This window comes from Kitasatospora sp. NPDC087861, from assembly GCF_044742585.1.
GTDB lineage: Bacteria > Actinomycetota > Actinomycetes > Streptomycetales > Streptomycetaceae > Kitasatospora.
The window spans coordinates 1-42,969 of record NZ_JBIUUS010000051.1 but is presented as its reverse complement, the minus strand read 5'-3'; the positions used below and the strand labels follow the sequence as shown (position 1 = coordinate 42,969).

Here is a 42,969-nt window from a genome sequence, read left to right as displayed (position 1 = left end):
GCGCCGCACCGAAGGCCTGGACAACCTCGTGGTCTCGTTGACCGCGAAGGGCCTGACCTCGGGCGAGATCGTCGCGCACCTGGCCGAGGTCTACGCCGGCCGGCCAGGCGGCGCCCAGGCCGTCTTCCACCACGAATGGAAGAAGGAGGAGGCGAAGGAGAAACCCAAGCGGACCGTCGAGGCATACCGGCAGTTCGAACAGGGACAACTGCCCGTCGGCCCTGGAGCCGACGCTCTACTGGCCGCCTTCCGCGCCGTCGAGGACGAGCTGACCGACCACGAGCCGGGCCCGGCGAAGGTGGTCACCGACCGGCAGATCGAGTTGCTGCTGAAGAAGAAGGCGTCGGTGCTGCACCTGTCCGCGGCGAACTACTGCTGGTTCGAAGACCCCGCGAAGGCGCTGTGTCTCAAGCTCGCAGGCGCCAAATCCACAGCGGCTCCACTGGCCGGGCTGTGTGACAGCTCCCGCTGCCCGCAAGCAACCCACCACCTCGTCCACCGCTCCGTCTGGCACGCCGCGGCCAACAACGGCGCCGTCCTACTGGCCAGCCCCCGCATCCCGGCCGGGGAGAAGGAACGGATGCGGGCCGAGCACGAGCGGTCCATGCGGGTCCTCCAGGAGATCGACAAAGCAGCCGGAAAGGCCGGATGACATGGCACTCAGCCACCAGCAGCGCGACCAGCTCGAACGACGCATCCGCGCGGCCATCGACCGGCTGCTGGCCGGGCAGATCCCGCCCGGCGGCGCATGCGACATCAAGACGCTCGCCCGCGAGGCGGGCATCTCCCGCGCCGCTCTCTACCGGACCTGGGGCCACCTCAAGGACGAGTTCGAGAAGCGGCGGGCGGCCGCCCAGGCTGCCGGCCAGCAGCCCGACCCGCGCGAGGCCCGCATCGCCCAGTTGCGCGATCTGAACCAGCGGCTCACCGGCAAACTCGCCCGCACCCACACGGAGTTCAACCAGCTCAAGGAACGCCACCGAATGCTGCTGTCCGCCCTCGCGGCCAAGGACGACGAGCTCCAGCGCCTCCGCCGCGAGCGAAGTACGTTCAGCCGCGAACTCGCCACCCTGGCAACCGACATGGAGCAAGGGGACGATGCCGGGAGCGTCATCCCCCTGCCCCGCCGCTGAGCGCCTATGTCCTTCAGGGCGTGGTGGCCTAGCGAGTGGCATTCGAAGCACCCGGGGTGTTGATCACGCGCATGCGGATGCGGGGCGGCGGGTGAGCATGGGCGAGCGGAGCTTGGGTAGTCATCCACCACCCCATCGGTAGTCACGATGCCGATGTGCCGTCAATTCTGTTGAGTGACAACGGGAGACACGCCTCATGGCCAGGTGGACTTGGGTGGAGATTTACCCTCCTTGGGGCAGGCTCGATGCGAGCGTGTTCACGCAACGCCATCCCCGGCACTTCAATCCCTATGGGAGGTCGTTCACGACCTTCGAGACCGCCAGCGAGGCCATCATCGACCTGCGGGACTGGCTGTTGGACGTTGGTGGCCGGGTGCACTATCAAACGGACAGCCTGCCGCAGGTCCCACTAGGTGAGTTCGTCATTTGGTTCGATGATCACCGGGCCTGGATGGTTTTCACGGCGCCGGAGGGGGCGTCCCCGGTTCAGAGTGCTGCTCTAGCGACCTGGCAGCTCTGGCAGCACCGGGCACGGGAGGTCTGGATGAAGGACTCGGTTAGCCGTAAGAAGCGGCACAACGGCAGGATGGGACTCTGGCAGCCGAAGTGAGCAAGAGAGGCCCGGCCGAAGGTGGCCGGGCCTCTCTCATGCTCACGGGCCGGACTGTGAGGCGACGACGGTGTCCGTGCCGTCTTCCACTCCGGGGTCGTCCGTGCGGACCGCTGGTCAGGGACTGCATTCCAAGGGAGGCAGCATGGAAAAGTGGACCTGGGTTCAGGTTTCGAGCCCCTGGGAGGCCGGGGAGCGTGGGTCAAGGGACTTCTCGCAAGTTTTCATTGACGGCTCCTACGGTGGCGAGCACTTCAGAACGTTCGACACCGCCAGCCAGGCGAGCTCCGATCTGCGCACCTTTTTGCTAGGCGAGGGCGACGGCCAGTGGCCAGGCTTTGCGGCTTGCGCGGCGCTCTTGACCAGCGATGTCACGGGCGGTGAGTTCATGCTGTGGGGCATGGAGCCACCCCGGGCATGGCTGGTATTCCGAGTGCCCGACGGTGCACACCCAGCCGTGGTCGGGGCGGCTATGCACAAGCGATGGAAGGCGCAAGCTCATGACGAATTCATGAAGTCGTCATTCGTCTACCGAAGGGGAGAGCTCCAGGGCTATCGCCCTGGTGTTTGGACTCCCGCCAGGCGTCGCCCTTCTCCGCCAACAACTCCCGGCAGGCGTAGTGCTTCTCCGCCAACAAGCGGAGGATGCGCGACCACCCTCGTGCTGATCATCTGCGCAATCGTGTTCCTGCTCTCTTGAGAACCTTGCTCTCAAGCCCTCGGGCCGACGGGCTCGGTAGCCTGGGTATCAGGTGGGCCCCAGGGCAAGTTGGTGGCCACCAACTTGAGAACGATCAAGGCCGAGTCGGTCCGCCGACCGAGTTCGCCGGCCTCCGGGTGAGAGGTCTCCCTGGAGACCGCCCCGTACTTCGCACCCACTCCGACACTCCGGTCGTCGAACGGTCGCAGTGACCGTTCGACGAGCACTTCCACGAATCCCTCATTCCGGACATTCGCGGGTTGACCTGTGGCTTCGGGGATTGGAAACAGGTAGTCATTTAGCGGAAATCACAAGCGGGTGATCAGGAGCGCGGAGACAAGCAGAGCCAAGGCGTGCAGAGCTTGATCAGCCAAGTACATCCCATTGAGCCCGCCCGTCCGCAGGTTGGCGAAGTCCGGCGAGCCGGTGTGCTGCAGCAGCCATCGCACCGGCCAACGCCGGTCCAGCACAGCATGGCTGGCCGCCGACCATGCAAAGCCGGCGGCCAGCCCGGTCACGGACAGCGGGAGCGGGATGAACAGCCATACCAGGGCGAGAAGCGCGGCCATGACGAGGTGGTACTGGCCAACATGGGCCAGGCAGGCCATCCAACCCCGGCGCGGACTCACCCCGGCGGACACATCATCGGCGCTCGGCGCACCCTTGTTCGCGGCCTGGTGATCGCTCTGGCCGAGTACGTGGTCCGCGACGTTGTGACCAACGGCCAGCACAGCCCAGACGGAACCGAACGTCGCCAAGGTGGCGAGCTGATCGATCGACGTCGTCATGCCGTCACCCCCGAGAGTGCATTCCGAGGCGCAATGTCGACGCCCGCCAACCGAGACACCCGAACGGAATCTCGGGCGGACCGCGCTCGGCGAATGCCCCTCGAAAGCGAGACACCGAGGAAGGTGGACACGGCCTTTGCCGCGTTAACCCAGTGATCGGCGAGGTCGGCGGAGGCGCGGAGGAGGGTGTAGGCCGTGGCGAAGGCGGCGGCTCGGGAGGTGGGATGCGGTGTGGGCATGGGGGCTCCTGGCGGGGTGAGGGTTTTCTGGGGTGGTGGTGCGTTGTGGTAGCAAGGCAGGCATGACGGAACGGCCTGGCGAGCGCAGCTCGTACCATCACGGATCCCTGCCGGAGGCGCTGGTCGAGGCGGCGTGCGAGCTGCTGGACGAGTGCGGGCAGGAGAAGGTGAGCATGCGGGAGGTGGCGCGGCGGGCCGGGGTGTCGGCGGGGGCACCGTTTCGTCATTTCGCGGACCGGCAGGCGCTGTTGACGGCGGTGGCGGACCGGGTGCTGGCCGACTTCGCGCGGTGGCAGGAGGGCGAGGCGGCGGCGGTGGAACCGGCCGGGGGGTCGGTGATGCGGGCGATCGGGCTCGGCTTCGTCCGGTACGCGCTGCACCACCCGCGCCGGTTCGAGTTGTTGCGTTCGCGGGTGTTCACGGCCTCCCGGGAGCCGGAGTTGCGGGAGCAACTGGACGGTATGGACCGGGTGTTCACCGGCCTGATCGTGGCGGATCAGGAGGCCGGCCGGCTGCGTCCGGGGGATCCGGTGCTGGTGGGGTTGGCCGGGCAGGCGCTGGTGTACGGCTTGGCGCAGATGATCGTGGACGGTTATCTGCCGGGGGAGCGGGCGGAGGAGTTGGCCGGGCAGGTACTGGACACCTTCGGTCAGGGTGTGGCCGGCAGCTCCGCCAACCACCAGGCGCAGTAACCGATTTGTGCGCGTCAGGAGCCTTGACCGGGTTTCCCGGCCCTGATGTAATCACCGCTTACATGGGATGGGTGCGGGAGGCCGAGATGTCCATGGGAACGACGTTCGTCCGATCGATGTTCGCCAAGCCGACGCCGGGCTACACCACCGCGGGCGCCACCGGCGACACCGTGGTGCTGCTGATCGGCATGCGGATCAACCGCTTCTGGGCCGTCCACCACTGGGGCCCGGTGATGTACGCGATGTTCCGGATGCTGTACGAACTCGGGCGCAGCCCCGAACGCGGCCTGCGTGGGCGGATCCTGCTCACCGCCTCGCCGCGCACGTACTACGTCGTGCAGTACTGGGAGTCGAAGGAGAAGCTGTACGGCTACGCGAGCGCGCCGGACGGCTTCCACCACACCGTGTGGGGCATCGCCAACCGCAAGATGCGGGAGGGGAAGATCCGCCAGCACGTCGGGCTGTGGCACGAGACGTACGTCGTGCCGGAGGGCGGCTACGAGTCGATCTACTTCGACATGCCGCCGTTCGGCCTCGCCGGCGCCACCGGCTCCCTGCCGATCGAGGCGCGCGGGCGGCACGCGGCGGCGCGGCTGGCCTACCGGTCCACCGGGTCGGGCGGCGCGGGCGAGCAGACCGCGGCGGGGAAGCGGGTGGGGGACGGCGCGGCGGGCGGACAGGCGCTGGTGGGCGACGCGCCCACCGGGGACGGCGGCCCGGGCGGGCACCTGAGTACGGGTGCTCAGGGAGTGTCGTGAGTCGGCCGGGTGCCGCGGCGTGAGAGCGTCGGGGGATGGCGGAGCAGCATGGCGGGGTGCCGAAGGGCGGGCCGACGGGCGGGCCGGTGGTGCACGAGGTGCCGTACCACGCGCAGTGGGAGTCGGCGGAGCTGGTGCGGGCGATCATCGACGGGCAGGTCGACGCGGCCGAGGACCCGCGGTGGGGGCAGTCCGGCGCGGGCACCCCGGAGGAGTACGCGTGGTGGTCGTGGCGCCTGTGCGGGGTGGCCTGCCTGCGGATGGCGCTCGACCACTGGTGGGGCCTGGCGCCGCCGGCGCTCACGCTGGCCGGGGAGTGCGTGGCGGCCGGGGCGTACGTCCGGGACGGCGAGAGTCTGCGCGGGTTGATCCACACGCCGTTCGCCGCCTACGTCCGGCAGCGGTGGGGGCTGGCCGCGCAGGCACAGGAGTTGGCGCCCGTGGAGCTCGCGGCCGAGGTGGTCGGCGGGGGGCTGGTGATGGTGTCGGTGCATCCCGCGATCCGGGAGCCGGCGGGGCCGGCGCCGGTCCGGCGGGGCGGGCACCTGGTGCTGGCGGTGGGCGCCACGGACACGGCGGTGGTGATCCACAACCCGTCCGGTTTCCCGGGGGAGTCGCAGTCCTTCGCGCACGTGCCGTGGCGGTCGTTCGAGCGTTTCTACGCCGGCCGGGGGATCGTCCTCGGTCCGCCGGGTGCGTAGCTGCTGAGCAGAGGCCGGCAGAGGCAGGAGCCGTCGGCGGCCGGCAGGAGCTGTCAGGGGTTGTCCGGCAGACCGACCGGGTTGACCGGGAGCTCGCTGCGACAGAGTGCCGAGATCGGCTTCAACGCGGCGGCCAGGCGGTCGAGTTCGGGGCGCGGGTAGTCCTCCCAGACGCGTGCGGCGGCCAGGTCGGTGGCGGCCTCCAGCGACTGGTGCCGGATCCGGCCGAGTTCGGTCACCGAGCCCTCCGCCGTCAGCCAGCCCCGCTCGACCAGGCGCCCCGCGGCCGCCTCCCACTCCTCGTCCGTCCACCCGCGCATCGGCTGGAGCAGGTCGCGCCGGACGTCCATCGCGCACCGGACCACCAGCGCTTCGCACCCGTCCAGCCCGGCCGCCACCAGCGCGGCCACATGGCCGTCCCCGCGGTGCTCGCGCATCACCGTGGCAGCCTGCCACAGCCGCTCGTACAGCCCGGTGGGCCGGGGGAGCGCGGCGTTGGCGGCGGCCAGCACCCGGCCGACGCAGTCGAGCCGGCCCGCGGCCCGCTCCAGGGCCTCCACCGCCAGCTCGACCTGCCCCGGGTCCACGTGCTCCAGCAGCCGGGCCAGCGCGGCCGACGCGCCCTTCAGCCGGGCGGCCAGCGCCTCGTCGGGGCTGGCGTGGGTCCACACCTCCGGCAGGGCGCGCTCGACCATCGCCGGGGAGAAGCTGAAGAACGCGGCGATCACCGGCGGCGCGTCCACCGCGCCCAGCGGCGCGGAGCGGCTGGCGAAGTAGCCGCGCCAGCCGCCGCGCAGCCCGGCCGCCTCGAAGGCATCGCGGCTCTCGGGCAGGAAGTAGGTGACGGCGTGCACCGGTTCGAAGAGCCACCACAGCGCACGGGCGGGGTGGACGAGATCGGCCATCGAAGGACCTTCTTCGGAAGAGGGGCGGGGGAACCCGGCCTGGACGGGGTGGCCCGACGGGCGCCGACGAGTCGGGCGCGCGGGCCGCTCCAGTGCTGATGACCACGGCGGCGGTCACGGTAACCCCGCACCGGGTGTGATGACGGTCACGCGGTGGTCGCGGGGTGCGCCCGGCGGGGTGGCGGCGCGAGATGATGGGACGAGGTGCCCGACCCCGCGGCGCCGCAGCCCTCGTGTGAACCCTCGTGTGAAGGTAGTCGGTAATGGCGCAGATCAACCCCAGCATCCTGTCCGCGGACTTCGCCCGGCTCGCCGAGGAGGCGGAGGCCGTCAGGGGCTCGGACTGGCTGCACGTCGACGTGATGGACAACCACTTCGTGCCCAACCTGACGCTGGGCGTCCCGGTCGTCGAGTCGCTCGCCCGCTCCACCGACATCCCGCTCGACTGCCACCTGATGATCGAGGACCCGGACCGCTGGGCCCCCCAGTTCGTCGAGGCCGGCGCCGGCTCCGTCACCTTCCACGTCGAGGCCGCCGCCGCGCCCGTCCGGCTCGCCCGCGAGATCCGCGCCAAGGGCGCCCGCGCCTCCATGGCCCTCAAGCCGGGCACGCCGATCGAGCCGTACGAGGACCTGCTGCCCGAGCTCGACATGCTGCTGATCATGACCGTCGAGCCCGGCTTCGGCGGCCAGGCGTTCCTCGACATCATGCTGCCGAAGATCCGCCGCACCCGGGAGCTGATCGCCAAGCACGACCTGGAACTGTGGCTCCAGGTCGACGGCGGCGTCTCCGCGAGCACCATCGAGCGCTGCGCCGAGGCCGGCGCCGACGTGTTCGTGGCCGGCTCGGCGGTGTACGGGGCCGAGGACCCGGCCGAGGCCGTGCGCAACCTGCGGGAGCTCGCGGCCAAGGCCACGGCGGACGCCTGGTGGGCCTGCGAGCACTGAGCCCACCGGGGGCTTCCGGTGAGGCGTCCCGGTGACGGGGGTCCCCGGTGAGGGGCTTCCGGCTTCGCGGCGAGGGGTGTTCCCGGTGAAGGGCGTTCCGGTGAAGGGCTTCCCGGCGAGGGGTGGAAGATCCGCCGACCGTCATGGATCATCATTGGCGAACGCCCCTCGCCCGGCCCCCTCTCCGCACGGTGGTGGAACCGCACATGAGCAACCTCGACCGGAAGCCCTCCCCGACCAGCTGCGGCCACGAGGCCGCGACCGGACCGGTGAAGGAGCTGCTGACCGGACGCCAAGTCCAGCTCGGCGAAAGCACGATGGTCCGCCGGCTGCTCCCCAACCTGGGCCGTCGGATGGTGGGCGCCTGGTGCTTCGTCGACCACTACGGCCCCGACGACATCGCCGACGAGCCCGGCATGCAGGTCCCGCCCCACCCCCACATGGGTCTCCAGACGGTCAGCTGGCTCCACCAGGGCGAGGCGCTGCACCGCGACAGCCTCGGCAGCCTGCAGACCGTCCGCCCGTACGAACTGGGCCTGATGACCTCCGGCCGGGCGATCTCGCACTCCGAGGAGTCCCCGCGGCCGCACGCCCGCTACCTGCACGGCGCGCAGCTCTGGGTCGCCCTGCCGGACGCCCACCGGCACACCGCCCCCACCTTCGAGCACCACGCCGACCTGCCCGTCGTCACCGCCCCCGGCCTGCGCGGCACCGTCATCCTGGGCACCCTCGACACCGCCACCTCCCCCGGCACCGCCTACACCCCCCTCGTCGGCGCCGACCTCGCCCTCACCGAGGGCGCCGACCTCAAGCTCCCCCTCGTCCCCGACTTCGAGTACGCCGTCCTCTCGATGTCCGGCAGCGTCGATGTCGACGGCGTCCGCGTCGAACCCGGCTCCATGCTCTACCTCGGCTGCGGCCGCCCCGAACTCCCCCTCCTCGCCCGCACCGACGCCGCCGTCCTCCTCCTCGGCGGCGAACCCTTCGACGAGAAGATCCTCATGTGGTGGAACTTCATCGGGCGCACCGGCGAGGAGATCGTACAAGCACGAAACGACTGGGAGAAGAGCCCGCGCTTCGGTGACGTGCACGGCTACGACGGCGCCCGGCTGCGGGCCCCGGAGCTCCCGGCCCTCCCGCTGAAGGCGCGCGGGCGAGTGCGCTGACCTGGTGAAGTGCGCTCGTGAGGCACGCGCCCCCGGTCCTCTCCAGAGGCGGATCCGGATCGTGGTGTGCCGGGTTGAGGAAGGCGTGGGGCGCGCGCTGGTCGGGTGAAAGGGCCTTGCGGGGATGTCACGTCGAGTCGCGTGTTTGGGACGGTGTGACAGCCTTTGATCGGATCGATGCTGACCTTTTGCTGACTTTCCTGACGGGCTATCAGTTGACTCGCCGGGTCCGCGCGCAGACGATCCGCTGGCCCGCCGGGACCGCCTGAAGCTGGCCGACCTGGCCGACCGCCGCCGGTTCCGGTTCCCGCAGGACACCGACCCCCGCTGGCAGTCGTACTGGAACGGCGGGGAGCCGCGCGAGGGTCCGGTGGTGCGTGCCGTCCAGGAATGCCGGCAAGCCGCCCTGTGGAACGGCACGGTCGGCCCGACCCTCCTGGGCCACGAGCCGACGGCGGGGCTCGCCGTGGTGCCGCTGATCGACATGCCGCCGAGCCGGGCGGTCGTGGGCTGGCACGCGGGCGACCCGAATCCGCTGGTCCGCTCGTTCGTCCAGCTCGCGACCGCCGCCTACCGCCGGTGAACGCCGCCTACCGCCGGTGAACGCCGGTGAACGCCTTACCGGCGGCCCGGAATCGGTGGGCGGGTTTCGTGGTTGCGAGGGAGAGGAACCTTCGACGGGAGGTGCGAGATGCCCCGAGCAGTACGGTTCGACAAGTACGGCGACATCGACGTGCTGGAGGTCCGGGAGGTGTCCCGGCCGGAGGTCGCGGCCGACGAGGTCTTGGTGCGCGTGCGGGCCGCCGGGATTAACCCCGGCGAGAACGCCATCCGGGCGGGCACGCTGCACGAGCGGTGGCCTGCGACGTTCCCGTCCGGCCAGGGCAGCGACCTGGCCGGCGTGGTGGAGGAGGTCGGCACGGCGGTGCGCGGCTGGTCGGTCGGCGACGAGGTGATCGGCTGGGTCGACACCCGCGCCAGCCACGCCGAACTGGTCGCCGTCCCGGCCGGCAACCTCGTCTCGCGCGACCCCGCCGTGCCGTGGCAGGTCGGCGGCGCGCTGTTCGTCGCCGGCGCCACCGCGTACGCGAGCGCGCGTGCCGTCGGGGCCGGTCCGGGCGACACGATCGTCGTCTCCGGCGCCGCGGGCGGGGTGGGTTCACTGACCGTACAGCTGCTCCGCCACGCCGGGGCCACCGTCATCGGGCTGGCCCGCGAGCCCCACCACTCCTGGCTCCGCGAGCACGGCGTGGTCCCGGTGACGTACGGCGACGGCGTGCTCGACCGGATCCGCGCGGCCGCGCCCGACGGCGTCGACGCGTTCGTCGACACCTTCGGCGACGGCTACCTCGACCTGGCCCTCGAACTCGGCGTGGCGCAGGACCGGATCAACACGATCATCGACTTCGCCGGAGCGGCCCGTACCGGCGTCAAGAGCGAGGGCATGAGCGTCGTCGCGAACGCCGACGTGCTGGCCGAACTCGTCAAGCTGGTCGCGGCCGGCGACCTCGACGTCCCGATCGCCGCGAGCTACCCACTCGCCGAGGTCCGCGCCGCCTACCGCGACCTGATGCACCGGCACACCCGCGGCAAGATCGTCCTCGTACCGTAGGGGCGTGCGGCGCCCCGGTCCGGGGCGTCCACATCGCTGCGGACCGAGCCCCCGGCTACACCCGCCGTGCCTCAACACGCCGTTCGCCGGCGGACGGTGGCCCCGATTCGGTGCGGCGACGACCCATCGGCTTCGCCGATCATGGCACCAAGTGCGCGCCGGAGGGGGAGAGTCTACGACGGCTACGACTGCGGATGGACCAGCCACCCCGACCCCGACAAGGCCACCCGCACCCTGCGCACAGTCGAGGAAGCCGCCGAGTGGCCGATCTCCCACCCACGGTGCGCCCGGACGTTCGGGCTGCGGCCCGACGCGTTGGACGCGCCGCGCGAGGACGGCGCTGCCGCGGCCCCCTGGCCGTGAGGATCTGTGCCGGTAGGAGGTGCCTGCCCGACCCGTCCTGCCCGCGCAGGCTCCGTGTCGAGACTACCGACTCGCCGTGCACCAGCGGTCGGCGCCGGTGTGCAACCTTCTCGGTGGCGCGGCGGTGAGTAGGGCAGAGCGATGGCCCGGTCGGGTCGTCGCGCGGACGCGAAGAGGAATCGGATGACCGCGAGCGTATTGCACATCCCGGTGGAGGACCCGCCCCCGTCCACCACGGCACCGGCTTCCGCGGGCGGCCCCGGCCTGCGGGAGATGGACTTCGAGGGGTTCGCCGCCACGCGCTGGCGGCGGCTGGTGCGCACCGCCTACCTGCTCACAGGCGACTACCACGAGGCCGAGGACGTGGTGCAGGCGACGTTCGCGAAGGTCTTCAGGAACTGGTCCCGGATCAGCCGCCTGGAGGAGCCGGACGCCTATATCCACCGGGCCCTGGTGAACAACAACCTGAGCCGCCACCGTCGGCGCCGGGTCAGGCAGCTGCTCATGCCCGTCCTTCCCGACCGGGCGCACGCCGCGGGCGGCGGCCACCGCGACGTCGAGGAACGCTCGGTGCTGCTCCAGGCACTGGCGGAACTGCCGCAGCGCCAGCGGGCCGTGGTCGTCCTGCGCTACTGGGAGGACATGAGCGAGTACCAGGTCGCCGAAGTGCTCGGCTGCTCGCTGGGCAATGTCAAGAGCCAGGCCAGCCGCGGCCTGGCGAAACTGCGTGGCCACCCGGCGCTGGCCTCGTACGCGGCGAACACCGATTCAACGATCGACGGCACGAACGGAGACAACAGGTGATGGACACCGAGGACATGGTGCGCGGCGCCCTGCGGGACGAGGCGGCCCGGGTCGCGGTGGCGGACTGGTCCGCCGCGCCCGTGCGGGTCCAGGTGCGTAGGCAGCGGCGGGGGCGCCGGGTGGCGATGGGCGCGTCGGCTGTGGTGGCCGCGCTCGCGGTGGTGGCCGGCACGGGTGCGGTACTGTCCGCGCAGCGCGCGGTCCAGGCCGTCGGACCGGCCTCGCAGGCTCCGCTCGTACCGGAGGGGCCGGCTCCCGAGGCCGTGGTGGTGGAACCCGGCCAGCAGCTGCCGTTGGGCCGCCAGGACTGGTGGATGCAGCTGAAGGACCAGGAGATCTGCATCCACGACGCCCCCGCCTACCGCAGCGGTCCGGGGTGCGGCGGGCACTCCTGGGCGGGCGGCACGACCGAGATCACCATGCAGTACTACGGGAGCCCCCCGCAGTACCAGGAGGCTCTGTACAACCTCATCTACCACGGGCCCGGGCAGGTGGCCCGGATGGCCATCGAGGTGGACGGGCACGCGTACTGGGCCACCGTCGCCTCGCTTCCCGGCAACCCTGGCTACGCCACCGGCTATGTCTGGGGGCCCAGCAACAAGACCCCCAACGGTTCGACGGCATACCCGCTCGAAGGCATCAAGCTCGCCGCGTACGACGCCCAGGGGAAGGTACTGGCGAGCAAGACGCTGTCCTCCTGAAGCAGACCGGCACCGTGCTCCTGGAGGACCCGGCGACGCATCGTTGTCGTCGTGCCGTCCGGGGTGCGGGCCGGGATGTCGGCGTGCTTCACGTCCGGCTCGGCGGGCGCCCCACCGAGCTAGTGGCCCAGGGCGGAGGCGGCGAGCAGTCCGCCGGGACGCAGGGCGCGGGCAGCGGCGGGAAGCAGCCGACGGGGGTCGGCGGCGCCACGACGCCGGTTGCTCCCGGGTTGAACATCTCGGCTACCAGGAAGGCCAGGTCAAGCGCCTGGCCTCCGTTGAGGCGCGGGTCGCACGCCGACTCGTACCTGCGGTGCAGGTCGTCGAAACCCAGATCCGCGCCGCCGCCGACGCACTCGGTCACGTCCTCGCCGGTCAGCTCCACGTGCAGTCCACCGGCGTGGGTGCCGAGTGCCTCGTGCACCTCGAAGAAGCCGGCGACCTCGGCGAGGATGTCGTCGAACCGCCTGGTCTTGTGCCCGCTGGGCGCCTCGAAGGTGTTGCCGTGCATCGGATCGCACACCCACACCACCGGCGCGCCGGAAGCCGTGACCTTCTCCACGAGCTCCGGCAGCAGGTACCGCACGCGGTGTGCCCCCATGCGCACGATGAACGTCAGCCGGCCCGGCCGCCGGTCGGGGTCGAGGCGGTCGATCAGGGCCAGCGCCTGCGCGGGCGTGGTGGCAGGGCCCAGCTTCACCGCGATCGGGTTGTCGATGGTCGCGAAGTAGGCGACGTGGGCGCCGTCGGGCTGTCTGGTGCGGTCGCCGATCCACAGCATGTGGCCGCTGCCCGCATACCTTCGGCCGGAACGCGGGTTGTAGCGGGTCAGCGCGGCCTCGTAGTCGAGCAGCAGTCCCTCGTGGCTGGCGAACAACTCCGTGGTGCGCAACGGATCGCCGCCGCACGCGTCCTTGAAGGACAGTGCCTGGCCGATTCGACCGGCGAGTTCGTCGTAGCGTTCACCGGCAGGCGAGCGTGAGACGAAGTCCTGGGTCTCCTTGTGCAGTTGGCGTAGATCGGTGCCGCCACGGGCGAATGCGCGCATGACGTCCAGGGTGTAGCGCGAAGCGTCGTACATCCGAAGTAGCCGGGCCGGGTCCGGCCGTCGTTCGGCCTGGCTGAAGCCGATGCCGTTCACCGCGTCGCCCCGGTAGACCGGCAGCGTGCGCCCGTCGACGGTCTCGGCCGGCCGGGATCGGGGCTTCGCGTACTGCCCGGCCATCCGGCCCACCTTGACCACCGGCACCGCCGACGCGTACGTCAGGATCACGGCCATCTGCTGCAGGAGGCGCAGCTTGCTGTGAATCGCCTGCGTCGAGAGGCGGTCGAAGCGTTCGGCGCAGTCGCCACCCTGCAGCAGGAACGCTTTGCCCTCTGCCGCCCGGGCGAGTTGTGCGGTGAGCGTGTCGCACTCCTGTGGCGTGACCAACGGGAGCAAGGCTGCCAGGTGATCCGCCACGTCGCCGAGCTCAGCCAGGCTGGGCCACGTCGGCCGCTGATGGGCGACAAGTGTCCGCCAGTGCGCGGCGGCTTCGCCGGTGAGGGGCAACATGATCTCCGTCCGCTTCTCATGGCTCAACGGTGCGGGGCGGTCATAGCTGGACCATCTCGACGAGGTCGTGGCTGATGCCCAGGTCGTTGAGCAGCAGCTGCAACGGTCCGGTGTCCCGCGCGGGCACGGGACGGGACGCGGCCCACTCGCTCAGCTGACCGGTGTCGATCTCGAAGCCGCCCTGGGCCGCCACGGTCACCCAGGGGTCCAGGTCCGCGGAGCGGAACGCGGTCAGCCCGGTGACGAGCGCTTCGCGGAACGTCCGCTGCAGTGCGCCGTCCAGGTTCCGGTAGAGCGAGCCGCACAACTCACGGAACACCACCGCGTGTCCGCTCTCGTCCCGCCGGTGCAGATCGGTGGTGATCCGGTTCATCGGCTGGATCTCCTGGGCGGTGGCGAGTGCGGAGAGGAACCCGCTGATCGTCGTCTCGGCGGCCAGGGAGAACGCGATGTCGACGATGTCGCGGTCGAAACCGGACAGCCCGGCGCGGGTCGCGTCCAGTTCCTGGACGACCGACCAGACGCCCGACGCGAACCGCACGTCCGTCAGGTCGCGCCGCCTGCGGGTGACGCCGACGGCGTTGTGGCACATCAGGATGTGGTAGTGCTCATCGATGATCGTCTGGTGCAGCGCGTCGACGGCGACGTCGTCGCGGCGGACGGGGATCCGTTCCTGGAGCATCAACCGGCAGGCCGGCAAGATGATCTCGTCCTCGATGGCCGCGGTCTTGGCGTTGTAGGCGATCCACGCCGCGGACAGAATGCGCTCGCGAGCGTCCCGGTCGAGCCGGTCGGCACCCGGCAGTCCCAGCACCGGGACGAGGTGTTCGGGGAAGTCCGGCATCGCCGTGTCGAAGTGACCGTCGAGGTCGAACTCGTCCTTCTTGACGGCCGCTCGCTTCCCCCAGCGGCGCGTCAGCTGCACCAGCAAGTCGCGTTCGTACGTGGGCTCTTCACGTGCTGAGGTCATCGGGAAACCTCCTTCATGGGTTCACCACAGGAATCAGGGAGGCGCCGGCCGGAACGGCAAGCGCAGCCAGGCGCGACTGCCAGCGCTCGGCCGCTGCGGCGTCCGTGTCCTGGAACCGGCCCAGCCCCTCGGCGACCGGCCGGATGCCGTGCAGGGCGTTCAGCGTCCAGACGGGCACGCCGGCGAGATCCGGCACGGTGGCCTGCTCGGTGACGACCTGGTGCCCTGCCGTACCGGCGAGCTCGCCGAGCAGGGCGCGGGTGATCCCGGGGAGCAGGCCGGGGCCGGGTGGTGGCCCGCACAGCATGTCGCCCCGCCACCAGACGATGCTCGTGGACGCCCCTTCGACCACATGCCCTTCCGCCGAGACCAGCAGCGCCTCGTCAGCTCCCGCCGTAGCCGCGGCAGCGCGCAGGGAAGCCAGGTGATCCAGGTCGGCGCCCTTGACGGCCGGCAGTCGACGACGGTCGGGTCCCGCCGCGGTCCACAACCGGACGGTCGCGGTGCGCGATGGCGCGGGGCGCAGCCACATCCGCAGCCGCGTTCCCGACCCGATCTCCACGAGTTCGACGCGAGGAAACCATCGGCCTCGCGCGGGCAACGACTCGGCGACCGCCCGCAGGAACCGGTTCGTCTGTTCCGCTCCCGGTTCGCAGAACCGGTCGCAGGCCGAACCGAAGCGTTCGGCGTGCCGGTCGAGTCCCCGCACCCGCCCCTCGTCCACGAGCCAGGAGTCGATGACCAGCACCGTCCCGGCGGCGTCGGCCGTCGACCATCCGCCATCGGCGTCCCACCACCGGCGGACGCCCTGGTCGGTGGCTGTGCCTATTGCTGTGTTCATCGTTGGGAGCCGCCCACGTCCGACACCGCCGGCGCACGCCAGGCGCGGAGCGACGCTGCCGCCTTGAGCAGCATCTCCTCGTACTCTTCATGCGGGTCGGAGTCGAGCACGATCGCCCCGCCGGCTCCGACGGTCAACCGGTCACCGACGCGGACCGCGGTGCGGATCACGATGTTCAGTTCCGTGCCGCCGGAGAGACCGAAGTAGCCGAGGGCGCCGGAGTAGACACCCCGGGCCTCCGTCTCCAAGCGGTCGATGATCTCCATGGTGCGCAGCTTCGGTGCCCCGGTCATCGACCCGCCTGGGAAGCACTGCCGGGCGCAGTCCATCGCGCTGACCCCGTCATTGAGCCGTCCACGAACAGTGGAGACCAGTTGGTGCACGGTCTCGTAGCTCTCGACGGCCAGGTACGGGTCGACCTCGATGCTGCCCACCTCACACACCCGGCCCAGGTCGTTGCGCAACAGGTCGACGATCATCAGGTTCTCGGCCTGAGTCTTGGCGCTCGAGGCGAGGGTGGCAGCCAGTTCGGCGTCGCGCACCGGGTCGGCGTCGCGAGGGGCTGTGCCCTTGATCGGCTTGCTGGTGACCGTGCGGTCTCTCTCGATGCGCAGGAACCGCTCCGGCGAGGAGCTGAAGACCGTGACGTCGCCGAGGCGCAAGAGCGCGGCGTACGGTGCCGGGTTCGCCCGGCGCAGCCGCAGGTAGAAGGACGTGTCGTCGTCATGGAACGGCATGTGCAACTTGTCGGTCAGGCAGATCTCGTAGCTCTCGCCCCGGTTCAGCTGCCGTCGGCACTCCGTGATGTCCGCCAGGTACTGGCTCCGGCCGCGGCCGAGGTACTCCTCGGCATTCGGGGGCGGGCCGGCGGCAGGTTCGCGCGGCGGCTCGGCGTCGGCCGGGTTCAGGCCCATCAGGAGCGCGGACGTCCGTTCCACCCACTCCTGCGCGTCACGCCGGGTCTTCTCGTCGTGGACGGCCACCAGGTAGGTCAGTCCCTCCTGGTGGTCGACCGCGATGACGCGATCGGCGAACATCCAGATGGCGTCCGGCGTTTCAGCGGTGTGGCGGGCCGTGGCCCCGCATTCGGCCTTGAGTTCGTAGCCGAAGTAGCCGACGTAGCCGCCGGTCAGGTCGAACGGCAGGTCCGAGTCGGGGATGCGCCGTTCGCGCAGCCGCTGTTCGAGGACGTCGAACACGCTGCCGGTGACGATGCCGGCGCCGTTCGCATCGCGCACTTCCACCATCCCGCTGCCGGTGCGGTAGGTCAGGACCTCGCTGAGCGGACCTGACGTGTCGCCGAGGAACGAGAACCGGGACAGGCCTTCCTCCACCCGGCTGCTGTCCAGCCAGAAGCAGTACGGGGTGTTGTCGAAGAGCTTCAGAAAAATGGACTCGGAATCGGCAGCGGTCGGCACGGCCGTGCTGATGATTCCCAGTTCCTCGACCGCGCCGGGCGTGTCGTCGGACAGTGCGGTGCCGGTGCCGGTGCCGGTGTCGGTGACGGATGGCCGTTGTCCGTGCTGCGTCCGGCGGGTCAGTTCGGCGAAGTTCTGCAGGATCTCACGCCCGTACTGGGAAGCGATCGACTCGGGGTGGAACTGCACGCCCCACTGCGGCAGATCGCGGTGACGCAGCGCCATGAGTACACCGTCGTCTGCCCACGCGGTGGCGATGAGTTCCTCGGGCAGGGGCTCCTGCACGCACAGCGAGTGGTAGCGAACCGCGACGAATTCACGCGGAATTCCGGCGAACAGCGGATCTCCCTCGTGGGAAACCTTGGCGAGGTGCCCGTGTTTCGGTTCGGGCGCGGCGACCACCGACGCTCCGGCCAGGTGCGCGATCATCTGATGGCCGAAGCAGACGCCCAGCACGGGCAGCGTGGTGCGGCGCAGCAGGTCGCCGAGGAGGCCGACGTCGCGGGGGTTCTGCGGCCGTCCAGGGCCGGGTGAGACGACGATGTTGTCGAAGTCCTCCAGCCGCAGGCTGGACAACATCGGATCGTCGTTGACCATGACGACGGGCTCCTGGCCGTTGATGTCGGCGATCAACTGGTACAGGTTGAAGGTGTACGAGTCATAGTTGTCCAGCAGCAAGGTACGCATCACGGACCGTCCAAGATTTTCCGGAGCGCCTGGACGTCGCCCGGTTCCAAGGTGATCCCGAAGATCTCCTCGGGAGCGGAAAGCGTCTCGTCCTTATCGAGTTCCCGGAAGGTCGCCGGCTCTGCGGGACGTATTTCCGTGAGAGTGCTGCCGACGAGGAGGTGCCTCACTTCGGGCTGTGTGCGCTGGAGGACCATCCGGTGGTTGAACGGCGAGTGCGGGTGAGTCAGGCAGAAATGGTTGAGGAGCTCGAAGTCCGACGGATAGCGCGCGTCGGTGGTGAAACCGTAGAGCTCTGCCGGACCCTCAGGTCGCAGGAACCGCAGCACGTGTTCACCATTCGGTTCCCGCACCAGGTCAAAGGGCCAATCGCCTTCCAGTCGCGAGTTCTCGGCGAGGCGGATAGGGACGTGCGGCCCGTATGCACCGAAACTCACGTCGAAGAGCCAGCGTTCGTCGTCGAGCTGCACGCACAGGGCGACGTGGAGTGCGGGACCGAATTTGTTCCCGGTGCGGATCCGTGTTCTGCCCGCGAACGCCGAGAACGTGAAGCCGATCCGGTCCAGCACTGCCGCCATCAGGACGACCTGTTCCAGGCACCAGCCGCCGCGGCCCTGTCGCACGATCTTCTCCTGGACGCTGTCCAGGTCCAACGGCACCGTCGGCCGCCCAAGCACCGCGTCGAGGTTGTCGAAGGCGATCGCGTCGACGTGGGCGGCGTGCAGACCCCGCAGCGTGGAGAGGTCCGGAGCCACATCGCCCTGGTAGCCCACGCGGGTCAGGTAGGCGTCCAGGTCGACGCCACTCCCCTGCCACATCGAATCTGTCACACGTAGCTCATCCTTCATGTGAACTGCCCGGCGACCACGGCCGCGAGAATGATCCAACCGAAGTAAGTGCTGGTGACAAAGGCGTCCCAGCACGATTTTGGATCATCCAGGTCCACACGTACGACCAGATAGGACAAGAAGACTCCCGCGAGCACGACGATCAGGTAGAACGCCCACCCCATCGGCGTCTGGGAACCGGCCCACAGCACGCCGCCGACGCTGAGCACGACGAAAATCGCCAGCCACGCCTTGGTGGCCTTGCCGAACAGCAGAGCGGAAGACCTGACACCGATGTTCCGGTCGTACTCCTTGTCCTGATGGGAGTAGATCGCGTCGTGAATCAGGGTCCAGAAGGCCCCGCAGGCGTACAGGCCGTACACCGCAAGCGGGTAGTCGACGCTCCCGGTCACCGCCGTCCAGCCGATCAGCACGTAGACGCTCATCACCAACGCAAGGAACGCCGAGGGCCAGAAGAAGATGCGCTTCATGTAGGGGTACGCGACGATCAACGGGTACGAGGCCCCGGCGACCAGGGCTGTCTCGACGTTCGCCACCGCCAGGACCAGCAGGGCGACCACGGCCTGTGCGGCGGCGAACAGGAGTGCGTTCCCGACGCTGATCGTCCCCGACGCGACAGGACGCGACACGGTGCGGGCGACTCGGGCGTCGACGTCCCTGTCGACCACATCGTTGACCGCGCAGGCCGCGCCGCGCACCAGCACCGCAGCGACAGCGACAACCACCACCGCCAGCAGGTCTGGTCGTTGCCCGGAGGCGAGGACGACAGCCCACAGCCCCGGAAGGAGGTACAGCACGTACCCCGTAGGCCTGTCCAGTCGCATCAACAGGAGATATGCGCGGACTGAATCCGGGCTCTTCGTGACGACGCCTGTAGATATTTTGTGCAGCATCAGGATCCAATCACCATGTCACCGGAAGTTGGATCAACCCGCCGATCAGCGTGTTGTGGCGCAGCCCCAGCTCCTCTACACCGACAGCCAGACGCATGGTGGGGAAGCGCGCGACGAGCTGGGTGAGTACCACCTGCAGCTGCATCCGGGCCAGCATCGCGCCGACGCAGGAGTACGCGCCGCGCCCGAATACGAGGCTGCCCGTGGTGTTGCGAGCGACATCGATCCGGCCGGGGTCGGCGAAGGCCGTCTCGTCGTGGTTGGCCGCGATGATGTTCAGCAGCACGAAGTCGCCGGTCCGGATGGTCACTCCGTCGATCTCGAAGTCCGTCAGCGCATAACGGGGCATGCCGCCGTTGTGCGGGTTCGGCATCGACATCCGCAGGGTTTCCTCGACCGCGCCGGGGACGAGCCCCGGGTCGTCCAGCAACGCCTGCCACTGCTCGGGGTTGGCCAACAACAGCGACACACAGGTGCCGATCCGGGCCACCGTGGTCTCATAGCCACCGAACAGCAACAACGCCGTCAGCCCGAGGACCTCGTTGTCGTTGATCCCCTCGGTCGCGCAGATCCTGGAGATCACGTCATCGCCCGGATTTTGCCGCTTGTCCGCGACGAGTTGCCTGCAGTAGCCGAACAGCTCGCCCAGTCCCTGCTTGGACCTGACCGGGTCCCCGACGTTGGCGGCGTCCTGGGTCCAGCTGCCGAACTGGTCCTCGTCCTCCTGGGGCACGCCCAACCACTCGCACATCACCTGAATCGGCAGCGGCAGCGCCAACGTCTGGCGCAGGTCCACCGGTGGCTTCTGCCTGGCCAGTTCGTCCAGGAGCCGCCCGGTCAGTTTTTCGACGTGGGGCCGCAGCGCCAGCATCCGCTCGGGTGAGAAGTGCGGCTCCAGCAGCGCACGCAACCGAGCGTGGTCGGTGGCGAAGTCGCCCAGCAGGCTGGCGAGCAACGCCGACCCGCTGTCCTTCGCCGCGGCCTCCGGATCGGGATTGGAGCGGCCGAGCCGGTCATCGTCGAGCAACTGCGCCACCTGGGCATGACCGGTGACCAGCCACGCCTCGTCGCCCTCGACAGTACGGACCCGATGGACCGCGCCCTGGGATTGGAGCGTGCGCAGCCCTGGCGCGAGTTGCAGTACATTCGTCTGCTCGAAAGGCAATTGAGCTGGGGTACTCACTGACGGCCTCCGCCGGAATCGAGGTTCAGACCACCTTGTCGAGGACGATCACGATGTACTGGAGCTCGTCGCCCCGGTGTCCATCGAGGAACGAGGAAGGCCGACCCGCCGTCGACCCCCCTCGCGGTGGGCAGGAGGTCGCCCAGCGGCAGGTTGATCGGGGCCTGAGTCTTGGTCACGTGGTGGGCCTGCTCCCAGCGCGCGAACTCGCCGCGGATGACGGGCGGGGCCGGGCTGTCGTGGGTGCTAGCCATGATCATGTACTCCGATCCAGATGCCGTCCCTGTCGGGAGTGACGGGTCATGGCGTGCGATTGACGATGCGGTCGAACAAGGCGGTCAGTTCGGTGGACGCGGCCGGGGACAGCTCGGCTCGTCCGAGGTACTCCAGAGCCGAGTCCAGATGGCTGCGGGACAGCTGCTCGGCCGTGTGCCGGCTGCCGGATTCCTCGACGAGGTCGGCCATCTCCTGTAGGTACGCTGCCGTGGTGCCGTCGGCGTGCCACAGCCGGCGCAGTCGTTCGCTGGCCGGGCTCTCGGTGGACAAGGCCGCCAGCACCGGAAAAGTAGGGTTGCGCCGCAGGATGTCGCTCCGGATGGGCTTGCCGGTCACTGTGGGGTCGCCCCAGATGTCCTCGACGTCGTTGAAGATCTGAAAAGCGAGGCCCAGATGCCTGCCTGCGCTGCGTAGGGCAGCCAGGACGTGCTCCGGTTTACCCGCCCGTAGTGCGGGCGTCACCAGTGCGCACTCCAGCAGCGCGGACGTTTTCTCCTCCACGATTCGGTCGTACTCCGCGATGCCGGTGCCCGAACCCAGTCGGACGGTGAGCTCGCGAGCCTGGCCCGAGAGAACCAGACCGATGGCTTCGGCGAACACGCTGGAGATTTCCGCACGGCCGGGGCCAGGGTCGGCGACGACCATCTGCAGCCCAAGAGCCTGCAACGCGTCCCCGGCCAGGATGGCCAGACTGGCGCCGAACACCTTCCACGCGGCTGGGCGGCCGCGACGCAGCTCGTCCGCGTCGATGATGTCGTCGTGGATCAGGGTCGAGTTGTGCAGCAACTCCAGTGCTGCCGCCTGGCACCGCACGTCCTCCGGCCGCAGGCCGACTCCATCAGCCGCCGCCATCATGAGGGCGGCGCGGGTCAGCTTGCCGCCCTCTGCACTCCTGGGGTCACCGTGTTCGTCGATGAAGCCGAGGTGGTAAGAGCAGATCCGGGCCAGGGTCGGCTCCAGTGCGGAAGCCTGCTGCCGCATAACGGGCAATACCGTGGATTGCACCATATTCGGCGACGGGAAGGCTTGGAGCCCGGTCGACGAGGTGTCGAGTGCGCTGATCGGGATTCTCCTTCGGTCGCGCGCCTTCCCAATTCCTGGTCAGAACCTACGCGCATGGGGTTCGCGAATTGCGCCACTGAAAATCACTGTGCTGGATATTTTGCGTAATATCTTCTCAGCCCTTGCCGCACCGCGCCGTGCGGTGAAACATCGGCGAACTGTCGATATGCGAATTCTTGTGCAAAGTTCATGATCACCCGACATCACTACAGGTCAATACGTAGGCAGCTCCCGCGTCTACGCGCAATCTGAACCTGGAGTGATGCACCGGAATTTGTGTGATCGTTTCGTCTGTCATCCTGAACTACCTCTCCCGTCGTGTCAACGACGCGGCGTGAGCATCTTCGACTTTAGGAAAAACCCCAAAGAAGACGGCGTGAGGACTGGATTGGAGTACCCTGCAGATTGGTAGCTGCTGGGCGGCACCCAAGGCCGTACTTCGAGTCCGGCTATTAAGCCGGCACCGAACGGCGGACAAGACTTCCTGAGAAGGGCTCGGTTTCCACCGACCGGCGTGGATGCCCTGTTCGGCAACGCAAGCCAGGCGTTCCGACGCAAACGTCATGGCACGGAACGGAGTGGGATGCGTGACGGTAAGCAGGTCCTGCTGGCCGAGCCACGGAGTTTGTGTGCCGGTGTACGCCGGGCGATAGCCATCATCGACCTCGCGCCGGAACAGCACGGCGCGCCGATCTACGTCCGCAAGGAGATCGTGCACAACCACTACGTGGTGCGCGAGTTCCAGCGCCGGGGAGTCCGGTTCGTCGACTCCGAGCAGGAGGTACCGGAGGGCGCGGTGTGTGTCTTCTCCGCGCACGGCGTCTCCCCGCAGGTGCGGCAGAACGCGGACGCACGCTCCCGACCAGACGGTCATCGTCGAGACGGTTGCCGGCGCGGAGGCACTGGACCTTCCCCCCGACGCACCACGGAGATGGAGCGGCGAAGATCTGCTGCGCTTCGACTGGGTCGGCCGTATCAAGATCGCTGAATAGCTCCTAGGCCGAGCAGGCATGTCTCGGCCCCGGCGGGCCGAGCGGTATCACACAACGTCACTGATCATTACCGGGAATGGTTCACTGAAAGCTTGAGAGGCGGAATGGCTATGTCAGTTGATTCTGGGCAATTGCATGAAGTCAGGTCGTTCGACCCGTATGGCGCACATCGCGACGACCCGTATTCATTTCTGGCCGACATCGGAGAGACGGAACCGGTGTTCTACGCCCCTTTGCTCGGCGCGTGGTGCGTCACTCGGCGCGAGGACATGGTTGCCGTGCTGCGGGACGACCGAAGCTTCTCGGCGCGTGACCACAACCCTCGTCCCGCGGTCGCGCTGCCCGAAGACGTGAGTCGGATGTTCCGCACCTGGCGCGGCGCTGATGCGGTGGCCGTCGGCTCACTCGACCCTCCCGAGCACGCCAGGGTCAGGGAAGTGCTCAACGCCGGGTTCACGCCGGCCAGGGTCAGGGCGTTCGAACCCACGATCCGCGCGATCGCCACCGACCTCGTCGAGCGTGCTGCGGTCTTGACGGAGTTCGATTTCATCTCGGCGTTCGCCGTTCCGTACGCCCTCGAGGTGATCTGCCGGCGCCTTGGGGTCCCGGACGAGTACGTCGACCGCTGCCGCACGTGGTCCGAGCAACGCATCGAACTCATGATGTCGCAGCGCAACGCCGATCCTGACCGGCTGCGTGAATACGCCCGCGGGCTGATGGACTTCGGAGCGTTCGCCCGTTCACTCGTGCAGGAGCGGCTGGCCGCACCGCAGGACGACCTGATCAGTGAGCTGCTCCACGACGGCAAGGAGGGCCGCACGCTCACCGCCGACGAGGTTTCCGTCCAGGTCCCCACACTGATCTTCGCGGGACACATGACCTGTGCCGAGGCGCTTGGCACGATCCTCTACCAGCAGCTTCGGTCACCCGGCGGCTGGGCCGAGGTCGTCAACGGGACGATCGCCACACGGGACCTTGTCGAGGAGGGGTTGCGGTTCGACAGCCCACTGGCGGGCATGTACCGGACCGCGGTCCGTGACGTAGTGGTCGGTGACGTCCACCTGGCCGCGGGGAGCCGGCTACTTCTGCTGTACGGAGCGGCCGGCCGGGACAGTCGCTCTCACGCATGTCCGGCCGCGTTCAGTCCAGACAGCCGGTCTGCCACGCATCTCGCGTTCGGGCACGGCATCCATTTCTGCCTCGGAGCCGGATTCGCCCGCGCGGAACTGGAGATCGCGATACAGGCCATCGCCACCAGGATGCCGGGTCTGACTCTGGCGCCAGGGCTGGCGCCACATCACCGGCCGGTGTTTCCGCTTCGGGCGTTGACCGAGTTGCGGGTACGGCAATGAGGACGGGCATCCGGGCGGTCGTCGGGGACCTGGACGACACGTTGACCCCTGCAGAACTCACTTGTCCGACGGCATTGCAGGTGAGGACCCTGGGTTCCACAGACCAGGATGCTGGCTAGCCTCGGCACTTCGTGACGGCCCGTCGGTTCAACTGGCGGGCCGTTTCGGCTTGTCGGACTGGTGATGGGCCTGCCGGTGGCCCGGCTGTCGCGTCGGGTGGGCGCCGGGTTCCACAGCCAGATCCGGTTCTGCGCGGTGTCGTGGAGGGGAGGCTGCGCAGGCCGGTTGTGCGGGCGGCGCGAATGCGGTCCTCGGCTCTGGCCTGCGGCCGGTGACGCAGTTCGGGTACGGCGATCGGCATGTCCTTGGTGTTGGTGGCGAGGCAGGTCAGACGCATGCCGTCGGCGTCGGTGAATCGCCATTGGACACCCGGGTGCGGGCCTTCCTTGCGCGCGATCAGCTGCATCCCCGCCGGCCAGCCCTTGAGGCAGTCGCCGTCGAGTTCGGCCACCCAGGCTCCGTCGCGGATCTCATCGCCCGGCTCGACGGCGGCCGTCCGAGCGGTGGCCGGGAGGCTCAGCACCGCGGCGTGGATGGCGTCGGTGAGTCTTGTGGTCTTGATCGTCCGTCAGCGGTTGACTTCGAGACCGGTGAGGACGAGCAGGGCGCGCAGGAGCGCGGTGGCGCGGCCGGGGTCGGTGTGGAGCTTGGTGAGGATCCGCCAGTTCTTCAGGTGGGCGAATCCGTGTTCGACGGGGGCGCGTCCGGCGGCCAGTGCGCGGTTGGCCTGCTTCTGGCCCGGGGTGAGCTTGCGGGCGCGGGTGGCCACCGGCCAGGTCGAGCAGGCGCTGGTCGTGCCGCAGCACCTCGCCGACCGCCCGGGTCGCCACTGGTGCCCCGGCCCGGCGAACGACGGCGAGGATGCGCTGATACTCCGGCGGCAGCGCGGTCTCGGCCGTACCGCCCTCTCGCTGCGGGACCAGCAACACCGAGCGGCCCGCGACCTGCCCGACCACCGGAGCCGCCGCCGCGTGTTCGTCGGCGAGCTGCTCGGCCATCCGGTGCCAGACCCGCTCGGCGACGGCGAGTTCGTCGCGCTCGGCCCGCACATCGGCAAGCTGCTTGGCCAGCTGTTCTTCGAGTTCGTCCAGTTCCGCACGCCGCGCGGCGATCCGTTCCGCGATCTCGGACTCCACCATCAAGCGGATAGCAGGCGGCACCGGGGCAGCAGCGCGGCGGAGCCAGCGGAACCGCCCCGGTCACCGAGTCAGACGATCAAGACCGCAGACTCCCGCCCACGGCCAGCACGAGCATCTCGAAGAGCCGCCACGCCAGCGCCTCCGACCAGCACGTTCGAAGATGGCGAAGGCTCACTGTTCAGGAAGCGTCAGGAAGTACTTCGACCTCAGCCTTACGCCATGAGACGCCGAGCTGAAAACCGGGGACGGCGCCCGCGGTCATGCGCGGACCGCGGTCAGGAAGAGGTAGCCGCTCTCCGGGATGGCCCCGAACCTACGCACGAAGTCGATGAGCGAGTCGGCCTGCTCCTTGCCGACCAGATCGGACAGCTTGTCGCTGACAGTCTCAAAGGCGTCGGCCATGAGCCCGAGGGTACGGATGACGTTGTCGGTGATGTCACGGATCTCCACGTCGACGAAACCGTTGGCGGCCAACGCCACCCGGTATTCGTCCACCGTGCCCAAGGAGCGCACCGCGTAGTTCTCGAGGATGTGGTCCAGGACCACGCGTCCCTCAGGGCTGACCGGGCCGCGCTGGATGACGTCGGCGATGGCGAGGCGGCCGCCGGGGCGCAGGACGCGGGCGGCCTCGGAGAGCACCTGGCCACGGTCGGGCATGTGCCACATCGACTCAAACGCCCAGGCCGCGTCGAACGAGCCGTCGGGGAAGGGCATGTCCATCGCGTCCGCGAACTGGAACGTGGCCCGGTCGGCGAGCCCAGCCGCGGCCGCGAGTTCCGTGGCCTCCTCCACCTGGATTTGGCTGACGGTGATGCCCACCACATTCACGTCACAAGCGCGGACGAGCCGCTGCGCGGGATGGCCGATGCCACAGCCGATGTCCAGGACCCGCTGGCCGGCCTGCGCGGCGAGACCTGAGATCATCAGGTCGGTCAGGCGGTCTGTGGCTTCCTCGACGGAGCTGTCGTCGGCCTCGTTCTCCCAGTAGCCGTAGTGGATATTGGGGCCCCAGACGGAACCGTAGATCCGACCGAACCCGTCGTACACGTTGCGGACGTCGCCGTGAGCGGGAGACTGTTCGAGCGTCATGAGGAACTCCGTATCGTTGTGAAGGTGGCGGGAAGTCGGCGGCGGTTCAGCCGTACCGGCGGTGAGCCCGCGAATGATCGTGGTGGTACGTCACCGCAGGTCCTGCGGGTCGGCCGCGAGCCACCTGCCGGGGAACGCGTCGAGGAGATGGTCGGCGACGTGGATACGGCTGACGTAGTCCTTGAGACCTTGGCCGCCGAAGGTGTGGCGTTGCGGAGGCCCGTCGTCCCCAGGGTTCTCGTGGTGCGGCGCGACTCGGAGCTGTACCGGCTGGCCGCCGCCGTTTACCTCGACGGCGGGCTTGTCCGCGGCGTCTTTCGTGTACCAGCCGTCGACGACGAGCTGGTCCATGTCGGCCGATGACAGACCCTCTGCGGCGAGGATGTCAGTCAACCGCCCTGGAATCCGGCAGTCACATCGAAAGGCGGGCGGAAACCCGCTGCGCAGGCGCTGGGCAACCCCAGCCCAGCGCCTGCGTGATCTACTGAAAACCACTGACAACCACGTAAGCCATCAGGTGTTGCGAGGACCCCGAGAATCCGCCGACATGAGGCGCCCATTACATTACTTGTCCGGCAGCCCAGCTTGCGTGCGGATTTCCGGCATCTTGTCCCGTTCCTTGCTCACTTCAGCTCGAAGCGCAAGAAGCCCAGCTGCAAGCCCCCTGCTTGCCATTCAGCGCCAAGCGCCTGGTTCGCCATCAGAGATATCCTCAGGTTCCTGCGGTCAACTGCTGAAAGGCTGCTGTCGCTGTCCAGTACCGCCTTCGTCCAGGCGGTACTCTCCTCCCAGAACGGCAAGGTTTCTGACGTAGCGTCGACTTCGTCGACCAATTCGAAACCCGCAGACTGCGCGGCTTCTGCGTAGTCGAGCACCGTAGCCGGTTTCGTGTAGAAGTATTCGGCCCACACATCGGCCCCGTGAGGGCGTGTAGTGAATACTTCCTCGATGCAGACACTCGCGCCTGGACGAAGCACGCGCGCCAGACGCTCGAACCACAGAGGACGGTTGAAATATCCGCTGCTCTCGATTGCTACTGCTGCGTCATAGGGGCCGTCCAAGGGGAGATGCATTGCATCACAGACCAGTGTTCGGACCTTCCCGCCCAAACCGCATTCCTGCGCGAACCCGTCAACTATCGGCGCGTGTTCCGGCGCATTGGTGACCGCCGTGACGTCGGCGCCGTATTCCTGTGCCCAGAAGAGCGAGCCCCCGCCAAGACCGCAGCCGACATCCAGGATTCTCCCCGACAGCCGGTGTTCAGCGCCCCAGATCTTGGCCGCATACCGCAGCAAACCCTCTTGATGATGCCGTATGCTGCGGCGAATATCATCCGGCGTCACATCGTGAGGATGTAGTGGCGTTTCAGAGGAAGGGTAGTGACCTACGTGATAGTGAATCCTGGGTCCAGGCCCGTATTTGCGAACAAGCCTAGCTGTTTTGTCGTCGTAGTATTGGCCAACTATTCTTACCTCATCCTGAGGCTCCAGCGCTGTTTGAGGCGAACTCAAAAGTTCATCCAGATTTGACACAGTCACTCCTCCAGAGCTCGGATGCCGACGACGTTGGCGAATGGCCTGCTTTGGTTGCTACGCTGTGCTCGTCATGATTTTGGCGAGGATGCGTGGTTTAAACAAGGATCGCCGGACCGGATTCCATGGCTTGCGGCATGGGCAGCGCCTCGTTCGAAATGTAGAGCCGCCCTCATGATCCGGAATCTTGAGTCGCGCCGAAATTGAGTGGCGGCTATTGGATTCCATCCTGGAGGACAACCATGGTCGTGTCAACGACGCGGCGTGAGCATCTTCGACTTTAGGAAAAACCCCAAAGAAGACGGCGTGAGGACTGGATTGGAGTACCCTGCAGATTGGTAGCTGCTGGGCGGCACCCAAGGCCGTACTTCGAGTCCGGCTATTAAGCCGGCACCAAACGGCAGACAAGACTTCCTGAGAAGGGCTCGGTTTCTACCGACCGGCGTGGATGCCCTGTTCGGCAACGCAAGCCAGACGTTCCGACGCAAACGTCATGGCACGGAACGGAGTGGGATGAGTGACGGTAAGCAGGTCCTGCTGGCTGAGCCACGGAGTTTGTGTGCCGGTGTACGCCGGGCGATAGCCATCATCGACCTCGCGCTGGAACAGCACGGCGCGCCGATCTACGTCCGCAAGGAGATCGTGCACAACCACTACGTGGTGCGCGAGTTCCAGCGCCGGGGAGTCCGGTTCGTCGACTCCGAGCAGGAGGTACCGGAGGGCGCGGTGTGTGTCTTCTCCGCGCACGGCGTCTCCCCGCAGGTGCGGCAGAACGCGGACGCACGCGGGCTGGACGTGCTCGACGCGACCTGCCCCCTGGTGGCCAAGGTGCACCAGGAGGCCCGCCGGTTCGCCCGCGACGGGCGGACGTTGCTGCTGGTCGGACACGCGGACCACGAGGAGGTCGAGGGCACCTACGGGCACGCTCCCGATCAGACGGTCATCGTCGAGACGGTTGCCGACGCGGAGGCACTGGACCTTCCCCCCGACGCACCGGTCGCCTACCTCACCCAGACCACGCTCTCGGTGGACGAGACCAGGGACATCATCGCCGTGCTCCAGCGCAGGTTCACCGACCTGCGCGGGCCCGCCACCGACGACATCTGTTACGCCAGCCAGAACCGCCAGGACGGCATCAGGGCCATTGTGGACCGGTGCGACCTGGTGCTGGTGGTCGGTTCGACCAACTCCAGCAACTCGATCCGGATGGTCGAGGTGGCGCGCAGGCTCGGCGGCAGGGCCGAACTGGTGCCGGACGTGACCCACTTCGACCCCGCGTGGCTGGCCGGCGTGAGTACGGTCGGCGTGAGCGCCGGGGCGAGCGCGCCGGAGATCCTCGTCGACCAGCTGCTCGACCGGCTCGCCGAACTGGGTTACGTGGACACGGCCGTAGAAAGGGTGGCGACCGAGGACATCGTGTTCTCCCCGCCCACGCGGCTGACCGGAGTGGCGGACGTGCCGTGACCGATCGAGACCGATCGAGACCGGGCGACCCCTGTCGCTGATGGCGCCGGCAAGGACTCTGTCGGCAAGAGCGCGTCGGCGGTGAGCCGCGTCGGCCGTCGTTCCGACCTGTCCGACCAGCCGCGGCCACCACATGCCATGAGGGTCCTTCCAGGCGTCAGCCGACACACGGCGTGCACCCAGTGGTGGCCATCTACTCCACGTTCGTCAACCGCGCGCTCGACCAACTGCTCATGGACGTCGCGCGGCACCGCCGCCCGGTGACGTTCGTCCTCGACCGGTCCGGGGTGACCGGCGACGACGGGCCGAGCCACAACGGCATGTGGGACCTGTCGGTGCTGCAGGTGGTGCCGGGGCTGCGGATCGCGGCGCCGCGGGACGGCACCCGGCTGGCCGAACTGCTGGCTGAGGCGGTGGCGTGGCACGAAGGTCCGACACTGCTGCGGTTCCCCAAAGGCTCCGCCGGTGAGGACCGGCCCGCCACCGCCACGTTCAACGGGATTGACGTGTTGTGCCGTTCCGGCCGGCTGGACGTGCTGATCATCGCGGTAGGTGCGCTGGCCGGGCTCGACGCCGCACCGGCGTCAGGAGGCATCGACGACCCCGGCACCTGGCCGGTTCACTCAGGGGAGGAACATTGACGACCGTCGATTTGGGAATGCCCTTGCCACGCAAGGACGAGGTCCCGCTCTCGGTGGCCACGCGGCGGACCTCCCGCCGGATCATGGTGGGCACGGTGCCGGTCGGCGGCGTCGCGCCGGTGTCGGTGCAGTCGTGACCACCACGTCCACCGCCGACATCGACGCCACGCCGCAGCAGATCGCCGAGCCAGGTCACGGCGTGGCCCGCGCACTCGTGGCCGGTCAGCGCCTGACCTCCGACCTGACCAGAAGGAGCGAGATAAAGTAAACGTCCAGGAAACATGACACAAAATGCAGTTCATGCAGTTCATGCAGTTCATGCAGTTCATGTAGAATGTGCGGATTGCGATCTCGCGAACCACCGAGCATTAATCCACAGTTTCACACGCAATGCGCGGGGGCCACGAATCTGTTCGCAGAATCTGGAGGACGAACGCCCTCGAAACCAACGCGACACGATTCGGCGCCTGCAGCTTGTCGGACATGACGCGGACGTGATAGTCAATGGTCTTCGAACTGAGGTATAACTCTCTCGAAAGTCGCCCGCTGGAGAAGCCGGCCGCAACACCCTCCAGGATCCTGACCTGGACCGAGCTGAGAACCCAGTCAGCGACCGGCTGGGACACTTCGCAGCCGTTCTGATCATTATCCATGGCACTCGTCCATTCCGTATAGCCCGGCTAGGTCAGGACCGTAAACGGAGGCCACAGCCGCGACAGGCGGCAGCTCGACGTCCAACTCGATCGAGAACCGCCTCACTTCCTGGGCCATGCCGGGTCCGTCAAACAAAAGGACGTCATCGCTCGAACGGACCTCGTGGGGTTCGCGTATCGGCTGGGCTTCCGGCCAGGAAAGGCAAATTGATCCGACACCGTGAGGACCGACGAAAGCTATTGGTAATAACGTCGGCGAAAATTCTCCCGCCGGAGTAGTGTGGGTTTTCGGCACGACACTCTCCGCTCATGTCTACGAGGGCGATTCAGGGCCTGTGGCGAGTCATTCCGACCTGAAAATCCTAACACCGCAAGATCATCCAGGCCGAGCAGCCAGTAGTGCTTCAAAATGGCTTCACTGGCTGTGGGCTGGGGGTTTGTCGGATGGTCAGCTTGCTCGGTGGTGCTCGTTGATGAGGCCGGTGGCGGCTTGTCGGCGTTCGATGCGGGCCGTCGGGATGGGGATGACGTTCGAGTCGTCGAACGGTTCGAGCTGGTTCCGGCCCTGGTGCGGAGACCTGCGCCCGGGCGTCGTCGCCGTGGTCCGGCAGGTGTTCCAGCAGCTGCCCGACCGCCGGCCGCCGCGGGTCCCAGGCGTGCAGGCCGCGGGCCGCGGCGAGCACGGCGGCGGTGTCCGTGACCGGCCCCTCGGGCAGCAGCAGGGCCGCCGGGCAGTTCCGCTCCAGCTGGGTCATGCGCACCCACTTCCCGTACGTCTCATCTGTGTTGACCGTTACCAGAAAGAACGTAGAGTCCGGGCCTGACGGTTCGCCCTGGCGTACAGCCGGCGCCCCGGGTGATCGCCGGAACACCGGCCTGGCACCGCAGGGCGCTCCGCAGGCCTCAGTGGCCGCCGCTCTGCCAGCAGTTCGCGTCGAGGGGTGGTGTGCGTGCCATAGCCGTGCCGGATCGGGCGGTACGTGATGGTCACTCGGGGACGCCCATGGGCCGGTGGTCTGCTCGGGCGCAGGTGGGGCGATGTCCAGGTCGGAGCGGGTGGGCCATGCCAATCCTTGTAAAGCGGGGGTCGTCGGTTCGAACCCGACAGGGGGCTCAGCGCCAGACATGGCAGAAGGGCCAGCTCGCCGGGGTGATTGGGTGGTGGACCCGGACTCCTCCGCCTGCCTCCCGGCCGCGTTGCGGTACCGGATCTTGTACTCGTGCGGGCACCGGGGCCACCGGGACTCGGGGTGCTCGCACTCCTTGAAGAAGGAACCCACGCCGCGGATGAGGCTGGTGGTTGCCATGATCGATCTCGCTCCCCGGGCGTCTTGCTGACGTTTTGCTGACCCCGGATGGTCGATCAAGTCCCTGAGCTGGGACGAACCGCCGAAAGCGTGCTATGTGGTGGAACTTCATCGGGCGCACCGGCGAGGAGATCACCCAGGCCCGCGACGACTGGATGGCCACCTCCCGCTTCGGTGACGTCCACGGCTACGACGGCGCCCGCCTGCCCGCCCCCGAACTCCCCGCCACGCCGCTGAAGGCGCGCGGACGGGTGCGCTGACCTGGTGAAGCGTGCGCGGGAGGCGTGCGGGTGCGGTCCTCCTCGGGGGGTGGATCCGGATGGCGCGGCGGGTGGGGCTGTGGAGGGCGCGGGGCACGCTGATCGGACGCATGGGTCCTGTCGAGATGCCATGTCGATTCGCGCGTCTGGGGTGGTGTGCCAGCCGTTCTCGACCGCGCAGCGGGCCGGGCGCAGGCGTCCGGTCTCGGTCAGGGGTGCGTTGCGGTGTGGCGGGAGGCCTTCTGGCGCTGGTGCGGATGTCGCAATCCACACCGGGCCAGAAGGCCCTCACTCATCTCAAGTTCCGCCAGCCGTGGGCCCGGTCACCAACCTCCGTGGTCAGTGCAGCCAGGACGCATCAGTTGCTCTTGGCCAGCATTTCGATGATCTCGGCGGAGGTGCCGCGCTCCCCGAGCATCGGGAAGATCCGCTCGATGCTGTTGTGGTGCGCCTCCGGATCCATGTCGGCCATCGCGTCGGTGGCGAGCGTGACGTGGTAGCCGAGTTCGTGCGCGTTGCGAGCGGTGGACTCCACGCCGATGCTCGTGGCGATGCCGCCGAGCACGACCTGGGTGATGCCGCGACGGCGCAGCTGCAGATCGAGATCGGTGCCGTAGAACGCGCCCCAGTTGCGCTTCGTGATCACGATGTCGCCGGGGTGGCCGCTGAGCTCCTCGACGATCTCGTCCCACCCGGTCGGCATGGGGCCCGTGTAGGTCGGTGCGTCCTTGCGGCCCGGCGTACCGTCCGCCCGGTCCTCGGACTCGGTCACGCGGACGAGGACGACCGTGGCGCCGCGCTCGCGGAACGCCTCCGCGAGTTCGGATGCACGGGTCACGACGTCGGGACCGGTGTGCGGCACACAGGGTGCGCCGACCGTGGCCTTCTGCAGGTCGATGAGTACGAGAGCAGTTCCCGCGTCGAGCTTGGTGACCGGCACGTTGCGCCCTTCCAGTTTTGGTACTCGCGTCATCAGCGCCACGCCACGCGCCGTGGCTCGAACGACTCCGTGACAGCTGATCGGCCGAAGGTTGTGCGGCGACAGGATCCGGAGTCATGAATTCCGATGCGGTGTGCGCGTTCATGACGGAGTGGAGACAGGTTCGGAATATGGCCGGCCGGCCCGTGACCGGGCAGTTCGACCGGGTCGCCACCGGATCCGTGGTGCAAGTCCTCACCTGGTGGCGCACGAAACCCTACCGTTTCCCGGTGGCGCACGAAACCCTACTGTTTCCGGAAGGGTGCGCGAAATGTGTAAAGGTGCCGTGCGCGCGGGGCGTGGGCGGTCGTCCGGCAATTCGACGATGCTTTCCGGCCAGAAATGGGGTGGCGACCGGATCCGTGGGTGTCGCGTGGCGGAACCCACTACCATGCGCGCGTCCTTCCGGGTCCCGAGCGGGTCCTTCGAGGCGGGTACCGTGCCGGCTGCCCGGATGCGGTCGCGGTCGGCCCTCAGCGTGCCCAGGTCGGGGTCCACACGTCGTCGCGGGCGGTCTTCCGGTACCTGTCGTGGAGGTAGTCGAGGAAGTTCGCGAGGACGGGGTGCGGATTGTCCGACCGCCAGATCACCGAGAGGGGGTAGACGGGGGCCGGGTCGACGATGGGGATCCGGCAGAGGTTGTAGCTTTCCGGCCAGAGGTAGCGCGAGCCTTCGCCGACGAAGGTGGCGAGCCGGTTCGAGCGGGCGATCTCGGTGAGGAGCACTTCGACGCCGAAGCTCGGCCCGATCGTGTCGATGGTGAGCCCGAACGCCTTCGCCAGGTCCTCGTAGTAGCCCATCGGCTCGGCGTCGGCGATGCCGGGCATCCAGATGAGGTGGCCGGTGAGCTCGGCCAGGGTCACGGTCTCGGCGTTCGCCAACGGGTGCCGGGGGCCGACCAGGAGCTCATGACGGTCGTCGATGACGCGCGATGACCGGAGTCCCTCGGGGGCCACGCCGGCCGAGGCCCGGAGGGACCTGAACGTCGCGTCCAGGGTCCCGGCGCTGATCTCCGCCAGTGCCGACGCGGCGTCGGCGTTGGCCAGGGTGACGACATCGAGCTGGATGTCGGGGTGTTGTTGGTAGAAGTCGCGAAGGATGTTGGAGGGCGCGATCCTGCGGCCGACGACGTCGATCCGCAGCGGCCTGCGTCCCGGGGTCACGGCCGCCGTGAGGCGCTCGGCCGCCCGGAGAAGTTCGCGTGCGTGGGGTAGCAGGGCCTCTCCGTCGACGGTGAGCTGGACGCCTCTGGCGATCCGGGTGAAGAGCTGTACGCCGAGCTCCCGCTCCAGGCCCGCCACGCGTTTTGAGGCCCCCTGCTGGGTGATCCCGAGGTCGTCGGCGGCGGCCTGTAACTGGCCGGCGTCGGCAACGGCGACGAAGGTGCGAACGGCGTTGAGATCCACGGGGCAGAACCTATCTCCCCTGGGGTGGACGCGCGGCGCGCCACTCCCGCCGCCGCCGGTGGCGGGCGTCCGCCGGCCGGCTCCGGTCCCCGTGGCGACGGGTCGGTGGTCGGTGAGGCGTGCGGCGGAGCGAAAAGGCCCGGTATTCTGCACGAGCCCGCAGCACGTGAAGTCGAAACCGTGCTGGCAATGCGTCCTATTCATCTGACGTGGAACGTGAGGCGAACGGATTCGGCGCGCGGATTTTCCCCGGTCTCCGCGACGTGAACAAAGGTTCACTAGGCATCCGGTGCGCGCAGCTGTTAGGAATGTGACTTGACTTTCAAGACGGCTGGAATCGAAGGGAAGCTGATGACCAAAGTGACGCCTCCGGACGCACCCTTCATTGTCGATGAACAACACATCACGGACTTCCGGGAACACGGATTCGCGCGCATCCCGGGCCTGATCCCCGCGGACGAAGTGGCGCGGTGGCGCGAGATCGCGCTGGACACGATCGAGGAGGACGGCCGGCGGGCCGGCATGGGCGGTGGCGGTACCGCGCTCAGGACCACCTCGGACCCCTGGTGGAAGCACGACACCATGACCGGCCTCGTGCGTCACCCCCGCGTCGCCGCGGCGGCGGAGCAGCTGGCCGGCACCCCGATGCGGGTGTGGAGCGGGCAGGCGTACGCCAAGCACCCGCATGACGAGGTGCCCACCATCTGGCACGAGGACCTCACGCTCACGCCGCTCGACGCCCCGATGAACGTGAACGCCTGGGTCGCCCTGGTCGACGTGCCGGTCGAGCGCGGCTGCCTGATCTTCCTGCCCGACTCGCACAAGCGCCCGGAGCCGCATCGGGCCGAGATGTCGGCGGTGAAGAGCCACGCGACGACCTACATGTTCAACGAGTGGCCGGAACTCGAGTGGTACCCGCGCGTCACGGTACCGATGCGCGCCGGGGACGTCACCTTCCACCAGAGCACCCTCGGGCACGGGAGCCACGGCAACCACTCCGACGGGACCCGGCTGGCCTTCATCATCTCCTACACCGGCGCGTCGGCGATCTACCAGCCGCGCCCGGGTCACCAGCGGATGGACGAGGACCTGGTGCCCGGCCAGCAGCTGCCCGACCACCGCTACCCGCGGGTCTCCGACCTGCTGGCGGAGGCGCCCCGGCCATGACGGCGGTGACCGCGCACATCGGCATGTCCCTCGACGGATTCGCTGCGGGGCCCCACCAGAGCCCGCAGCATCCGGTCGGCGTGGGCGGGATGCGCCTGCACCAGTGGCTGCTCGGGACCAGGGCGTGGCACGAGCACCGGGGTCTGGAGGGCGGCGAGGAGTCGGCCGACTCCGAAGTCCTGGCGGAGGCCATGCACGGCATCGGCGCCTACATCATGGGCCGGCGGATGTTCGGTGGCGGTGCGGGCCCCTGGGACCTGACCTGGCGGGGTTGGTGGGGTGAGGAGCCGGCGTTCCACGCGCCGGTGTTCGTGCTCACCCACCACCCGCGGGAACCGCTGGAGATGAAGGGCGGCACCACGTTCACCTTCGTCACCGACGGCATCGAGTCCGCACTCGAACAGGCACGGGCAGCCGCCGCCGGCCGGGACGTCTCGCTCGCGGGCGGGGTGACGGTGGTGCGGCAGTACCTCGCCGCCGGCCTGCTCGACGAGTTGACCATCCACCTCCGGCCGATCCTGCTGGGCGCGGGCGAGCGCCTGCTGGAGAACGCCGGAGACCCGGTTCTCGAACCGCGGAAGGTGGTTTCGACCGACCTGGCCACGCACATCACCTACCGGGTCGTCCGCTGACGTCGGTGCCTCAAGCTGACGTCGGCGCCTCAAGAGGAGGACAGCTGCGCCTGAGGCACCGGCTCCGGTAGCGGCCCCGCGCGATCGGGCCGGGGAAGCAGCAGCGGGGTCGCCAGGATGGCGAGGCCGGCGACGGCGACCGCGGCGCGCGGGCCCGTGAAGCCGGCCAGCACGCCCCACAGGGCGGTCACGGCCGCGGTGCTGGCCTTGCCCGCGACCGCCCAGGCGGACAGCGTGCGGGCGACGATGCCCGTCGGGATCTGGTTGAGGCGATGGGTGGCCAGCACGGGGCTGAAGACGGCACAGCAGGTGATCAGTCCGAACTCGACCGCCATGACGAGCAGCAGACCGGGAACGCCGGGGCGGACGAAGACCAGCCCGATCAGCCAGCACGTGCGCACCGTCCCCGCCACGAGCATGACCCGGTGCTGTCCGAATCGCGGGACGAGTCGGCGGGCCAGCCGGGAGCCGAGGAGGCCGCCCAGGCACGGTGCCGCGAACGCGAGAGCGTACTGCCACGGCGTGAAGCCGAGCTCGCCGAGCATGATGATCGCCATCAGCGGCGAGACCGCCATGACGAGACCGTTGAACAGCAGCACGTTGAAGAACAGCCGACGCAGCGACGGGTGGGCCAGGATGTAGCGCCAGCCCTCGAGCACGTCGGCTGCGCGCATTCGCCGCCCCGGGGACCGCGCCGGCTGCGGTTCGTTCCCTCCCATGGCCCGGATTCCCGCCGCCGACAGCACAAAGCTGACCGCGTTGGCCATGACCGTCACGACCGGGCCGACCAGCCCGATCGCCGCGCCGCCGATCGGCGGTCCGAGCATGGTGGCGGTCCAGGTCGTGGATTCGAACCGACCGTTGGCCACCAGCAGATCGTCGCGGGGCACCAGCGCCTTCAGACACGCGCCGCTCGCCGCGGTGAAGGTGATGTCGGCGGCGCCCACCACCATCGACACGACGATCAGGTGGGAGAAGCTGAGCAGCCCGAGCGCGTACGCCGCGGGAACGGTCAGCAGTGTCGCGAACCGGACCAGATCCATGGCGATCATGACCGGCCGCTTGCGCCGGAACTCCACCCACGGGCCGAGCGGCAACGCGATCACCGCGCCCACCGCCGGCCCCACGGCCGCCAGCGCCGAAACCTCCCTCGGCTCGGCGTGCAACACCTGGATCGCGATGATCGGAAAGGCGTCGAAGGCGAGCCACGTACCGAAGGTGCTCACCGCATACGCCGCCCACAGCCACCCGAACTGCCGCCGCAGCGCCTGTTCGCCCCGCATGCCGTACCCGCTCCGTTCCATCGGACGATCCCGCTCCTGACCAGGGGGGATCCAAGCCGATGTCCGGCGGCAGGGTCAAACAACCGGCCCTCGGCGAGACACAGCCAACGGTTGTGCCTCGCCGAGGGCCGACGTGTCAGAGTGCGCCCAGCCACGCGTCCACGGTCCGGGCGGTGCTCTCCGCGTGCTCCGAGACGATCGTGAAGTGATCGCCGCTGATCTCCAGATCCGTGTCGCAATGGGCCCACTCGGGACCCCAGTCACAGTCCGGCAGCGGCTTCCCGTCGGCGTCGGGCAACGCGTCGGCGGCCCGCAGGAAGAGCGTCGGCACACCGGAACGTTGTGGCTCCCAGGCGCCGAACACCGAGAAATAGCCACCCATGGCGGTGAGCGACACGTGGTCGGTTGACACCAGTTCGCTGCGCCGGGCGAACAGCCCGTGGGTGAAGGCCTGGTTGAGCCGGGGGTTCATCTCCCGGGGCAGGTAGGTGTCCAGCAGCACGACCCCGCTCGGCGGCGCGTCCGTCTCCGCCAGGCGCCGGGCCACCTCGTGCGCGATCCAGCCGCCCGATGAGTAGCCCAGCAGGGCGTACGGCGCCCCGGCGGCCTGTTCGAGCACCGCCTGCGCCTGTACGTCGACGAGGGCGGTCACATCCGCCGGAAGCTTCTCGCCGGCCACGAATCCGGGCTCGGGCAGGACCACGGTGCTGCGACTGTCGCGCAGGGCGGCGGCGAACCGCGCGTACTGGTGCGCTCCCGACATCGCCACCACGGCGGGAAAACAGAGCAGCATCGGCTCGGCCGACCCACGGGACAGCGGTACCGGGTGGGGGCGCCGGCCGAGTTCCTCCGGCGTCCGGAATGCGGGCCGGAAACGCGCCGCCAAGCTCACCAGTTCGATGCCCTCGTCCATCCTTCCCTGTTCACACGCCTCGGTGAACAATGCGCCGAGAGTGTCCTGCGGGTCGGTGGATTCCGGCGCTGCCGAACCGAATTCGGCGGACAGGAACCGCACGAGATCGGGAGCGGTCGGGTGGTCGAAGACCAGGCTGGCCGGCAGCCGCAATCCGGTCGCCTGTTCCAGCCGGTTCCGCAGATCCACGGCGGTCAGCGAGTCGAATCCGAGTTCGGAGAAAGCGAGTTCGCCGTCGAGCGCGTCCACCGAGGAGTAGCCGAGCACCGTGGCCACCTCCCGGCGGACCAGGCCCAGGAGCTGACGGTCGCGCTCGTCCGCGGACAGCTGCCCGAACCGGGGCGACGCGTCCTGTCCGGCGCGGGGCGCGTCCTTCGCGGGCGGGCGGACCAGTCCGTGCCAGATCGGCGGCACCTGGTGCCGCTGCGCCGCGGCGCTCAGCGCGGCGAGGTCCGGGTGCACCGGCACCAGCAGCGGCTCGGGCCTGGTCAAGGCGACATCGAACAGCGCAAGCGCCTCCTCGGGGCTCAGCGGCACCACCCCGGCGCGTTCGAGCCGCCGCCGGCCCGCGGACATGCCGATCTCGGTGGTCCAGGGGCCCCAGGCCAGGGAGAGCGCGGGGAGCCCACGGGCGGTCCGGTGCGCGGCGAGCGCGTCCAGCGCGCTGTTCGCCGCGGCGTAGGCCGCCTGCCCCGCCGAGCCGAGGATCCCCGCGATCGACGAGAAGAGCACGAGGAGCGTCGTGTCCCCGGTGAGCTCGTGCAGGTTCCAGGCACCGTCGAGCTTCGGGCGCAGCACCCGGGAGAGCTGCTCGTCGGTCAGTGACTCGATCACACCGTCGTCGAGCACGCCGGCAGCGTGCACGACGGCGCGCACCGGCCGGGACGACAGCAGCGCGGCGACCTGGTCCCGCTCGGCGACGTCGCAGGCGGCCACCTCCACGGTCGCTCCCGCGCTCTCCAGTTCGGCGCGAAGCCCGGCCATCTCGCCGCTGCGGTTCACGAGCAGCAGGTCGCGCACCCCGTGGTGGTCGACGAGGTGGCGGGTGACCAGCCGGCCAAGGGCTCCGGAGGCTCCGGTGACCAGGACGGTACCGGCCGACAGATCCACCGCAACCGGGTCGGACGCGGCGAGCGCGGCGAACCGGGGCACCTGCGCGGCACCGCCTCGAAGGGTGACGTGCGGCTCCCCGGAGGCGAGCGCCGCCGCGAGCACCCGGCGGTCGAGGCGGTCCGTACCGGAGCCGATGTCGACCACGGCGAGCCGGCCCGGGTGCTCGGCCTCGGCGGCCCGGACGAGTCCGGCGAGCGCGGCGGCGACGGGATCCGTCGTGGCGTCCCGGGTGACCAGCACGAGACGTGTCCCGGCGAAACGCTGGTCGGTGAGCCAGGTCCGCAGGAACGCGAGGACCTGGGAGGCCAGCCGAGCGGTGGCCGTCGGCACGTCGGAGCCCTCCGGTGCCGTCGGTGCGAGGAACACCGCATCGGGCGTCGCGCCGGAGGCGGCCACAGCCGCGGTGAGACCGGCGAGGTCGGCGTGCTCCTCGATCCGGCCGCCGACGCCCCGCAGCAGCGACGCCAGCCCGAGTCCGTCCTCCCCGAGCATGACCCACCATGACGGCTGGGCATCGGGTGCGGGAGGAAGGTCCTGCCACCGCACGTCGAGCAGCGACCGCGGCGCAGTCGTCGACGGGTGATCCGCCGGTACGCCGCGGAGGGTGAGGGCGTCCACACTGCCGATGCCGCGTCCGCTGTCGTCGAACAACTGGAGCGTGACGGTGTCCGGGCCGACGACCGCCAGACGTACCCGCAGGGTCGTCGCGCCGGGCGGGCCGGCCTGCACGCCGCGCCAGGCGAACGGCAACCGCGGACCGGTTTCGCCCGCGTCCACGAGACCGCCGAAACCGATGGCATGCAGGGCGGCGTCCAGCAGCGCGGGGTGCAGCACGTGCCCGGTCACGTCGGTGCCCTCGGGAAGGGCCGTTTCGGCGAACAACTCACCCGGTCGTGACCAGGCATGACGCAGGCCCTGGAAAACGGGGCCGTAGTCCAACCCGTGAGCCGCCAGCGTGGGATAGACCGATGCGAGGTCGAGCGGCTGCGCGTCCGGCGGGGGCCACTCACCCGGACCGTCGGGCACGGACGGCGCGGACGGCGCAGCCGGAGCGGTGAGGACGGCCCTGGCGTTCCGGTTCCACGCGCTGTCGGGATCCGAGCCGCGACTGTGCACACGCACCGTCCGACGGCCCGCCGCGTCAGGCGGCTCGACGGTCATGCGGACGTCTATCGGGGTGTCCCGTGGAATCACCAGCGGTGCTTCCAGCGTCAGATCGTCCAGCTGGGACAGCCCGCACGCCGCGCCCGCGTGCAGGAGGAGATCGACGTACGCGGTACCCGGCAACACCATGCGGCCCGCGACGACGTGATCGGCCAGCCAGGAATGCGCATCGGCACCGATGCGACCGAGGAACATCAGCCCGCCCGACTCCGGATCAGCGATCACTGACGTCACCAGAGCGTGCCCACTGCTGTCCAGACCTGCCGCACCGAGATCGACCACGTCGGACGGCCGGTTGTCGAGCCAGTAGCGGGTGTGTTGGAAGGGGTAGGTGGGGAGGGGGGTGCGTTGTGCGCCGGTGTTGGTGAAGTAGTGGTCCCAGTGGGGGTTTGCGCCGTGGGCGGTGAGGTGGGCGAGGGCGGTGGTGAGGGTGTGGGTGTCGCTGTGCTTGGGGTTCAGTGAGGCGATGGTGTTGGTGGGGAGGTGGGGGGTGAGGGAGGCGCTGGGGCCGATTTCGAGGTAGGTGTCGGCTGGGGTGTGGGTGATGGCGTCGGCGAAGCGGACGGTGTGGCGGGTGTGGTGGATCCAGTGTTCGGGGTCGGTGTGGTCGATGGGTTGGCCGGTGAGGGTGGAGATGAGGGGGATGGTGGGTGGGGCGAGGGTCAGCTGGCGGATGGTGTCGCGGAACTGGTCGAGGATCGGTTCCATGAGGGGGGAGTGGAAGGCGTGGGAGACGCGGAGCCAGGTGGTGCGGTGTGCGGGGAGTTTGCCGACGATTTCGGTGAGGGTGGTGTGGTCGCCGGATAGGACGAGGGAGGTGGGGCTGTTGATGGCGGCGATGCCGACGTGGTGTTCGTGGCCGTGGAGGAGAGGGCGGATCTCCTTCTCGGTGGTGGTGATGGCGACCATGGCGCCGCCTTGGGGTAGGGCTTGCATGAGGCGGGCGCGGTGGGTGATGAGGGTGGCGGCGTCGGTGAGGGTGAGGATGCCGGCGATGTGGGCGGCGGCTATTTCGCCGATGGAGTGGCCGGTGATCACGTCGGGGGTGATGCCCCAGTGTTCCCAGAGTCGGTAGAGGGCGACCTGCAACGCGAAGAGGGCGGGCTGGGTGTACTGGGTTTGGTTGAGGAGGTCGGGGTCGTCGCCGAAGACGATGTCGCGTAGTGGGTGGGGGAGGTGGGGGTCGAGTTCGGCGCAGGCGGTGTCGAAGGCGTCGGCGTAGACGGGGTAGGTGTCGTAGAGCTCGCGGCCCATGCCGAGGCGTTGGCTGCCCTGGCCGGAGAACACCATGGCCAGGGTTCCCTTGTCGCCCCGGCCGGTGACGAGACCTGGGTGGCTACCACCGCGGGCGAGCGCACGGAGCGCCTGGGTGTGGTCGGCCGGATCCGTTGCCACGATGACCGCCCGGTGTTCGAGGGCGCTGCGGGTGGTGGCGAGGGAGTACGCGACGTCCAGCACCGAGGCGTCGTCCCGATCGGCGAGCTGCGCCGCTTGAGCACGCAAGGCTGCCGGGGTGTGCCCGGAGACTGTCACAGGAACGCAGGGCAGTGTGCGCTGCGGTGGGGCCTGGCGACTGTCGGTGACGGGTGGTTGTTCGAGGATGACGTGGGCGTTGGTGCCGCTGATGCCGAAGGAGGAGACGGCGGCGCGGCGGGGGCGGTCGTGTGCGGGCCAGGGCTGCTGTTCGGTGAGGAGGGAGACGGCGCCCGCGGTCCAGTCGACCTCGGTGGTCGGCTCGGTGACGTGGAGGGTGCGGGGCAGTACCCCGTGCCGCATCGCCATCACCATCTTGATGATGCCGGCGGCGCCGGCGGCGGCTTGGGTGTGGCCGATGTTGGATTTCACCGAGCCGAGCCAGAGGGGTTGTTGGCGGTTCTGTCCGTAGGTGGCTTGGAGGGCTTGGGCTTCGATGGGGTCGCCGAGGCGGGTGCCGGTGCCGTGGGCTTCGACGGCGTCTACTTCGGAGGGCTG

At 69.0% G+C, this 42,969-nt stretch carries 36 protein-coding genes and 7 pseudogenes; 21 read left to right on the top strand and 22 right to left on the bottom strand.

Translation table 11 applies throughout. The features are described from left to right. The 3 genes and pseudogenes from ACIOJE_RS37685 to ACIOJE_RS37675 form a co-directional block, all read left to right on the top strand. A pseudogene (locus ACIOJE_RS37685) lies at positions 1-652 on the top strand (site-specific integrase); the annotation flags it as partial. Position 653: 1 nt separating this feature from the next. Further along, positions 654-1,133: a hypothetical protein gene (locus tag ACIOJE_RS37680; RefSeq protein WP_280702648.1), complete on the top strand. Its 480-nt coding sequence runs from the start codon at positions 654-656 to the stop codon at positions 1,131-1,133. A gap of 214 nt (positions 1,134-1,347) precedes the next feature. Beyond that, positions 1,348-1,743, top strand: a complete 396-nt coding sequence (locus ACIOJE_RS37675) for a hypothetical protein (RefSeq protein WP_400782791.1) — start codon at positions 1,348-1,350, stop codon at positions 1,741-1,743. A 1,008-nt stretch (positions 1,744-2,751) separates the two neighbouring features. Here the strand turns inward: ACIOJE_RS37675 and ACIOJE_RS37670 are convergent. Beyond that, positions 2,752-3,231, bottom strand: coding sequence for a hypothetical protein (locus tag ACIOJE_RS37670; RefSeq protein ID WP_280685828.1), 480 nt, complete (start codon positions 3,229-3,231; stop codon positions 2,752-2,754). Positions 3,232-3,532: 301 nt separating this feature from the next. Here ACIOJE_RS37670 and ACIOJE_RS37665 point away from each other — a divergent pair, with 301 nt between their 5' ends. From ACIOJE_RS37665 to ACIOJE_RS37655, 3 genes and pseudogenes are all read left to right on the top strand, one after another. Beyond that, complete coding sequence (locus ACIOJE_RS37665; protein ID WP_400782788.1) at positions 3,533-4,162, top strand: TetR/AcrR family transcriptional regulator; 630 nt, start codon at positions 3,533-3,535, stop codon at positions 4,160-4,162. A 116-nt stretch (positions 4,163-4,278) separates the two neighbouring features. Then, positions 4,279-4,770 (top strand): annotated as a pseudogene (locus tag ACIOJE_RS37660) (DUF4188 domain-containing protein); the annotation flags it as partial. Between the two features lie 185 nt (positions 4,771-4,955). Next, entirely contained in the window at positions 4,956-5,621 is a 666-nt protein-coding gene (locus ACIOJE_RS37655) for a C39 family peptidase (RefSeq protein ID WP_400782787.1), read from the top strand. 53 nt (positions 5,622-5,674) lie between these two features. On the opposite strand, the gene ACIOJE_RS37650 is transcribed toward ACIOJE_RS37655, so the two are convergent. Continuing rightward, positions 5,675-6,526 (bottom strand): SCO6745 family protein, encoded by an 852-nt coding sequence (locus ACIOJE_RS37650; RefSeq protein ID WP_280685831.1) that lies wholly within the window; start codon positions 6,524-6,526, stop codon positions 5,675-5,677. Positions 6,527-6,789: 263 nt separating this feature from the next. Between ACIOJE_RS37650 and rpe the strand changes: the two genes are divergently transcribed. The 7 genes and pseudogenes from rpe (at position 6,790) to ACIOJE_RS37615 (ending at position 12,119) form a co-directional block, all read left to right on the top strand. Further along, positions 6,790-7,473: a ribulose-phosphate 3-epimerase gene (gene rpe, locus ACIOJE_RS37645; protein WP_280685832.1), complete on the top strand. Its 684-nt coding sequence runs from the start codon at positions 6,790-6,792 to the stop codon at positions 7,471-7,473. Positions 7,474-7,679: 206 nt separating this feature from the next. Then, positions 7,680-8,639 carry a pirin family protein gene (locus ACIOJE_RS37640; RefSeq protein WP_400782784.1) on the top strand — a complete coding sequence of 320 codons (960 nt, stop codon included), beginning with the start codon at positions 7,680-7,682 and terminating at the stop codon, positions 8,637-8,639. A 232-nt stretch (positions 8,640-8,871) separates the two neighbouring features. Beyond that, positions 8,872-9,222: pseudogene (locus ACIOJE_RS37635) on the top strand (LysR family transcriptional regulator); the annotation flags it as partial. A 108-nt stretch (positions 9,223-9,330) separates the two neighbouring features. Continuing rightward, complete coding sequence (locus ACIOJE_RS37630) at positions 9,331-10,251, top strand: NADP-dependent oxidoreductase (protein ID WP_400782781.1); 921 nt, start codon at positions 9,331-9,333, stop codon at positions 10,249-10,251. Between the two features lie 141 nt (positions 10,252-10,392). Next, on the top strand, positions 10,393-10,614 hold the full coding sequence (locus tag ACIOJE_RS37625) for a hypothetical protein (protein ID WP_280685835.1): 222 nt from the start codon (positions 10,393-10,395) through the stop codon (positions 10,612-10,614). Positions 10,615-10,878: 264 nt separating this feature from the next. Continuing rightward, positions 10,879-11,418 (top strand): SigE family RNA polymerase sigma factor, encoded by a 540-nt coding sequence (locus tag ACIOJE_RS37620; RefSeq protein WP_280685856.1) that lies wholly within the window; start codon positions 10,879-10,881, stop codon positions 11,416-11,418. Then, positions 11,415-12,119: a hypothetical protein gene (locus ACIOJE_RS37615; RefSeq protein ID WP_280685836.1), complete on the top strand. Its 705-nt coding sequence runs from the start codon at positions 11,415-11,417 to the stop codon at positions 12,117-12,119. Before ACIOJE_RS37620 ends, ACIOJE_RS37615 begins: the two co-directional genes overlap by 4 nt. An 88-nt stretch (positions 12,120-12,207) precedes the next feature. Here the strand turns inward: ACIOJE_RS37615 and ACIOJE_RS37610 are convergent, their stop codons facing one another. From ACIOJE_RS37610 to ACIOJE_RS37575, 8 genes are all read right to left on the bottom strand, one after another. Then, positions 12,208-13,674: a class II 3-deoxy-7-phosphoheptulonate synthase gene (locus ACIOJE_RS37610; protein WP_400782778.1), complete on the bottom strand. Its 1,467-nt coding sequence runs from the start codon at positions 13,672-13,674 to the stop codon at positions 12,208-12,210. 40 nt (positions 13,675-13,714) lie between these two features. Beyond that, positions 13,715-14,644 (bottom strand): diiron oxygenase, encoded by a 930-nt coding sequence (locus tag ACIOJE_RS37605; protein ID WP_280685838.1) that lies wholly within the window; start codon positions 14,642-14,644, stop codon positions 13,715-13,717. 13 nt (positions 14,645-14,657) lie between these two features. Continuing rightward, entirely contained in the window at positions 14,658-15,392 is a 735-nt protein-coding gene (locus ACIOJE_RS37600; protein WP_400782775.1) for an aminotransferase class IV, read from the bottom strand. 89 nt (positions 15,393-15,481) lie between these two features. Further along, complete coding sequence (gene pabB, locus ACIOJE_RS37595; RefSeq protein WP_400782772.1) at positions 15,482-17,590, bottom strand: aminodeoxychorismate synthase component I; 2,109 nt, start codon at positions 17,588-17,590, stop codon at positions 15,482-15,484. Then, positions 17,590-18,420: an arylamine N-acetyltransferase gene (locus ACIOJE_RS37590; protein WP_280685841.1), complete on the bottom strand. Its 831-nt coding sequence runs from the start codon at positions 18,418-18,420 to the stop codon at positions 17,590-17,592. Before ACIOJE_RS37590 ends, pabB begins: the two co-directional genes overlap by 1 nt. Before the next feature lie 14 nt (positions 18,421-18,434). Beyond that, positions 18,435-19,235 carry a UbiA family prenyltransferase gene (locus tag ACIOJE_RS37585; RefSeq protein ID WP_400782770.1) on the bottom strand — a complete coding sequence of 267 codons (801 nt, stop codon included), beginning with the start codon at positions 19,233-19,235 and terminating at the stop codon, positions 18,435-18,437. A 106-nt stretch (positions 19,236-19,341) separates the two neighbouring features. Continuing rightward, entirely contained in the window at positions 19,342-20,496 is a 1,155-nt protein-coding gene (locus ACIOJE_RS37580) for a cytochrome P450 (protein WP_280685843.1), read from the bottom strand. A 318-nt stretch (positions 20,497-20,814) separates the two neighbouring features. Beyond that, positions 20,815-21,798: a polyprenyl synthetase family protein gene (locus ACIOJE_RS37575; protein WP_400782767.1), complete on the bottom strand. Its 984-nt coding sequence runs from the start codon at positions 21,796-21,798 to the stop codon at positions 20,815-20,817. Positions 21,799-22,366: 568 nt separating this feature from the next. On the opposite strand from ACIOJE_RS37575, the gene ACIOJE_RS37570 reads away from it, so the two are divergent. Together ACIOJE_RS37570 and ACIOJE_RS37565 are read left to right on the top strand one after the other, a co-directional pair. Continuing rightward, on the top strand, positions 22,367-22,840 hold the full coding sequence (locus ACIOJE_RS37570) for a hypothetical protein (protein WP_400782764.1): 474 nt from the start codon (positions 22,367-22,369) through the stop codon (positions 22,838-22,840). A 114-nt stretch (positions 22,841-22,954) separates the two neighbouring features. Then, on the top strand, positions 22,955-24,196 hold the full coding sequence (locus tag ACIOJE_RS37565) for a cytochrome P450 (RefSeq protein WP_280685845.1): 1,242 nt from the start codon (positions 22,955-22,957) through the stop codon (positions 24,194-24,196). Positions 24,197-24,429: 233 nt separating this feature from the next. On the opposite strand, the pseudogene ACIOJE_RS37560 reads toward ACIOJE_RS37565, so the two are convergent. The 5 genes and pseudogenes from ACIOJE_RS37560 to ACIOJE_RS37540 all read right to left on the bottom strand — a co-directional run. Further along, positions 24,430-24,803: pseudogene (locus ACIOJE_RS37560) on the bottom strand (IS1380 family transposase); the annotation flags it as partial. Positions 24,804-24,824: 21 nt separating this feature from the next. Beyond that, positions 24,825-25,025: a transposase family protein gene (locus tag ACIOJE_RS37555; protein WP_280685846.1), complete on the bottom strand. Its 201-nt coding sequence runs from the start codon at positions 25,023-25,025 to the stop codon at positions 24,825-24,827. A 628-nt stretch (positions 25,026-25,653) separates the two neighbouring features. Beyond that, a complete protein-coding gene (locus ACIOJE_RS37550) occupies positions 25,654-26,484 on the bottom strand; it encodes a methyltransferase domain-containing protein (RefSeq protein ID WP_280685847.1) in 831 nt (276 codons plus the stop codon). Between the two features lie 90 nt (positions 26,485-26,574). Then, the gene (locus tag ACIOJE_RS37545) at positions 26,575-26,835 is read right to left on the bottom strand and encodes a hypothetical protein (protein ID WP_400782759.1); all 261 of its coding nucleotides are present in this window, start codon (positions 26,833-26,835) and stop codon (positions 26,575-26,577) included. A gap of 272 nt (positions 26,836-27,107) precedes the next feature. Continuing rightward, positions 27,108-27,827: a cyclopropane-fatty-acyl-phospholipid synthase family protein gene (locus tag ACIOJE_RS37540; protein ID WP_280685849.1), complete on the bottom strand. Its 720-nt coding sequence runs from the start codon at positions 27,825-27,827 to the stop codon at positions 27,108-27,110. Positions 27,828-28,529: 702 nt separating this feature from the next. Here ACIOJE_RS37540 and ispH point away from each other — a divergent pair. The 3 genes and pseudogenes from ispH (at position 28,530) to ACIOJE_RS37525 (ending at position 30,389) form a co-directional block, all read left to right on the top strand. Next, complete coding sequence (gene ispH / locus ACIOJE_RS37535; protein WP_400782756.1) at positions 28,530-29,480, top strand: 4-hydroxy-3-methylbut-2-enyl diphosphate reductase; 951 nt, start codon at positions 28,530-28,532, stop codon at positions 29,478-29,480. Between the two features lie 164 nt (positions 29,481-29,644). Continuing rightward, a pseudogene (locus ACIOJE_RS37530) lies at positions 29,645-30,049 on the top strand (1-deoxy-D-xylulose-5-phosphate synthase); the annotation flags it as partial. 205 nt (positions 30,050-30,254) lie between these two features. Beyond that, positions 30,255-30,389 carry a hypothetical protein gene (locus ACIOJE_RS37525; protein WP_400782754.1) on the top strand — a complete coding sequence of 45 codons (135 nt, stop codon included), beginning with the start codon at positions 30,255-30,257 and terminating at the stop codon, positions 30,387-30,389. Between the two features lie 100 nt (positions 30,390-30,489). Here ACIOJE_RS37525 and ACIOJE_RS37520 read toward each other — a convergent pair whose 3' ends face one another. After that, positions 30,490-30,774, bottom strand: a complete 285-nt coding sequence (locus ACIOJE_RS37520) for a LuxR C-terminal-related transcriptional regulator (protein WP_400782752.1) — start codon at positions 30,772-30,774, stop codon at positions 30,490-30,492. 404 nt (positions 30,775-31,178) lie between these two features. Continuing rightward, positions 31,179-31,529, bottom strand: coding sequence for a hypothetical protein (locus ACIOJE_RS37515; RefSeq protein WP_400782750.1), 351 nt, complete (start codon positions 31,527-31,529; stop codon positions 31,179-31,181). Positions 31,530-32,167: 638 nt separating this feature from the next. On the opposite strand from ACIOJE_RS37515, the pseudogene ACIOJE_RS37510 reads away from it, so the two are divergent. After that, a pseudogene (locus tag ACIOJE_RS37510) lies at positions 32,168-32,341 on the top strand (pirin family protein); the annotation flags it as partial. A gap of 159 nt (positions 32,342-32,500) precedes the next feature. Here the strand turns inward: ACIOJE_RS37510 and ACIOJE_RS37505 are convergent. From ACIOJE_RS37505 to ACIOJE_RS37495, 3 genes and pseudogenes are all read right to left on the bottom strand, one after another. Beyond that, positions 32,501-32,608, bottom strand: a pseudogene (locus ACIOJE_RS37505) (IS481 family transposase); the annotation flags it as partial. Positions 32,609-32,699: 91 nt separating this feature from the next. After that, entirely contained in the window at positions 32,700-33,281 is a 582-nt protein-coding gene (locus ACIOJE_RS37500; RefSeq protein WP_280685858.1) for a hydrolase, read from the bottom strand. Between the two features lie 512 nt (positions 33,282-33,793). Beyond that, a complete protein-coding gene (locus ACIOJE_RS37495) occupies positions 33,794-34,726 on the bottom strand; it encodes a LysR family transcriptional regulator (RefSeq protein ID WP_280685851.1) in 933 nt (310 codons plus the stop codon). Positions 34,727-35,077: 351 nt separating this feature from the next. Between ACIOJE_RS37495 and ACIOJE_RS37490 the strand changes: the two genes are divergently transcribed. Together ACIOJE_RS37490 and ACIOJE_RS37485 are read left to right on the top strand one after the other, a co-directional pair. After that, the gene (locus tag ACIOJE_RS37490; protein ID WP_400782748.1) at positions 35,078-35,893 is read left to right on the top strand and encodes a phytanoyl-CoA dioxygenase family protein; all 816 of its coding nucleotides are present in this window, start codon (positions 35,078-35,080) and stop codon (positions 35,891-35,893) included. Continuing rightward, complete coding sequence (locus tag ACIOJE_RS37485) at positions 35,890-36,525, top strand: dihydrofolate reductase family protein (RefSeq protein ID WP_400782746.1); 636 nt, start codon at positions 35,890-35,892, stop codon at positions 36,523-36,525. The genes ACIOJE_RS37490 and ACIOJE_RS37485 overlap by 4 nt, the downstream gene beginning before the upstream one ends. 29 nt (positions 36,526-36,554) lie before the next feature. Here the strand turns inward: ACIOJE_RS37485 and ACIOJE_RS37480 are convergent, their stop codons facing one another. Together ACIOJE_RS37480 and ACIOJE_RS37475 are read right to left on the bottom strand one after the other, a co-directional pair. Further along, a complete protein-coding gene (locus tag ACIOJE_RS37480) occupies positions 36,555-37,808 on the bottom strand; it encodes an MFS transporter (RefSeq protein ID WP_400782743.1) in 1,254 nt (417 codons plus the stop codon). Between the two features lie 136 nt (positions 37,809-37,944). Then, positions 37,945-42,969, bottom strand: a 5,025-nt coding sequence (locus ACIOJE_RS37475; RefSeq protein WP_400782741.1) for a type I polyketide synthase, incomplete at its 5' end; no start/stop codon positions are given.

Coding starts and splice junctions, on each gene's coding strand:
- ACIOJE_RS37680 (WP_280702648.1), top strand. CDS start 654: ATGGCACTCAGCCACCAGCAGCGCGACCAGCTCGAACGACGCATCCGC.
- ACIOJE_RS37670 (WP_280685828.1), bottom strand. CDS start 3,231: ATGACGACGTCGATCGATCAGCTCGCCACCTTGGCGACGTTCGGTTCC.
- ACIOJE_RS37665 (WP_400782788.1), top strand. CDS start 3,533: ATGACGGAACGGCCTGGCGAGCGCAGCTCGTACCATCACGGATCCCTG.
- ACIOJE_RS37655 (WP_400782787.1), top strand. CDS start 4,956: ATGGCGGAGCAGCATGGCGGGGTGCCGAAGGGCGGGCCGACGGGCGGG.
- ACIOJE_RS37650 (WP_280685831.1), bottom strand. CDS start 6,526: ATGGCCGATCTCGTCCACCCCGCCCGTGCGCTGTGGTGGCTCTTCGAA.
- rpe (WP_280685832.1), top strand. CDS start 6,790: ATGGCGCAGATCAACCCCAGCATCCTGTCCGCGGACTTCGCCCGGCTC.
- ACIOJE_RS37640 (WP_400782784.1), top strand. CDS start 7,680: ATGAGCAACCTCGACCGGAAGCCCTCCCCGACCAGCTGCGGCCACGAG.
- ACIOJE_RS37630 (WP_400782781.1), top strand. CDS start 9,331: ATGCCCCGAGCAGTACGGTTCGACAAGTACGGCGACATCGACGTGCTG.
- ACIOJE_RS37625 (WP_280685835.1), top strand. CDS start 10,393: ATGGCACCAAGTGCGCGCCGGAGGGGGAGAGTCTACGACGGCTACGAC.
- ACIOJE_RS37610 (WP_400782778.1), bottom strand. CDS start 13,674: ATGTTGCCCCTCACCGGCGAAGCCGCCGCGCACTGGCGGACACTTGTC.
- ACIOJE_RS37605 (WP_280685838.1), bottom strand. CDS start 14,644: ATGACCTCAGCACGTGAAGAGCCCACGTACGAACGCGACTTGCTGGTG.
- pabB (WP_400782772.1), bottom strand. CDS start 17,590: ATGCGTACCTTGCTGCTGGACAACTATGACTCGTACACCTTCAACCTG.
- ACIOJE_RS37575 (WP_400782767.1), bottom strand. CDS start 21,798: ATGGTGCAATCCACGGTATTGCCCGTTATGCGGCAGCAGGCTTCCGCA.
- ACIOJE_RS37565 (WP_280685845.1), top strand. CDS start 22,955: ATGTCAGTTGATTCTGGGCAATTGCATGAAGTCAGGTCGTTCGACCCG.
- ACIOJE_RS37550 (WP_280685847.1), bottom strand. CDS start 26,484: ATGACGCTCGAACAGTCTCCCGCTCACGGCGACGTCCGCAACGTGTAC.
- ACIOJE_RS37545 (WP_400782759.1), bottom strand. CDS start 26,835: ATGGACCAGCTCGTCGTCGACGGCTGGTACACGAAAGACGCCGCGGAC.
- ispH (WP_400782756.1), top strand. CDS start 28,530: ATGAGTGACGGTAAGCAGGTCCTGCTGGCTGAGCCACGGAGTTTGTGT.
- ACIOJE_RS37520 (WP_400782752.1), bottom strand. CDS start 30,774: ATGGATAATGATCAGAACGGCTGCGAAGTGTCCCAGCCGGTCGCTGAC.
- ACIOJE_RS37515 (WP_400782750.1), bottom strand. CDS start 31,529: ATGACCCAGCTGGAGCGGAACTGCCCGGCGGCCCTGCTGCTGCCCGAG.
- ACIOJE_RS37490 (WP_400782748.1), top strand. CDS start 35,078: ATGACCAAAGTGACGCCTCCGGACGCACCCTTCATTGTCGATGAACAA.
- ACIOJE_RS37485 (WP_400782746.1), top strand. CDS start 35,890: ATGACGGCGGTGACCGCGCACATCGGCATGTCCCTCGACGGATTCGCT.
- ACIOJE_RS37480 (WP_400782743.1), bottom strand. CDS start 37,808: ATGCGGGGCGAACAGGCGCTGCGGCGGCAGTTCGGGTGGCTGTGGGCG.